This window comes from Pseudomonas sp. SIMBA_041 (genome assembly GCF_046535095.1).
Classification (GTDB): Bacteria; Pseudomonadota; Gammaproteobacteria; order Pseudomonadales; family Pseudomonadaceae; genus Aquipseudomonas; species Aquipseudomonas mucoides.
Map to the genome: position 1 here is coordinate 460,959 of NZ_JAWRXJ010000003.1, position 57,671 is coordinate 518,629.

Consider the following 57,671-nt stretch of genomic DNA (forward strand, 5'->3'; position numbering starts at 1 on the left):
TTGCACGGCCAGCGTATGAGCTGCCTGAATAATGGCATCGTTCACATCATGGATTTGTGTGACCGTATCAAACAGGTCCACAGCGGCGACGATCCGATGAGGCAACTCATGATGGACCTGGTTGACCAGGTGCAACGCAACGGGACATCCACGCAGCAAATGGTAATCCAAAGGTGTAACGAACACCCGTCCAAGTACCGGGTCTGCCGTGACATCCTTGATGACCAGGTCGGGCTTGAGCGCTTCTACACATTTCAAGATGTCGAGCACTGGATCGCAGGTAAAGACAACTTGCACGTTCACCTCTAATCCCTGTGCATTGAGACGCTGAAGTGTCTGGTCCCTCCAGTGGAGATAATGGCGCTGATATCGCTGATCCCCCTCCTCGTCTCTGTTCTCTTCCCACACTGGCGCCATGGGCGCCGGTTCTATAAAGGCTCGTACATCCAGCATGGCTCCACTGGCCCTGGCCAGGGCGATGGCACGTAGCAAGGCTGGGGCCTCTTTCAGGTTTGGGTTGGCGATCAGCAGCAAGCGTTGATAGTGGGCCATGACACACCTCCTCTACACACCGGCCCATAGCGTGGCCATGTTTAAAGACTGCGCTTGTTGCGCCCTTTGCCTGTTTGATTTACATCAAATCCAGGCAATTGAGCGCGCTGTCACAAGAGAGCTGATCCAGATCATATTCAGGCGCAGTCAGCGGAGTAGAAAGAAGTGAATCGCGAGATTTGCCACTGCGCGCCAACCTTTGAAGACGGCTGGAGGATCGCATCATGATCACTGTCAAAGACCCTGATGATCGGGCCTCTGAAGCCTATTCCAAAGTCACTGGGAAATACTGGATCGAAGCGCTCAAGGATGGTCGTCACGTGTTGATCCGGCAACTGACGGAAAAAGACCGCGAGCGAGAGTACAGCTTCATCAAACAGCTGTGCCCTGAGTCCCGGCACATGCGCTTTCTCACGCAGATCAACGACCCCGGGAACAAGCAGTGCCTGGCATACATCGCATTGGTCCACGAAAATGGCCAATTGATCGAGATCGGCGTCAGCCGTTATGTCGCCACGGGCGAATATAAGTGTGAATGTACGGTGACAGTCGCCGATCAATGGAAGCATCTGGGGCTGGGGACGCTATTGATGGCACATTTGATCAGGGCCGCGCGCAAGAACCGTTTCCACCAGATGTATGCGGTCGACGCCTCCAGCAATGCCCCGATGCGCGAGCTGGCCAGATCCCTGGGCTTCGAAACGCGCAACGATCCCTTTGATACCCGTCAGGTGATTCACGGCCTGTACCTGTAAAACGACTTGAGCGCTGTCAGCGAAAGCCATTATTTTTTTGCCCCCAGTGTTGCCATGTAATGGGCGACAGATTCGGCATCCGCATCCGACAGTGAATGATGTTGCTTCATCAGGGCGTCCCGGGGGCGCAGTTCGGTCTGTTGAAGCACCTTGATCTGGCGACTCATATAAGCCGCATGTTGACCCGCCAGGCGGGGAATCGGGCCATCTCCCTGACCGTCAGCACCGTGGCACGAACTGCACTGCGCGACGCCCGCCCCAGGCAAGCCCTGGCGAAAGATCAATTCACCGCGGGCATCGGGTGTGTCAGCATCCGCCTTCATGGGGCTCTGACTTGAAAAATAGTCGGCCAGTTCGGCTATCTGGGTCTGCGTCAGATGGGTAAATCCCCACATGTACTGAGTCCCGGTTTTATCACTGCGTGCATGGTCCTTGAAGTCAGCCAACTGCAACTTCAGGTACTCTTTTTGCTGCCCGGCTAACTTGGGAAACAATGGCGAGAAGGACTCTCCCGTCTGTCCATGGCATTGGGCGCAAACCTGGTCGTTCATGACGATACCGGACATGGGCGAGGTTGTTTGCGATGGCTCTTCGCTCGTACGGGTACACCCCATGAGCGTTGCCAAGCAGAGGGCAAGAGCAAGATGTGATCGGTTGAAAAAACTCTTCATGCCAAATGCTTCCATGATCTACGCCCCTGTGTTCAGCGGATCAATACGCGTCCTTCACCTGCCGTTCAATTCCCTCTGCTGATGACAGCCCTAGGCTGGAGCCTAGCTAGACGCAGACCATTTACAAGGTCAGAGCAGAATGAGCCTTGCGAGCCTGCATTCAGAATAACGCCCATCGCGTCAGGTCATATTCGGCAATCAGCGAATACTGGATCACGACACCTTCTCTTAAGGCTTTGCACCCTTTATTGACGAAACTCAATTGTTTATCTGGAGCAAGGTGTAGGAATACTCAAACAGGTGATGAAGCGACACAAAAGCTTGCGTTTAAACACAATGTGTCAAGGACCTGCGGATCGATTTCCGGCAGTTGTGCGCAAGCGCAATACCGCTGGCGGTAACCCACCCTTACGGGGACGACGGTCATGAACACACCCTCCCAAGACATGCTGGATAACCTGTATGGCTCACCTCGGCACATTGACCAGGCTGCCATCGCACCGCTTCTGCGCCAATACGCCGAGCCTCTGCCGGCGCTGGACTCATCCGCCTTTGGTGAAATGTTCGATCGCTATGCCGATGCGCGCGTGGTGATGATTGGTGAGGCCAGTCATGGCACCAGTGATTTTTATCGAACCCGGGCAGCGATCACCCAAAGGCTGATTGAGCAACACGGGTTCAACATTGTGGCCGTTGAAGCCGACTGGCCGGACGCAGGCCATGTCGACCAGTATGTCCGGGGGTTGGCACACTCGGCGTGGAAACGTCACATCTTCAGCCGATTCCCGACCTGGATGTGGCGTAACACCGACGTGAGAGCATTCGCCCACTGGCTGCATCAATACAACCATACCCTCGCCACTGAACGTCGCGTCGAGTTCCGCGGGCTGGACGTATACAGCTTGCGCAACTCCATCCATGAGGTGCTGAGTTATCTGGACCGGGTCGACCCACAGCTGGCCCACGAAGCCCGGCGGCGCTATGGCTGTCTGACCCCTTGGCAGGATGATCCCGCCTTGTATGGTCACTTCGTCGAACGTGCCGGCTTGATGCCTTGTGAGCAACCGGTGATCGAACAGCTCGACGCCATGCTGGCTGAACAACTGGCCGGGCTCATCCAGAACGACGAGGCATTCTTCAATGCGGCGCAAAATGCTCGGGTGGTGCAGGCGGCGGAACAGTACTACCGTGCGATTTATCGAGGGTCGACCGCCTCGTGGAACCTGCGTGACCGGCACATGTTCGACACACTTCGGGCACTGCTTGAGCACCGGGGTCCACAAGCCAAAGCCGTGGTCTGGGCGCACAATTCTCATATTGGCAACGCGGCTGCGACGGAAATGGGCTGGAAGGGTCAGTTCAACATCGGTCAGCTGTGCCGCAGTGCTTATGGGCGCGATGCTGTTCTGATCGGCATGAGCACCGACCGTGGCCAGGTGGCCGCGGCCGATGACTGGGACGGCGACATGCTCATCAAGGACATCCGGCCCTCTCGCCCGGACAGTTGGGAGCACCAGTTCCTAATGGCGGGTGTGCCGGCGTCATTGACCGACTGGCGAGACCCAACGCGCAAAGCGCTGCGCCGTGTGTTGTCCAAACCATTGCTGGAGCGGGCCATCGGGGTGATTTACCGCCCTGAAACCGAGCGTGGCAGTCACTACTTCGAAGCGACGCTGGCCGAACAGTTCGACGCCATGATCTGGATTGAACAGACCCAACCCGTGACAGCACTGGCGCTGCCGAAAAGCCAGAGACTCGAACCGGAAGACGAAACCTATCCGTTTGGCGTGTGAGGCCGATCAGGCGTTGTCAGGCGGGGCCGTGCAAATGCTTCTCGAACCAGTCGCCAGCGAGTCTGGCGACTTCTTCAAGGGCGCCCGGTTCTTCGAAAAGATGAGTCGCGCCCGCCACGATTTCCAGCTGCTGCTCACACCGCAAGGCATGACTGCTTTGATCATTCAATTCGAGCACCACCGGGTCCTGGGCGCCCACGATCTGCAGAGTGGGTGCCCTCACCTGCGACAATGCAGCCCCCGCCAGGTCGGTGCGCCCTCCCCGACTGACCACCGCACGCACCACCTCCGGGCGCACGGCCGCCGCCAACAACGCCGCCGCAGCACCGGTGCTTGCGCCGAACAGGCCGATTCGTAGCGAGTGCAACTTCACGTCCCGACCGACCCAGTCGATGACTTCCACCAGTCGCCTGGCGAGCAAGGCGATATCGAAACGTAGCTCCCGGGTGAGGTTGTCCAGCCGTTGCTCTGGCTCCGTGAGCAGGTCGAACAGCAGCGACGCCAGCCCCCTGCTGGCCAGCGACTCGGCGACATACTGATTACGCGGACTTGTACGACTGCTGCCGCTGCCATGCACGAAGACCACCAGACCGCAGGGGTTGGCCGGCAGACGCAAGTCGGCTGATAACTCAACGTCCTTCAGGTCCAGCTGTCGATAGTGCGACTCAGTCATCGACGTTCCCCTGAACCTTGGCGCTGGTGGCGGCTTCTCGCTGCCAGGCCAGTTGCAACAAATCAATGACTTCTTCGTCCGAGGTCTGGGGGAAATTCAAGTACCAATACCCGATCGACATCATCCATTCAGGCATGAGTGGGCAGATCACCTCATCGACTTCGAAGCTCAGCGTGTCCACCGTTTCCAGCGGCGCAACCGGCACGGCAACGACGATACGAGCAGGTGCCTGCATACGCACCGCGCGGATCGCCGCCATCATCGAGGCGCCCGTCGCCAGGCCATCATCCACCAGAATCACCACCTGCCCCTTGAGCTGTAAGGGTGGCCGGGCGCCCCGGTACAGCAACTCGCGCCGCTGCAGTTCCCGTGTTTCACGCGCGACCACGGCGTCGAATGCGGCCGGGGAAATCGGGTGGGCCCGCAGCGCTTCTTCATTTCGGATCTGGATACCGCCACTGGCGATGGCGCCCATGGCGAACTCCGGGTTGGACGGCACGCCCAGTTTGCGCACCAGCATCAGGTCCAGGCGCACGTCCAGGGCCTTGACCACTTCATAGGCGACCGGAACGCCGCCACGGGGTAAGGCGAGGACGATGACATCGGGGCGCTGTGCGTATTTGAGCAACGGTTCCACCAGACGTCGACCGGCTTCTTTCCGGTCCTTCAACGTGGTTTGCAATGAGGGGCTTTGACTCATGAAAAACCTCCCCAGGCGATGACGCCTGTCGTTTCGTTTCAACATGGCCTGGCCCGATCTAGACGGCCAGAACGCTGCAAGGCACCTGGTACAGAATGTGTTCGGTCGTGCTGCCCAGCAGCTTCTCCAGGCCGTGATACTGGACTCTGCCCATCACGATCACATCCACCTTCTGCTCGCTGGCAAAATCGCTCAACGCCGAGACCGGGTGTCCGAGAACAAAATGCCGACGGTCAGAGGGGACGCCATACCGACCGGCCAATTTAATGAACGATTGTTCCTCGGTGGTGCGCAACTCTTTGGTGATGTCTTGAAGCGCCAGCCCCCCCATGTCCGCCAGATAGACCCCAGAAAGATCGCAGGCATACAGCAGGTGCAACTCGGCATCGCACTGCAACGCCAGGTTGGTGGCTTGCTGAATGATCCGCTCGTTCAGCTCGCTGTTTGCAGGCGCCGTATCCGAAGCGTCAACCGCCGCCACGACCTTGCGCGGCAAGGCATGGCCACCGCCGCCCACCAGATAGATCGGTATTGGGCAGTGGCGCAACAAATGCCAATCCAGCGGAGTGAAGAACGCGCGTTTGAGCGCTGATTCGTGTTGCACTTCCTTGATCAACAGGTCGGGCTGCATTTCCGTGACGCGATCAAGAATGTCTTGCTTCATGTCATCGGTCCACGCCACCTCCGTCGTCACTTCGAGCCCGAGAGCGTGGAGTTTGGTGGCCTGGTTCTGCAGCCAGTCGCGATGGTCCTGACGATAGCTTTCCAGGGCCTTTTCCTGCTCGCCTTCGTCAAGCAGTGACAGTATCTTCAACGGCTTTATAAACGCAGCAATATGCAAGCTCGCGCCGCTGGCCTTGGCCAGGGCGGCCGCATGGTTTATCGCAGGGGAATGGCGCAGGGCCGGGTTGATGATGAGCAACAAGCGTTGATATTGGCTCATGATCTGACTCCAGACAGGGGGGACTTGACGCGCCGGATCAGACGCCAGCGTTTGATTCAGAGTCCTCCGTTGATGTCGCCCAGGCGTTGATTTATATCAAATCCCTGCGCAAGACCGATCAATGGACTAACGCCGCTCATGGATTGACATTTCATTTCTCCGTACTTGATCAATATCAATAGGGCCGAGCCGAGCGGGATTACGTTGGCAGTGGCCCCGCACTTTTTGGCGGTTGATTGGTTTCGACAGGAGACGGCAATGTCTGCCCCACTTGCGAGTCAGCGGTTGCGCTTGTACGACAGCGATGAACTCGATGGCGTGCTGCAGGCGATGGCGCGCCAAGCGGCGATATTGTTGCCGCCCGCTCAATCGGCACTGATTGGCATCCAGCGCCGCGGCGAGCCTCTGGCACAGCGCTTACAGCAGCATCTTTCGCGTCAGACCGGCCAGCCAGAACTGCCGCTGTACCCCCTGAAGGTCAAGCGCTATGCCGATGACCTCAAGGTCCTGCATGCACACACGGAATTGACCGAGAACCCGCTTCTGGGCGCGCTGGACCTTGCCAATACAACCCTGCTTGTTGTCGACGATGTGCTTTTTGAGGGCCATTCACTCCTGCGCACCTGTGCCTATCTGGCGCAACTGGGGGCCCGTCGGGTCTACACGGCGGTATTGGTTGATCGGCATGTTTGCCAGCAACCGATCCGTGCCGACATTATCGGCGTGCATCTGCAAGTTGCCGCCCATGACATCGTCGAATGCAACGTCCCGCCCTACGAAATGGAGTTCTGCATTGAAGTGTTACGGCATGGCGCTGTCCGATGATGGCGCAACTGTTCGATAAACCTCAAAGGAGCCAATGCATGCTCACTGACCGCCCGCTTCTTTTTGCCCTGCAAGGCAGTGAGCACTATGCAACCCGCGTCGCGCAGCGGCTTGGCTGCCAACTGGCCCTTCATGAAGAACGCAACTATGAAGATGGCGAACATAAATGCCGACCGCTGGCGTCGGTTAACGGTCGCGAGGTCGTGGTGTTCCATTCCTTGTATGGGGATGATCGGCAGAGCGCTAACGATAAGTTGTGTCGCCTGTTGTTCTTTTGCGGAGCACTCAAGGATGCCGGTGCTCGCCATGTGCAAGTCGTAACACCCTACCTCTGTTACGGACGCAAAGATCGTCGCAGCCAACCTCAAGACCCAACGATCACCCGCTACCTGGCGACCATTTTTGAAGCCTGCCACGTTGATCGTCTGGTTGCCCTGGAGGTGCATAATCCGGCCGCGTTCGACAATGCCTTTCGCATTCCTGCGTGGAACGTGCAGTGCACAGAATTATTCGCCGAGCATTTCGCCAGGTTCGTCGGCGACGCCGACGTGGTAGCGGTGTCCCCGGATTCCGGTGGTGCCAAGCGCGCCGAACAGTTTCGTCAGGCCCTCGAACGACAACTGGGACGCTCAGTGGGCAGTGCGCTGATGGAAAAGCACCGTGCTCACGCGACGCTGACGGGCACCCTCTTGGTGGGCGACGTATCGGGTAAGACAGCCATTGTTTTCGACGACCTGATCAGTACCGGTGAAACGCTGAAGCATGCGGGTCTTGCCTGTCAAAAGGGTGGAGCCACCCGATTATTCGCCGCGGCGACCCATGGTTTGTTTACGGCGGGCAGCCAACTGTTCGACCCGCCGCTTTTCGAGCACATTGCGATCTCTGACAGCGTGCCGCCATTTCGCCTGCTGCCCGAGTGTGTGACGCAGCACGTGCACGTACTCGACAGCACCGCCCAGATAGCCACCTTGCTGGCTGAAAATGGAGCATTCGATTCCGTCTGAGCGGATGAAGCTGCTGATCTGAGCCAATGGGAGTGCCTGACGTTGAAAAAGATGAAAATCAACACAGCATTCACACTGATGGAGCCAGGCCCGGTGGTCTTCGTCACCACAAATGACGGCCAGAAGAACAACATCATGACCATTTCGTGGACCATGGTGATGGGCTTCACGCCGACTTTCGCCATGACCACCGGCCCCTGGAACTATTCATACGCCGCGCTTCTGAAAACCAAGGAGTGCGTCATTTCAATCCCCACCGTCGATTTGATCGATTGCGTTATTGGTGTGGGGACCTGTTCCGGTGCGGACACAGACAAGTTTGCAACATTCGGATTGACGCCCGTGAAAGGCAAACATGTCAGGTCACCCTTGATTAAGGAGTGCTTGGCCAATATCGAATGCAACGTTATCGATGTCATCGAGAAACACAATATTGTTGTCCTCGAAGGCCTCGCCGCCTACATCGACGATTCACGCAAAGAGACACGAACCATTCATTCAGTGGGTGATGGTTCCTTCGTCGTGGACGGACGCAAACTGGATAGAAGAGAAAGGATGCAGTCGAAGCTTCCAGAGGGTGTCTAGGTGTTTAGTGGTTGTGCGCAATCACCCATTCAAATGGACTCGTCATCGTCGTGCTGATCTTCCAGCTGAAATACATTGAGATCGGTCGAGTGAAGGCGGGTCAGCGTCAACGTTGCCATGCAATAAGTGCATTTTCCGCTGGCAGAAAGGCGTCTGAGTGCCAGGCGCGTACCCGAGGGGTGTAGCCATCCACGGGCCGCGTGGCAGAGACCGAGATAGAAAAGATATAGCCTTGAATGGCGCCGGGAATGGGCCCGACAGCGTTCATCGGCAGGCATTCTGCCGGGTGTTCATCGTACGGGGCGGCATAGAGTTCCACCCTTACCCACTCCGGTGCGATCTCCCCCAGGTAGACTGGAACGCTGATGTACAGCCGCTCGCCGTCGTGTTTCGCATCGACCGTGCCGAAATGTATGTTGTCCCATCCCAAGGCAACCGCCTTCTGCCAGGCATGAAGCGCACGTGCGAGCTCGGCCATATCCTTGCTACGGCGTCGGAAAGCCTGGATCGCCGGTTGGTAACAACCATCCAGGTATTCGAGCAGCATGCGATTGCTACTGAATTGCGGCCCCAAGTGCGACATGCTGGCGCGCATGCGTTGCACCCATCCTCGTGGAATTCCCTGCGTGTCGCGCATGTAAAAGGTGGGGACTACTTCTTCTTCGAGCAAGCGGTACAAGCACTCGGCGTCGGCGACATCGTCGCTGGGGGCGTCGTCGCCGATCGCCCAACCGCAGGTGGACTGGTACGCCTCCGCCCACCAGCCGTCCAGTTGGGACAGGTTCAGTCCGCCATTGACCAGAACCTTCATACCACTGGTGCCGCAGGCTTCCCATGGTCGTCGCGGTGTATTGATCCAGACATCGACGCCTTGCACCAACTGTTGGGCCAGTTCAATGTCGTAATCCTCCAGGAACACGACATGCCTTCGTAGATTTGGACGATGAACAAACTCCATCCATGCCTGGATCAGCTGCTTGCCCTGCTCATCATTGGGATGGGCTTTACCGGCGATGATCAGTTGGACCGGTCGATGTTCATCGGTTAGCAGGCGACTCAGGCGCTCCGGGTCATGCAGCAACAGATTCGGTCGCTTATAGTCGGTGAATCGCCGCGCGAAGCCGAGCGTCAGGCAATTGGGATCGAGCACCTGCGCGGCTTCTTCGACGTGCAGCGGTGACTCGCCACGTTGTCCAAGATGCCATGCCAAACGGTGACGCGTGTAATGCACCAAATCGCGGCGTTGCTCGGCGGCCATCGTCCACAAGGCCCTGTCATCACTGTTGGAGACCGTCCCTGAGAGAGACTCCACCGTGCCGAGCCAACGTTCCTTGCCACAGGTGCTGGTCCACAGGTGATCGGACCACACTGAATCCCAGGATGGTACATGGACGCCGTTGGTAATATGCCCTACAGGTATCTCTTGAAGCGGCCAGCGTGGATAAAGATCACTGAACAATCGACGGCTGACCTCGCCATGCAAACGACTCACGGCATTGCACTGGGCGCACCCACGCAATGCCAGAAAAGCCATGTTGAACGGCTCATCGTCGTTCGCCGGATCACGCCGGCCCAACGCAAGCAGTTCGCGCAATGAAATGCGACAGTCTTCGAGAAACTCGCGCGCATACTTGTAAATAAGCGCGGGTGGAAATGAGTCGAAACCCGCAGCCACTGGCGTATGCGTTGTGAATACATTACCCGCACGCGTTGCCCACCACGCCTCCCAGAACGATGTTCCCATCTTGTGCATAAAGCGACGGGCACGTTCCAGCACAAGCAGTGCGGCATGACCTTCGTTAAGGTGGCACACGTCCACGTCGATCCCCAGTGCGTCGAGTACCGCCCAGCCACCGATGCCGAGCACCACTTCCTGGAGCAAACGCATTTCCGAGCCACCGCCGTACAACTTAGAGGTGATACCGCGGTCGGCGGCACCGTTGCGCAGATCGTTACTGTCCAGCAGGTACAGGCGCGTACGTCCGACAATGGCCTGCCAGATACGCAAATACAAAGTGCGACCGGGAAGTTGCAGCACGATTTTCAGCCAGGCTCCTTCATTTCCGATGGTTGGCTGAATCGGCAGGCTGGTGGCATCGTTGTAAGGATAGGCCTCATGCTGCCTGCCTTGCGCGTCGATGTATTGCCGAAAATAGCCTTCCTGATAGAGCAAACCCACCCCAAGGATTGGAGCGCCCATGTCGCTCGCCGTCTTGAGGTAATCCCCTGCAAGCACACCGAGTCCGCCGGCATAGAGCGGAAAGGCCTCACTCAGACCGTACTCCATACTGAAATAAGCGATACGCGCCGAATCGCCAGCCGGTTGCCGCTGCGCATACCAGCCTGAGTCGTCGAGATAACTCCGATGCTCTGCAATGGCGTGCGCCAGTTTCTGCGAGAAATGGGCATCTCGGCAGAGTTCGTCAAGACGCTGCTGCGAAGCATTCTGCAGAATCATCCACGGATTATGGGTGCGCTCCCAAAGTTCTGGGTCAATCGATTTCCACAGGTCGTCGAGTGCATGATTCCAGGTCCAGCGCAGGTTAAGCGCGAGCTCGGTCAGTGTGCAGAGTTGCTCCGGCAACTCACGTGGCAAGAAGGCATACACGTCGACACCTCAATGTAATCGGCAGTTTTGCGGATCTTGATCAGGCGGGCCATGCGGCAACGGCTTTACGGTGTGCGATTAAGTGACAGGCGCTTTTCCACCGCCAGAACATGCCGAGTCGTGGCGAGCACTGCATCCGGATTGAGGCTTATCGAGTCGATGCCAATTTCCACCAGAAATTCAGCCATCTCGGGATAGTCAGACGGCGCCTGTCCGCAGATACCGGAGTGGCGGCCGTTGCGTTTTGCTCCCTCCACCGCCAGACGAATCATCTGTTTCACTCCCGGATCGCGTTCATCGAAATCGAAGGCGACGATTTCCGAATCGCGATCCACGCCGAGCGTCAATTGGGTCAGGTCATTGGAGCCGATGGAGAACCCGTCGAACAGTTTGGCGAAGGCGTCGATCAGGATGACGTTGTTGGGGATCTCGCACATGACGTAGACCTCCAGTCCGTTCTCTCCGCGCTTGAGGCCATGGCTGGCCATCGCTGCCAACACCTTTTCACCCTCCTCCACTCTGCGGCAAAAAGGGATCATCAATTTGACGTTAGTCAGGCCTATCTCGTCGCGCACCCGCTTCATTGCCGCGCATTCCAGCGCAAAACCTTCGGCATAGGCACTATGGGTATAACGGGACGCCCCACGAAAGCCGATCATCGGGTTGTCTTCTTCCGGCTCGAAATACTGACCGCCCAGCAGGGTCGCGTATTCGTTGCTTTTGAAGTCGCTCATGCGCACGACGCAGGGTTTTGGATACACCGCCGCCGCAATTGTGGCGACGCCTTCGGCCAAGGTCTTGACGAAAAAGTCCGCAGGATCATTGTAAGCAATACTCAGGGCAGCGATTTTTTCGCGTGTCGTGTCATCCACCTTTTCCGGGTGTACGAGCGCCATCGGATGCACCTTGATGTACTCATTGATAATGAATTCCATACGCGCCAGACCAATGCCATCCACCGGTAGCGAGGCAAGACTAAAGGCCTGATCAGGATTGCCCAGGTTCATCATAATCTTTGTTTTTGGATGTCCCAGCTGGCTGAGATCGGTGTGCTGAATGTCAAAATCCAGAATGCCTTCATAGACGTTTCCGGTTTCGCCTTCGGCGCAGCTAATGGTGATCGGTGTGCCGGTTTCTATTTTCTCTGCCGCGTTTGCGGTTCCCACGATGGCGGGAATGCCCAGTTCACGCGACACGATGGCGGCGTGACAAGTACGGCCGCCCCGGCTCGTCACAATAGCCGCTGCGGTCTTCATGACAGGTTCCCAGTCGGGTGCCGTGGTATCTGAGACCAGCACCTCGCCCGGTTGGAAATCACTGAGATGCTTGGCATCGTTGATGACACGCGCCTTGCCGGCGCCAATTCGGGTACCGACCGCCCTGCCCTTGAGCAGCACTGTTGATCTTTGCTTGAGATGGTAAATCTCAAGCACGCTGCCTTTCTTTTGCGATTCCACCGTTTCCGGTCGCGCCTGCACCATATATAAGCGGCCATCGATCCCGTCTTTGGCCCATTCCATATCCATGGGCTTGTAAAAACCGGCTTTGCTCGAGTAGTGGTTTTCAACCTTGATGGCATAGTCGGCCAGCACCATCACATCCGCATCAGAGAGGCTAAAGCGGGTTCGTTCTTCGTGGGGCGTGTCAATATTCTCGGTGTATTCCACCGCGATATTGCCGGTATTGAGCGTGTCGGTAAAAATCATCTTCTTTGCTTTGCTGCCCAGGCTGCGCTTCAAGACCGCCCGATATCCCTGGAGAAAGCTGGGTTTGTGCACATAGAAGCTGTCGGGGTCGATTGTGCCCTGCACCACATTCTCGCCAAGCCCCAGTACGGCATTGATGAAGACGACATCCCTGAAGCCTGTTTCCGTGTCCAGCGAAAACATCACGCCACTGGCCCCGATATCGCTACGCACCATTTTCATGACCACGACGGCGAGATAGACCTTGTAGTAATCAAAGCCATTGTCGTATTTGTAGTGAATGGAGCGGTCGGTAAAGTTGGATGCCAGGCAACGTTTGTAGGCATCAAGCAGATCATCGTCACCGGCAATGTTGAGATAGCTGTCGTTCTGCCCGGCAAATGAGGCCTGCGGCGAATCTTCAGCGGTCGCCGAGGAACGCACTGCCAATGAAATGTTTTCGCCGTATTCTTTTTTGAGTTGGGCATAACTGTGCAAAATCGCCGTCTTTAGGTCTTCCGGCAATGAACAGCCATATACAATCGCCCTCGCCTTTTTCCCCCGCGCCTGCAAATCCTTGATGTTGGCGGGGTCGAGTCCGTCAAGTGCCGCATGCAGAGGCTGCCAGGCCTTATTGTGATCAAGCACATAACGATACGCCTCAACGGTGATGGCAAAGCCGTTGGGGATGCATACCCCCTCAGTCGTGAGGTTCTGGTACATCTCTCCCAGCGAGGCGTTCTTGCCACCCACCAGCGATACATCGTTGATACCCAGCTCTTTGAACCAGCGGATATGTGAAGGCATCACGATGTTTCTCCATTGGATGGGGGAGACTTTGTCGGCCGTTTCTACTTCATACAAAGCTTTATGGCTTGATGCCGTCTGCGTGTGTTGATCTAGATCAATTTGCGTCTTTTGAGCAGTAATAGCGGGGAGTTTCAGCCCCCTTTTTGATTTGTGCAGAAGGTGTACCTGGACACCAACTGGCCCCGGTCCCCGGACAACAAGACTGTCAACGGCTGATATCAGTTTTGTGCGCTTTGCGGTCGACCACCGCCATCCCGTAAAAACGACTTGAGTGAGGTCAGCGAACGGGTATTGAGCACATCGTGTTTTTCCAGCCAGGCTCGGCGCGCCTGAGCGACCCCGTAGCGCAAATAAGAAAAATCCGCGGTGCGATGGGCGTCCGAATTGATGCTGATGAGCACCCCTTGATCCTTGGCGTATTGGCACTGCAGGTCAAACAGATCCATGCGCTGGGGTTGCGAGTTGAGTTCCAGGCAGCAACCACGCTCAGCGGCTGCCTTGATGATTGCAGGCAGGTCCATGTTCAGAGGCGCGCGTTCATTGATCAACCGACACAGGGGGTGTGCCAGTATGCTGAAGTAGCGATGATCCATGGCCCTGAGCAGGCGTTGGGTTTGTTGATGCAGCGTCAAGCCGAAATGACTGTGGACGGCGCCCACCACCAGATCCAGGCGCCCCAGAATGTCGTCCAACAGATCCAGGCGCCCGTCTTCGAGAATGTCGACCTCAACACCCTTGAGCAAGGTTATGCCCTGCAAACGGGCATTGAGCGAATCGATCTGGTCGATTTGCTTCAACAATCGATCAGTGTCCAGACCATGGGCCACCCTGAGGGACCGGGAGTGGTCGGTAATTGCCAGGTATTCCAGCCCGGCTTGCTGCGCCGCCAACGCCATCTCTTCCAGGCTATTGCCGCCATCCGAGTCACGGGTATGAGCATGCAGGTCACCTTTGAGGTCGCTCAACTCAATCAGCCTCGGTAAACGACCTGTCAGTGCCGCCTCGACTTCACCGCGATTTTCGCGCAGTTCCGGGGTGATCCATACCAACCCCAAGGCCTGATAAACCGCCACCTCGGTGGTATGGGCCACGCATTCTGCGGCCTTGAACACCCCATATTCATTGAGTTTGAGCCCCAACTTCCGGGCCCTCTGGCGAATCGCGATGTTATGCGCCTTGCTGCCAGTGAAATACACCAGAGCGGCGCCAAATTGCGCCGGTTTTACAATACGCACATCCACTTGCAGGCCTGAACCCAGCACGACGCTGGCACGCGTGCGCCCTTTAACCAACACGGTGGAAATCTCCGGGTGCTTGAGCAAGTGTGCCGTGACGTTCACAGACGGCGCTGCGGCCACGAGGATGTCGATATCACCGACGGTGTCGCGCATGCGACGCAGACTTCCGGCCACCATTGCTTCCTCGATGCCCGCAAGCTGCTGCAAGTATTCGATCAGCCGGTGCGCCACGGGCTCCACAAACGCCAGCGGCAAACGGTGTTCTTTTCCGATCCCCTGCTGCGCGGCACTTAACAGCCGCGTTTCCATCTTTTCGCCGAAGCCGGGCAGATGGCGGATTCGCCCCTGTCGAGCCGCCTCGCATAACTGCTGCGCGGTTTCGATCCCCAGATCGTGATACAGGTGCCTGACACGTTTGGGGCCCAATCCGGCGATGGACAGCAGTTCAACCAATCCGGGCGGTAATGTCGAACGCAACCGCTGGCGCAAAGCACAATTTCCGGTGGTAACGATTTCGTTGATCTTGCCTGCCAGATCAACTCCGATACCGGTCAGTTTGGGCAGTGGTTCGCCACGCGCGATGGTCTCCGCGAGCTCGAAGGTCAACGCCCTTAACGTGCGCGCCGCATTACGGTAGGCCCGGATCCGAAAGGGGTTGGCGTCATCGATTTCCAGCAGATCAGCAATTTCGTCAAAAACCGCGGCAATCTGATCATTGCCAATCACCTGCCAGTCCTTGAGGGAGGCCGATAGCAAGGCGGGTAACGGTTCCTGAGACGGTACGGCGGTGAGCTTCATTGCAAGAGCCCGTCCAGTGGGATGAAAAACGCGTCTGAGCGTTGATATTGACTCACGATCTGACTCCAGACCGGCGGGCGAGCCCCGCTCACCCCTTCAGCGTATGCGGCCGGGGGGTGTCGCGGGAACCATGCGCCACGCTTCAGGACACTGGCGCACATAGGGGTAATAGCCTTTGGCAGAGTCGCAGTAATACCAATTGGGCGGTGACTGCGCGGCGGGCGGTGCAGCCCCCGTGGTTGCGCCGGGAGGGAGGATTACTGGCGGCGATTCGATGATCACTGTAGGTGGATTGGCCGGGTAGTAGTAAGTCGGAGCGGGATAGTAATAAACCGGATAGGCAGGGTAGTAATAAGGACCGGGAATACGCGCAGCTTCCCAACCGAGGCCCAGTCCCAGGCCTATGCCCCACCAAAATGCCCCTGCACCGCCGTGATGCGAGTCGGCATTGGCCGGTAAGGCCAGGCTTGTGACAATCAGGATGATCCCTGTCAACGCGCACCGTCTTACCGTGTCGAGGTTCATGATGTTCACCCAATCGAACAGTGAGTCAGCGCCTACTTCAGGTCTGTTTGGTCCTGGTCGCCGTCCATTTGCGGTCTTGGCATGTGCATTTGCATCGGCATCTGCATTGGCATTTGCATTTGCATTGGCATCTGCATCGGCATTTGCATTGGCATCTGCGAACCGTCATAGCCAGCATTCCTGTGATGCATCGCTGTCCAGAACAGGTCGAATATGGTTTTCTGTTCAGTTCCCAAAGCGTCATAAAACGTTTTGGTACGCACCTGAGCAGCATCCAGACGCACCAATTGCGCCTGCATCCAGTTGGTTTCTGCGCGCAGACGCTCTATCCCTTTTGCCATTCTTTCCGGCGTCGTTTCATCAATAGGCGCTTGCTTCGCGCTCGCCATATCGTTGCGCCGGGCCTTGTCCTTTTCCAGTTGCTGATTGGCATCCGCGGTGACCCCGGTAGCCCATGTCTCCCAGGCGGGCATTTGCTCCGGCTTGAGATTGAGCTTGGCTTTCAGTTTATCCAGGCTCCGCTGCGTATGTTTGACCCAATCGAAGTCCTGGAAATGATGGGTCATGCCACCTTGCGGTGACAGGGGCGGGTTGGCGAAGACGCTGCTGGATGGCATCAAGAAAACACTCGCCGCTATCAACATGCATTGTCCGATCACGCTTGATTTGTTCATTTCAGCTCTTCTCAATACGGTGGTGGGGATGGTTCGAGATTAGGAGCCAGGCAGGTGGATAATCTGATCCACATCAGAAAACAGCCAGACAAATGAGGTTGCGGCTAGACGGTCGATAGTGGCAGCCGCCGTGTTCCCTTGGTGACGTATCGCCAGCCCATCGCAAAGCACATCCGCGTCCTCCATGTCATGGGCGGTAGAGTGTTTTGCGATCAGCCAATCCAGCGAACCTCGGGCGTCTTGTGAGAGAGGGGGCCAGGCGCAGATTTCGGATGGCCAACGATAATGGGCGCCACTGGCGTCCACTCGGCCGGCAGGCCCAGGGCATGCTTGCCATCCGGCGTATTAAGAAAGCTCTGCGCGAAACCGATCCAACAGGTGGCAAGTCCTTCTGCATAGGCGGCGAGCATCAGATTCTCGGCAGCCAGGGCACAGTCTTCGACGATCCAAGGACTCGGAGCATTTCCCGAAATCAGGATGAGTGCAGGTGCGTGATAGAAGATCTGAAAGTTTTCGTCATTGAGCAACGTATGGAAGTGCTCGGAATGGAAGCCAGCGGGCATCGTCTTGAGCATGTGCGCTTTCGCTTCACGGGAGATTCGATCCAGCAGTGCCTGATCGCGAATCACCGTGAAAGTCCACGGTTGTTGGTTCATTGCGCTGGGCGCCTGGGCCGCGGCACTGATTAAACGCCGCAGGACGTTCTCATCAACAGCTTCTGTCGTGTATTCACGCGCCGAGCGCCGGCCGGAGATTGCCTTGTCGATGTTCATGAGTGCATACCTGATAAAGGGCCGTCTCATAAGGTTGTCCACCCGCATGGACCTGCTGTTGATTTAGATCAAATCAAGGCGGAACCCGCCTCTCGTTTCGTCAGACAACTCGCGCACGTCTGAACGACGCCACGTCGCGCGAACTTGATCTGCATCAGATGAACGCTGTGCGCTCACTGCACACTGGATTGGCCGGGTTCGCTCTTGCGAGACGGGCAACGCGGGAGAAATGGCTCGCGCAGGAGCGCTGACATGTATGGAAAAACCCTGGTACCTACCAGAAGCAGCGCCGCGCTGCGGTTTCTGATACGCGCCGTGTTGGTGGGCGCTTGCGCAGTGGCCTGGGGCGCGGACGACGCCGTGCTGAGGGTCGAACCGCGCGTCACGATCCTCGTTTACCACCGTTTTTCGGACACGGCAGACGACTCGATGACCGTGCGCATGAGCACCTTCGAATCGCAATTGCGTGTCCTGCGCGAGCGTGGCTACCACATCGTGCCGCTGCGTGAAGTGGTCGACTGGCTACGCGATCCCGAGGCAACGCTACCGCCCAAGCCAGTGGCGATCACCGTCGACGACGGCCATCGTTCGGTATACGAAAAATTGCTGCCGGTGATGCTGCGAGAGCGGTTCGCGGTCACGCTCTTTATCTACCCCTCGGCGATTTCCAACGCGTCCTATGCCATGACCTGGGAGCAATTGCGTGCACTCAGGCAGACCGGGCTCGTGGATATTCAGTCGCACACGTTCTGGCATCCCAATTTCAACGTCGAGCGCCGACACCGTTCGCCAGCAGATTTCCAGCAATTCGTTCGCACACAACTCGACAAGTCACGTCGACGTCTCGAGTCGCAAACCGGCGCCCCTGTCGACATGCTCGCGTGGCCGTTCGGTATCTACGACGACGAATTGATCACGCTCGCCGCCGATGAAGGCTATGTCGTCGGTTTGACCCTGGACGCGCGCAAGGCCGACCGGCACGCACGGCTGCTGGCGCTGCCACGCTTTCTGATGACCGACGCCTATGGCGCCAACACGTTCGCACGCCTGCTCGGCGAACCGACCACTCAGCCAGTGCCCGCCGCAGGGAGCGCGCCATGACCTTGACCCGCGTCTTGAGGCGTTTGGCGATCCCGATGTTGTTCGTCGTCACGGCTTTGCTGGCTGTTCAAGCCTTGGCCTTTACCGGTGTCGTACTCGACTCGAGCACTCGTCATCCGGTGGCTGGCGCGACCATCACGACGTTGGCCGGTGTAACCCACACCAATGAGCATGGGCAATTCGAGACGGCTCACGCGGCCCGGAGCGTCGCGGTTCGCGCCCCGGGGTATCTGCGCACCGAGGCCAAGCTGTCCGACGAGACGCCTGTGACGCTCACATTGACTCCGTTTCGTCCGAAAGCGGTTTACCTGTCGGTGTTCGGCATCACCAGTGCGACCTTGCGCAACAGGGCCGTCAGCCTTGCCGACCATACGGTGATCAATGCACTGGTCATCGACGTCAAGGGCGACCGCGGTCTGACGCCCTATCGTAGTGCCGCGCGCGAGGCAATCGGCGCAGCGGCCCGCGTGACCACCCGCGTACCACAGGCGCAGGACTTTCCTGCGCTGCTGGCCAGGCTGCATGCACAACACCTGTACCTGATCGCGCGGATTGTGGTGTTCAAAGACGACCCGCTCGCCGACGCGCATCCGCAGTGGAGCGTGCACACCGCCGACGGACAACCCTGGCGGGATCGCGAAAACCTGCAATGGATGGACCCGTTTTCCCACGACGTCTGGCAGCACAATCTTGATGTCGCCGAGGAGGCGGCGCGGATGGGCTTCGATGAGATCCAGTTCGACTACGTGCGCTTTCCCGACAAGAGCGGGCTACGCTTTGCCCTCCCGAACACCCGGGCCAACCGGACTGCGGCGATTGTCGAGTTCCTGCAGGCCGCACGCACACGGCTCGCGCCCTATAACGTCTTCATCTCGGCGGACATCTTCGGCTACGTCTGCTGGAACCTTGATGACACCGCGATCGGCCAGCAGATCGAACTGCTCGGCGCGGCGCTCGACTATATTTCTCCGATGTTGTACCCCTCCAGTTTCACGTGGGGGTTGCCGGGCTGTACCAACCCGGCCGCCGATCCCGGCCAGATAGTCCGGCGTTCCCTGGCGGAGGCCATGCAGCGCACCGGCCTGCCGGGCGTGCGCTTTCGTCCGTGGTTGCAGGCATTTCGCGACTACGCGTTCGATCATCGCCCGTTTGATGCGGCGGCGATCAAGGCGCAGGTTGACGCCGCCGACGCAGCCGGCACTGATGGGTGGATGCTATGGAACCCTCGCAATCACTACGAAGTCAGCGACCTGCCACAGCGTTGATGGGTGCGCTGAAGCACTGGACGCTGCTGCTCGGCATGGCGACGGCGGCGCAGATGACGAGTGCCAGCGATCTTGATGCGCCGACACGCCTGCAAGCCGCACAGATCGTCGACACACAGATTGCCGCCGGACGACTTCCAGGTGCCGTTGTTCTGATCGGGGATTCCACACAGGTGCTGTATCGCCAAGCCTTCGGACAACGCAAGACGACGCCCTCCCCCGAACCGATGACGCTGGACACCGAGTTCGATCTTGCGTCGCTGACCAAGGTCATCGCGACGACCACGGCGATTATGCAACTGGCCGAAGCGGGCCGCCTCGATCTGGACGCACCCGTTGCCCGGTATTGGCCTGCGTTTGCGATGCAAGGCAAAAACGCGGTGACGGTGCGTGAGCTGCTTGCCCATACCTCCGGGCTAGCGCCAGACTTGCCTGCGCGGCCCCCGCAGCCCGGCCGGAAAGCCGTATTGAGTGCGATCGCGGCGCAGCATCTGCGCAGCGCGCCCGGTGAACGCGTGCTCTACAGTGACCTGAATTTCGTGGTGCTCGGCGAGCTGGTCGAGCGCATCACTCACCTCCCGCTGGACACGTATTGCCGTGTTCACATCTTCGGCCCACTCGGTATGCACGACACGGTCTTCATGCCGGACGCCGGTCGAGCGGCACGCAGTGCACCGACCATCGCCAACAAGGCCGGCATCCTTCGCGGGCGCGTGCACGATCCCACGGCCCGCTGGATGGGCGGCGTTTCCGGTAACGCGGGGCTGTTTTCCACCGCGGACGACCTCGCCCGCTTCGCGCAAATGATGCTCAACAACGGGCGCGCAGGCTCCGTGCGCATTCTGCGACCCGAGAGCATCGCCGCACTGGCGGCAGCGTCCTCACCGCTCGCGGCCGTGCCGTGGCGCGGCCTCGGCTGGGAACTGGCCGCACCACTCGTGCAGAATCATGACCGCCTGCCGCCGATTGGCGTCATCGGCCACACGGGCTATACCGGTACGGGCCTATGGATCGATCGGGTCACACGCCAGTTCATTGTCATCCTGACCAACCGTGTGTACCCGGACGACCGCGGTGATGCTCGCCCGCTTCGTGCGCAGCTGCTCGCGTTACTGGCAAGCCGAGCCGTGCCTGTGAGTGCTGCACAGATCGGTCGGTCGTTGCCGTCAGCCTTGCCGGCGCTGCATGAAGCCAATCGCCTGCCGGCCTCGACCGGCCCAGTGCAGACGGGCATTGACGTGCTGGAAGCGCAGCGGTTTGCGCCGCTCGCTGGCCTGCGCGTGGGGTTGATCACCAATCGCAGCGGTTTTGACGCCGAGGGCAGGCGCACCGTCGACGTACTCGCGCATGCGCCAGGCGTCACGCTGGCGGCGCTATTCTCGCCGGAACACGGGCTTGATACCGATGTGGATGAACGGGTCGGTGACACCCGCGACGCGGCGACGGGCCTCACCGTACACAGCCTGTACGGCGCAACGCAGCGTTTCCCGGTGGGGTCACTTCGTGGACTCGATGCGCTGATCTTTGACATACAAGACGCCGGCGTGCGTTTCTTCACCTATGAAACGACGCTGGGCTACGCGCTGGAAGCCGCCGCGGCGCGAGGCATTCCATTGTTTGTGCTGGATCGGCCCGATCCGCTCGGTGCACAGCGCTTCGGCGGTCCGGTGCTGGACAGCCTCCGCGAATCGTTCACGGGCTATTTTCCTGCGCCGCTTCAACCCGGCATGACGGTCGGTGAACTGGCGACTCTATTCAATCGCAATAAACACATTGGCGCGGACCTGCGCGTGGTGCCGATGCAGGGCTATCGACGCACAATGACGTTTACCGACACCGGTCTCGGTTGGGTGCCGCTATCGCCGAACCTGCGCACACTGTCCCAACTCGATCTGTACCCGGATGTCGGATTGCTCGAAGGCGCGAATGTGAGTGTCGGGCGCGGCACGCCGCATCCGTTCGAGTGGATCGGCGCGCCGTGGATCGACGCGACCCGCCTGGCAACCGCCCTGAATGCGCTGGATGCCGGCGCGCATTTCGCGCCACTCGACTTCGTCCCCACCGAGTCCACCTGGCGCGGTCAACTCTGTCATGGTGTGAGTATTACGCGCGACGCAGCTTCCGAGCCGCGCCCCGTGGCAAGCCTGGGACTGGCACTGCTCGCCACATTGCACCGGCTCTATCCCGATAGGTTCAAGCTGGCGGCAACGCGCGGTTCGATCGGCTCGCAAACCGTGTGGCAAGCGATTCACGACGGTGCTACACCGGATGCAGCGCAAGCACTCGACGCTGCGGCGCTTGCGCGCTTCGCACGACTGCGGCAGCAAAACCTGCTTTATTGAGTGTGAGTACGGACGTCAATCCCTGTGAGTGAGAGCCTCCATCGTGCAGCCCGCAATCGCTGCCGGGGACCACTGTTTTCGGGACCTTCATCCCTTTTTCCCCAGGTAGGTGATGAGCTTGTCCAGGGTGTCCACTTGCTGGTAATCGCTTTCAGGAATTGCAATGCCCAGACTGCGGTTCAGCGCTTCGATGAAACGAAGCCAATCCATGGAGTCCAGATCAACCTCTTCGCGTAACGACCGATCGGGTCGCAGCTGCTCGATCTCAAGTTCCGGGGCAATGCCTTTCAAGGCTTTCCAGACTTCATCGCGGATCATGTTCGGGTTCATGTGTCCTCTCCTCAAAGCGCCTCTGGCGTCTGCAACAAGCGTCGGACTTCGCCCAGAAAACGTGCGCCGTAGTGACCGTCGCTGACTCGATGATCGGCGGACAAACTGCTAATGACCGTCGGCATCACACACAACTGGCCGTCTTTCACCCAGGGCCGCTCAGTGATCCGACCGAAACCGACCAAGGCCACCTGGGGCGGATAGATCACCCCTAATACGCTGTCCACGCCCTGATCGCCGAGTTGAGTGACCGTCATGCCGGCGCCTCCCAGCTCGGAGCTGCGCAGGGAGCCGCTGCGGGCGCGCTCGACCAGGCTGGCCAGTTCACTCATTAACTGCGTCAGGGAGGTGTCCGCCACATGATGCAGAACCGGGGCGACCAGGCCCCCCTGGCGCAAGGTGATTGCCACCCCAAGGTCGGTATCGAGTGCGGGCTTGAAGGCGTTATCCAGCCAGAAACCATTGAGCTGAGGATACTCGCGCAAGGCCAGCGCCACCGCCTTGAGCAGCAAGACGCTGGGCAGCAGGCGTTCCTGAAGTGTGCTTTGCGCATTGTGTACCTGCAGCCACGCCATGACGTTATCCAGGGCGACGGTTTCGCTGAGGTAGTAATGGGGAATTTCGCGTTTTGATCGGCTCATGGCTGCGGCGATGGCGTGCCGCATGGCCTGATCGGGGTCTGGAGGGTGCGTCACACGGGCAGCGGTCTCGATGTCCTCCAGGGTAATGACACCCTGTGGACCATGGCCTTTTACATCCCCGGCACTGACCCCTAACTCGGCAGCACGCTTGCGCGCCGCTGGAGAAACCCGCGGGCGCCTGCCCGCCGGGGCTTGCTCTTCGATCAGCAGAGGTGCCGCTGTCGTTCGTCGTGCACTTTGCGGATTTTCGCCCGGTTCCAACAATCGGGCGATGGCGGTACCGACCGGTACTTTGGCGCCGACATCGATCAGCAGTTGCGACACCGTGCCGTCATGCCAGCACTCGACATCGATGGCGGCCTTGGCGGTATCGACGACGGCAATCACCTGACCTGGCTTGACCAAATCGCCCGGATGGACTTTCCACTCCAGCAACGTGCCTTCATCCATATCAGCCCCCAGAGAGGGCAACTTGAACTCGATCATCGTTTACCCTCCGCGTCCGATACTCGAACGCGCCATTGTCATTGCGCTCACCCGGATGTCCCCTGGCACAACTCATGAGCGGCCGCGACGATCGTCGACACTTGTGGCAGGGCCGCCTCTTCCAGATGCCGGGGATAAGGGATCGGCACCTCGGCGCTGCACACCCGTGCCGGTGGAGCATCCAGCTCGAAAAAGCCTTGTTCAATGATCCGCGTAATGATCTCGGCAGATAGGCTGCCGCTGCGCCATCCCTCATCGACCACCAGGGCGCGACGGGTTTTGCAGACTGAAGCCATCAGCGTCTGGTCGTCCAGAGGGCGCAGGACCCGCAGGTCGATGACTTCGCAATCAATGCCCTCCCCGGCCAGCACCTGCGCTGCCTCCAGGGTTTTGCCGAGAGTGCCGCCATACGTGATCAGGGTCAGGTCCTTGCCGGCCCGGCGTACCTTGGCAGAGCTGATATCCACTGCCTCCCAATCGCCCGCATCACCCTCCAGGTTATAGAGCTGGGCGTGTTCGAATATCAGCACCGGGTCTGGGTCCAGCAGCGCGGGCCGGAGCATGCCGCGCGCATCTTCGATGGTCGCCGGAGCGAGGATTTTCAACCCGGGAATATGGGCGTACCAACCCTCCAGACTGTGCGAGTGCTGCGCTGCAAGCTGGCGTCCGGCACCGGTCGCCATGCGCACGACCAAGGGCACGGAGAACTGTCCGCCGGACATGTGCCTCAAGGCGGCCGCCGTATTCATCAAAGGATCGAGGGCGAGCAGACTGAAGTTCACGGTCATGATTTCGACAATCGGCCGCATGCCCCCCAATGCCGCCCCTATACCGGCGCCCACGAAACCCAGCTCGGACAACGGCGTGTCTCGAATGCGCTCGGGGCCGAACGCCTCAAGCAACCCCAGGGAGACGGCATAGCTGCCACCGTAGCGACCCACGTCTTCGCCCATCAGAAATACCCGTGGGTCCTGCTGCAGCGCCTCACGCATGGCCTCGCGTAGCGCTTCGCGATAGGTCATGCGAATGCTCATGGCGCCACCGTTGGGGTGTATACATCAAGAGACAAATCCTCGAGTGGCTCCAGGCGACCGCTTTCGGCATACGTCACGGCGGCTTCCACTTCCGCGTCCACCTGGGTCAGGATCGCCAGAAATCCGGGCTCGTCCAAAAGACCTTGCGCCTTAAGCTGTGCACTGTACGCATGGATCGGCCCATGGGTCTTCCATTGCTCCACCTCGTCCTTGTCACGATACAGCTGCGGGTCGAACATCGAGTGGGCACGAAACCGATAGGTGCGAAACTCCAGAAAAAAAGGCCCACGCCCCGCGCGGATGTGTTCAACCGCATCACGAGCGGCTTCATACACCGCGATCACGTCCATGCCATCCACGGACCGGGTATCAACTTTGTAGGCCGAGGCTTTCGCACACAGGTCAGTTTGCGATTGCGAACGGTCCAGGGCAGTCCCCATCGCATAGAGGTTGTTTTCGCAGCAAAACAGCATCGGCAGCTGCCACAATGCCGCCAGGTTGATGGACTCATGGAAGGCCCCTTCCGCCATCGCGCCTTCACCAAAAAAACAGGCACAGAGACGCGATCCACCTTGCATGCGTTCAGCAAGCGCCAGGCCGACCGTCAGTGGCAAGCCACCCGCCACGATGGCATTGCCGCCGTAGAATCGTGTAGTGGCATCAAACAAATGCATAGAGCCGCCGCGTCCCCGCGAGCATCCTTCCTGGCGGCCATACATCTCGGCCATGATGGCTTTCATGGGGACGCCCTTGATCAGCGCGTGGCCATGTTCGCGATACGTCGCGACCACCGCATCGTTGGCGGCCAGCGCATGGAGCACGCCGACCGCTACCGCTTCTTCACCAATGTACAGGTGCAGGAAGCCACGAATCTTGCCCTCCCCATACAACTCGCCAGCCCGCTCCTCAAGACGGCGGATGCGCACCATGTCACGCAGCAAATCGAGCGAAATGTCCCGGGAACGCGGTGGTAGGCTCATGACGGGCTCTCCATGCTGGACGTATCGCCTTCAGGCAAACCCAGTTCCCGGGCCTTGAGCAGACGCCGCATGAGTTTTCCGCTACGGGTGTGCGGAAGCACCTCCACAAATTCCAGCTCCTTGGGCGCAACGACCGCCCCAAGACGCTTGCGTCCATGACCGAGCAACTCGTCGTGCAGGGCCGGGCTGGCAGTGAAACCCCGTTTGAGTGAAACAAAGGCCTTCACGGTTTCGCCCAACAGCGGATCGGGCTTGCCAATCACCGCAGCCTCGGCCACGGCCGGGTGTTCCATGAGGGAGCTTTCAACTTCGAACGGACCGATCAGGTGACCCGCCGACTTGATGACGTCGTCGCTGCGACCAATAAACCAGTAGTAACCATCGGCATCGCGACGCACCAGATCGCCGCTCAGGTACCACTCACCGACAAAACAGTGGCGATAACGCTCCTCCTGTCCCAGGTAGGTACGGAACATGGCAGGCCAAGGCTGTTTCAAGGCCAGGTCACCGACCTCGTTGTCGCCCAGGAACACCAATCCGCCCTCTTCACCTCGTACGACGATGGCCGCCTCGACACCCGGCAGCGGCTTGCCCATGGACCCCGGTTTGATCGGCATCGCGACCGTGTTGGCAATCATGATGCCGCCGGTTTCGGTCTGCCACCAATTGTCGTGGATCGGCAGCCCAAGCACCTCTTTGCCCCACCAGACTGCCTCGGGATTGAGCGGCTCGCCGACACTGGCAATAAACCGCAGACTCGGAAAATGATGGCCGCGCGCCAATGCTGCACCGGCTTTCATCAAGAGACGAATCGCCGTCGGAGCGGTATACCAGACTGTCACTTGTTGCTTCTCCAGTATCCGGTACCAACGCTCAGCATCGAATTCATTGCCCTCGACCACACTGGTGACGCCCAGCAACAACGGGGCAAAGATCCCATAGGAGGTGCCGGTCACCCAACCCGGATCGGCGCTGCACCAATAGACATCGTCGGGGTGCAAGTCCAAGGCGTATTTTCCTGTGACGCGGTGAGTCAGCGCCGCGCCATGGACATGCAAGACACCTTTTGGGGTGCCCGTCGTGCCGCTGGTGAAGTGTAAAAGTGCGGGGCTGTCGGCGGTCGTATTGGCAACGGTCAAGGCTTCCTCTGCCTGCGCCAATAGTTGATGCAAATTAAGCGTCCCCTCGATAGGCGCCGTGTCCCCGCCATTTTCGTCATACAGCAGCACATGCTTGAGTGCCGGCAAACGCTCACGTATGGCCGCGATCTTGCGCCGGTAGAGGGTTTCACTGGTCAGCAACACACTGCCTTCGCCAAGACGCATACGGGTTTCGATGGGCTCCGGGCCGAATGCACAGAACAATGGCGACACCACGCAACCGAGTTTCAGGCCGCCGAGCACGCCCAGATAAAGTTCCAGCCCCCGGCCACAGAGGACAAATACTCGTTCGCCGGGCATCACGCCCAGTTTTTTCAATACATTGGCAAATCGATTGGTCAGGAGGCTCAGTTGGGCGTAGCTGATGTCACAACTGCCCCCATTGCGGTCAAGAATGCGCAATGCGGTATGCCGTCGATGCGCACCCTGCGCATGCCGATCCACGGCCTCATACGCGAGGTTCAAACCGCCGCCCGGCAAACCGGCCAGAGCACGGGCTTCCACCTGCCAGGAAAAGGCGTCCCGAGCTTGCACGCTATCGCGCCAGTTCGGCGCTAGCGGCAGGTTGGCCAGGGTTTTCTTAATGATCGCCGGATGCATGATTGCCCCCTTGAGTCGTCATCGGTCCGTCCTAGACCGCCAGGACGCTGCAGGGCACCTGATACAGAATATGTTCGGTCGTGCTGCCCAGCAGTTTCTCCATCCCGTGGTATTGGACTCTGCCCATCACGATCACATCCACGTTGTGCTTGTCGGCGAACTCGCTCAGCGCCGAAACGGGATGTCCCAGAATGAAATGCCGACGGTTAGCAGGCACACCGTACCGACCGGCGAATGTCAGGAACGATTTTTCCAGCTCTTTGCGCAGCCCCTTGGTCAGCTCCGACAGTTTCAAGCCACCGCCCAATTCCTCCAGGTAGTCTTCCGTAATGTCATAGGCATACAACAGGTGCAACTCGGCATCACACTGTATGGCGAGGCTGGAAGCCTGTTGGATAATCCGGTCATTCAATTCGCTGTTCTCGGGCCCAACCGCCGAAGCATCAACCGCCGCCACTATCTTGAGCGGCAAGGCATGGTGCGCCCCACCCACCAGATAAACCGGTACCGGACAGTGGCGCAGCAAGTGCCAGTCCAGGGGGGTGAACAACGTGCGCTTGAGCGCTGATTCATGTTGGATTTCCTTAATCAACAGGTCGGGTTGTAACTCCTTGACGTGATCCAGGATGTCTTGCTCCACGTCATCCGCCCACGCCACCTCGGTGGTCACCTCGACCCCTTTGGCACGCAGTTGTCTGGCCTGGTCTTTCAGCCAGTCGCGATGGTCCTGCAGGTAACGCTCCCGAGCCTTTTCCCGGTCGCCTTCTTCAAGCAGCGGCAACAATTTCAACGTCGGGATCAACGCCGCAATATGCAGACATGCACCGCTGGCCTTGGCGAGCGCTGCTGCATGGTCGATTGCCGGAGAATGGCGCAGCGCCAGGTGGATGATGAGTAACAACCGTTGATACTGGCTCATGGTCTGACTCCAGGCAGAGGGCTTCAACGCTTGCCGCTGATCCTCGCGGAGCTCAGCCGTTGCGTCGACGCCGGACCCAGTACCAGCGTTGATTCAGGTTGCTCCGCTGGAATGTGCCAGACGTTGATAAATATCAAAAACCGGCGTGAAGCCCACAAGACGCGCAGCCTTTCATTCCACCGCACTTGATCAATATCAATCGGAGCGGGCCTTCCCTTCTTCACACTGCCGAAAAGTCCGCAGACGGCGTGGAGGCGAGAATGAACAACCTGCAAGACGAGGTCATTGCCTTTCTCTCCAGGCCGTCCAGCTACGGCACGTCAAACCAGCCCGTGGAGCGTATCGAGACCCATGGTTCGGTGATTTTTCTGCAGGCCAACCGCGCCTATAAACTCAAACGCGCCGTGGCGTTTGCCGAGCTGGATTTCCTCAGCCTGGAAAGCCGGAAAAACGCCTGTCAGGCAGAATTACTACTCAATCGACGAACAGCACCGACGCTGTATTTGAGCGTGTGTTCGATCAATCGCCAGGCGGATGGCCAGTTGGCGCTCGATGGTGGCGGACAGGTGGTTGACTGGCTCGTGGTGATGCGCCGTTTTGCTCAGAATCGGCTGTTTGACCGCATGGCCATTGAAGGACGTCTGACGGAACCGATGATGGAACAATTGGGGGGCGAGATCGCTCGCTTTCATGCCAACGCACACATCACCCCTTCTTTCGGTCGCATCCCGGACCTGTACGAAGAAATCGAGAAAAACCATCGGGAAATGTCGCGTTATCCACCGATCCTCGACCTTGCGACAGTCACCGCGATTGCTCATGCCTCCCGGAACCTGCTGGAGTCGTTGAACGGCTGCCTTGAAGATCGCCGCCATAAGGGCCGCGTTCGCCGTTGCCATGGTGATATGCGTTTGGCCAATATCTGCCTGCTCGACGGTACGCCGACGCTCTTCGATGGCATCGAGTTCAGTGAGCGGCTTTCCTGTATCGATGTGCTCTACGACCTGGCTTTTGTGCTGATGGACCTGCAACACCATGGGCTGAACAGGCTGGGGGCGCGTCTGTTGTCCAGTTACCTCAACCACAGTGATGTGCAGGAAGATTGCAAACCCTTGGCGTTTTTTCTTTCTTTGAGGGCTGCTACGCGCTGTTTCTCCCTCGCGGGTGCAGCGCTGCGTCATGTCGATCCGGCCAAGCGATACGAGAAGAAGGAAAAAGCGGTCCAGTTGATGCACCAGGCTCTGAGTTACTTGCACGGCGAAAACCCGATCCTCAATTACCTGGCGATGACTGAGGCGTCCTCCTATACATGAGCGCTACCCACCACCGGATTTTCATTCAGGAAAAGATGGCTGGGCGGGTGATTCCTTTTCCGGAATATCCGTCATGGTCGCCTCGGTCAGCAGCAAGATACTGGCGACTGAAACAGCATTTTCGAGGGCAATCCGCACCACCTTGGTCGGGTCGATGATGCCGGCTTCGTACATGTCGACATAGCTATTGGTGGACGCATCGAAGCCAATATTCCCTGGCTCCGCAAGCATGCGCGCAACCACGACGCCGGCATCCACGGCCGAATTTTCAGCGATGAGTCTGGCCGGGGCTTCCAGCGCCCGGCGAAGAATCTGCAAGCCGGTCCTGGCATCGCCCTCATAACGGGCTTCTTCGGCCGCAATAATCGGGACAGCCTTGAGCAACGCAAGCCCGCCACCCGGCACAATGCCTTCGGCGATCGCCGCCCGGGTCGCTGAAATGGCATCGTCCAGCGCATCTTTGTGCGCCTTCATTTCCGCTTCGGAAGGCGCCCCGACACGGATCACCGCAACACCACCCGACAGCCTGGCCAGTCGTTCCTGAAGCTTTTCCCGGTCGTAATCGCTGGTCGTACTGTCTATTTGCGCACGGATCTGCTGCAACCGAGCCTCGATGGCCTCGCGTGTGCCGGCGCCCCCTATTAACGCCGTGCTGTCTTTTTGCACCACGACTCGATGTGCACGCCCCAACTGGTTCAGTTCCACCTGTTCAAGGGGGATGCCCAGCTCATGGGAAACAACGGTTGCCCCCGTCAGAACGGCCATGTCCTGAAGCATTTCCTTGCGCCGATCACCAAAGCCCGGCGCCTTGATTGCCACTGCTCGCAGAACACCGCGTATCTGGTTGACGACTAGCGTGGTCAATGCCTCACCTTCGATATCGTCCGCGATCAAAACCAGGGGTTGCCCGCTTTTAGCAACGAGTTCAAGCAAGGGCAGCAAGTCTTTGAGTGCACCGATCTTGTGGTCACAGAGCAGCAGGTAGGCGTCATCGAGTTCGACCTGCATCTTTTCGGCGTCGGTGACGAAATAGGGTGAGACATACCCCCGGTCAAACCGCATGCCTTCCATGACTTCGACCACTGTTTCGGTGGTCTTGGATTCCTCGACACTGACGACGCCTTCAACGCCGACCTTTTCCAGGGCGTCTGCCACCAGTTGACCGATGACGGCATCGTTATGCGCTGACAGCGTGGCGACCTGAGCCTTCTCCTTGGGCGTGCTGACGGGACGCGACTGGGTGGCGAGGGATTCGATGACCAACAAGAGGCCACGATCCAGGCCGCGCTTGAGGTCGATCGCACTGGCACCCGCGACGACGTTGCGGATGCCATCGGCCAGGATGGCATGGGCCAACACCGTTGACGTACTGGTCCCGTCCCCTACCGCATCACCTGTGCGTTCGGCCGCCTGACGCAGCATTTGCGCGCCGAGGTTTTCCTCGGGGTCGAGCAGGTCAATGCGTTTGGCGATCGTGACGCCATCATTGCAGACCGTCGGATTGCCCCACTTATTCTGGATCAGTACCGATTTTGATTTCGGCCCCAGCGTCACACGCACGGCGTCCGCCAACTGTGTGGCGCCACTCAGGATTTTCTCGCGAGCTGCAGCACGAAACACGATTTTAGTGTGAGCCATCAGGGTGCTCTCCTGGCCAGTTCCATAACAAGTGCGTTTTGGCAGCTTCTATGAACTGGCCCGTGCAACGTTGACTTTTATCAACAAACTCACAACGCCACCAAGCCCTCGGCCGCCGCAAAGAATGCGCGCGCCGTAGGGATGACCGACTGTCAGCTCACGTCCCGGAATTGACACAGATCAATTCGCGCCGCCAGAAACCGAGTCCAAATGAAGGTGTGTGTGTTGAGCAGGCTGAAAGGAGAAGGGATCTGTTTTTGGTCTCGGTCACAGGTGAGATCTTTTTCCATTTGATGTGTGAGGAGAAACGCCATGGACAAGTTTCAGCAGAGTCAAAAAAGCAAGCTGTTCAAAACATCCACTCATGACCCCTATTGCTTGCAGAAGGTTGAAGGTTCAGCCATCTGCCCGCAGTGCGACGCGGTCTATCAAGCCGGAAACTGGACCTGGAAACACCCTGAAAACACGGTCGTCCATAACGCGCAAACAGCGACGTGCCCAGCCTGTCGGCGCATCAATGACAACATGCCAGCGGGGACGCTTACGTTATCGGGCAGCTTCTTGCTCAAGCATCGAGACGAAATCATCAGCCTGATCGAAAACACCGAAAAAAAGGAAAAAGCCGAGCATGCCCTGGAACGCATCATGGACTTTACCGATTCAGCGGGTGACCTGATCGTGACCACGACTGGCATTCATCTCGCGAATCGCCTGGGCCATGCACTGGAGGCCGCGTTCAAAGGGAACTCTGATTACCGGTACGGCGACAACGAGTATGGCTTGAGCGTCGACTGGACACGTGACGAATAGAACCGGGCGCGGTTGTCTCAACAGGGAAAATGGAGGGGGACCAGGACACCCCCGCTCACCTTCTTGTGCTACCCGAGGGCGTATGAATATGGCCATCAATGAATCAGCCCTGCGGCCTGCAGCCAACCTTCAATCGACCAATGGCAGCATGGCGTTGTTTTCTGAAGCCGACCGTCTGAACGATAAAGCCTACGCCCTGTTGGACGAGCCCGTTTCGACGCACACCATCCATAAATTTACTGAAGCAAAAAAACGGGCGGATGAAAAATACCGACAAGCCTGGCAGGAATGGCGTCATACCAAGGGCAAAAACGCCCGATGACAGCACGTGAAGGCTTGAGCCATGCCTTTCCCGTCATCCAGAGACAGGCGTGACGATGGATCTGCGATGGCGCTTCGAGCGCTGACGACGGTAGAAAATACGCTTCACACATTCAGCTGACGCCATGTACACCAGGCTGATCGTCAACACCACCGCCAGAATATGGAACGGCAGTGGCACCAAGCCGAACCATGGCGCTAGCGCACTGTACGGTAGCCCGATTGCAAGCAGACCAATGCCCAGCGCACTGATCATCAGCAGTTTCGCCGGGCGGCTTTGGTAAAACGGCCTGTAAGTGCGCACGATGAAAATCGTCAGCAGTTGGGTCAGCAGCGACTCAACGAACCAACCGCTGCGGAATACTTCGGGAACCATGTCTGCGAGCAGGTACAAGGCTACGAACGTCAGCATGTCGAACAACGAGCTCACCAGCCCGAAAACCACCATGAAATTGCGGATTTCAGTGATGTTCCACCGATGAGGCGTGCTTTCCCATTCGCGATCAACGTTGTCGTTGGCAATCCCCATGGAGGGGATGTCAGACAGGAAGTTGTTGAGCAATATTTGCTTGGCCAGCAGGGGCAGGAAAGGTAACGCCAGAGAAGCCAGGGCCATACTGATCATGTTGCCGAAGTTGGCACTGGAGACGATGGAAATGTACTTGAGGGTGTTGGCAAAGGTATGCCTGCCCTCTTCGATGCCTTCGCGCAGGACATTCAGATCGTGCTCCAGCAACACGAAGTCGGCGGCTTGTTTCGCGACGTCGGCGGCGTTGTCCACGGAGATCCCGATATCGGCCACTTGAAGCGCGGGTGCATCATTGATGCCATCGCCCATGTACCCGACAACATGCCCGGTCTTCTGCAGGGCTCGGATAATGCGTTCTTTCTGATTGGGATCGACCTCGGCGAACAGGGTCGTCAGCGGGGCCAGGTGCATCAACGCTTCGTCTTTCATCGCTGACAGCTCAGCGCCGGTGATGATCCGCTCAACGGGAAGACCCACCGCCATACCTACGTGGCGGGCCACCAGATGACTGTCGCCGCTGATGATCTTCACTTGCACACCGAGCTTGTCGAGGGTGGCAATGGTGTCTTTGATTCCCGGTTCTGGAGGGTCAAAGAACAATAGAAAGCCGCGAAAGGTCATGTCCTTTTCTTCATCCCGGCCATAGTGTGGCTGATCCGGCAATGTACGGGTGGCAAGCCCCAGGACTCGAAACCCCTGCTCGCTCCAATCGGCGAAGCGTTGAGCAATCGACGCGAGTTCTGCGTCGTTCAGCGCGATAACCTGATCACCTCGACGCCTGTGCGTGCAAACCTCAAGCACATTGTCCAATGCCCCCTTGGTCACCATCAGTCTGCTGGCCTCGGGCGCATTGGCCACCACCACGCTGAGGCGCTTGCGAACGAAGTCATAAGGGACTTCATCAAGCTTGCTGACGCCTGCGCAAGGCAGGTCTTTGCCGGCCAGAGTGATGGCATCGTCCATCGCGTTGCGCATTCCGGTCTGGAAGCTCGAATTGAACACCGCCAGTTGCAAGACATCAGAGGCGACGACGCCTTCTACATCCATGGCACCGTCCAGCACCACGACCCCCCGGGTCAGCGTACCGGTCTTGTCGGTACACAGGATGTCCATGGCCCCGAGGTTTTCGATGGCATTGAGGTGACGCACGATGACCCCTTTGGCCGCCATGCGCTGCGCGCCTTTGGCCAGCGTGATACTGAGGATCGCCGGCAACAGTTCCGGCGACAGGCCGATGGACAAGGCAATGGCGAACAACAGGGTGTCGAGGGTTGGGCGATGCAGCAACATATTGATGCCGAACACCACAATCGTGATGACCAGCATCACCCGCAGCAGCAAGCCACCGAAGTGGCGCAGGCCACGCTCAAATTCAGTTTCGGGGGGCCGTAGCGCCAAGGTCTTGGCGATGTGGCCGATTTCACTCTCCTGGGCATAGCGCGTCACCACCACCTCGGCAGTGCCGCTGCGCACCGAGGTGCCCATGAACACACAATTGTGGCGCTGCCCCAGGGGGGCATCGGGGGCGCAATCACCGGGCAGCTTTTCTACCGGAAAGGTTTCCCCCGTCAGCAGGCTCTCGGCGATGAAGCAATCAAGCGCTTGTATGATGCGGCCGTCAGCGGCAATCAGGCTGCCGGCACTGAGTAACAGGATATCCCCCGGCACCACCTCACTGGCGGCCACTTCCAGGGGCTTGCCCTCACGACGTACCATCGCCCGCAAGGCAATCTTGCTGCGCAGCTGTTCCACCGCCTGGCTAGCCCGACTCTCATACCAGGCGCTGAGTACCGCACTGATCAGCACTATGCACCACACAATCGCCGCGTCGAGCCAGTCCCCCACCACCACGGCCACCAACGCGCCCACAATCAGAATCAGGACCAAGGGGGTGCGCATTTGCTCCAGCACCAGTCTGGTCAACCCCCGTGGCCGGTCCTTTGCCTGGACCGGGGCACTGCGCATTCGGGCCCTGGCCTGAGTTTGGCTCAACCCCTTTGGGGTGCTGTGCAGGGTACTGAACACCTGGCTGACCGGCGGGCTCCAATAATCGGCGTTTTTGTCACGCGTTGTTTTTTTGCCTGTCGATTGCCATTCGCGATGCGCCAGCCAAAGGCCCGGCACCATCGGCAACCAGAAGGTTAATCCGCGAAACAACAACGTGGCCGAAAGCGCCACCGCAATGTTCACCCCGACCCAATGCAACGTCACCACGGCCGCCGCCTCGAAGGCACCGAGACCACCCGGCACAATGCCGATACTGCGCAGCACACTGGCCAGCATGAATCCGGCAAAAAGGCCCAACGGCGGTGCCGAGACGCCCAGCGCTCGGACCAGCACCCATAACGTTGCGCTATCAAGCACAATGATCGCTAACTCCAGCAGCGTAACGCGCCAGAGCAAGGCGTGACTGCGAACCAGATTTTTGTCGGCGCCGGTCAGTAACGAAACGCTCTTGGCGATAATCGAAAAACCCTGGCCCGGCACATGGGCAGCCAGGCGGCTATTACCCGCCAGTCTTGGGATGATCACCGCCAGAACCAGGCTCACCGCCACAAACACCATACAAGTGGTCAGTACCGTGGCCGTCGCATGCCCCTGGAAAATCACCACCGGCAACGCCACGCCAACGGACAGCACGTAGGCCAGGAAGTACCCGGACACATCCAGTACCAGACACGCCAACACCACCGGTTTGGCAAACCCGAGTCGCACAAACGAGGCGACCACCGCAAATGCGCCGCTGATACCGGAGGACGGCAGTGCTTGATCGACAAACAGTTTCATCAAGCTCAGCTTGCCCGAATCCCAGAGTGAAAGGCGCAGGTCCCCGGCCTTGAGCACCACGCGAAACACCTGCCCCTGGGCGACATACGTCAGGGCTTGCAAGCCGAAGGCAGCAATGAGCCACAGTGGTTCTGCCTCCACGAGCAATCGCGTGAAGGATTCGACATCGGTGAAGTGCAGCGCGACGCCAATGACCGTCGCAAACATCGCGGCCCCCAGCAGCCAGGTCAGCCAGAGCGCAGGTCGACTGTAATGCGGGTCTTCTTCAAAGACAGGCGGGTGATTCAGGTCCGGATTGGGCGGTTTAACAGACATGCCGTGCCCCTGAGCCATTGAGCAGGAGCCTTGATTCTGGGCGCGTGACGACGAGTCTCTTTGATCAATGTCAACTACTCTCGCCCGCCCCCTCGCCGATTATCTCCGTACCCGTCTACGTGCCCACGGCTTCATGGCTGGAAAGCATCAGAAAGTTGATCCGAGTCGCCTGCACTCTCTGATTTTTGTCTACTGATCGCCGGCTGTCGACTCGCGGAGGCACTCACTGACGCCTTGTTGATTTAGCTCAATGTCTTGGCGCCGCTCAGGCGTAGAAAAAACCAATAGGGCTCTTGCGGCCCGCCAATACCGGATCAAACAGAGGACACAGACATGAGCGACTTGAGCCTGCGTAAAACCATATTGGAAGAGCTCGAATTCAAGCCCGATATCGAAGCAGCCAACATTGGTGTAGCCGTGGACAATGGCGTGGTCACGCTGTCCGGTCACGTCAGCAGCTACGCCCAGAAAATCAGCGCGGAACGCGCGGTCAAAGGCATCAATGGCGTACGCGCGCTGGCCGATGAAATTCAGGTCAGGCTGGATAAATACGCCGGGACTTCCGACGACTCGATCGCCACCCGCGCCTTGAAAATCATCCATTGGAGTTCCGACGTTCCCGAAGGCGACGTCAAAGTCATCGTGCAGAGCGGGCGGATCACTCTGGAAGGACAAGTGGACTGGCAATACCAGAAAGAAACCGTGGAGCGCTCGGTGCGCAAGTTATCCGGCGTGGTTGGCGTGTGTAATCGCCTCACCTTGCGCCCTCGGCTGGATGTCTTTGATATCCAGCAACGCATTGAGGCCGCGCTAAAGCGTAGCGCCGAAGTGGATGCCAAGGATATTCATGTCACCGTCGAAGGTGATGTGGTGAGGCTCGAAGGCCGGGTTCACTTGTGGCGCGAACGCCAGATTGCAGAACGGGCCGCCTGGTCGGTGCCAGGCGTGAGCAAAGTGGAAGACCATTTGCTGCTTGCGTGAGTCAATACCCTGGGGAGCCGGTGGTTCCCCAGGACGTGCTGCTCAATTCCGCCGAACCGGACGGATTCGATCCTCGTAAAGGCGTCGGACACTGGAGCCATTGGGCAGGCATTTGCACGATTACCTACGGGAGATTTGTCATGTCCGATCAAACACGTTTCATGCTGGTCGTTCCGCCCCTGATGGAGAACAATCCCGCTTTCGATCGGGCCGCCGCGCTGGCCAAAGCGTCGGACGCGGCACTTCACATTGTGGCATTCGACTACCTCGAAGGGCTGGCGACTGCCGGAATGGTCAACCAGCAAGCGCGGGAGCAAATGCGAATCAGCTACGTCGAGCGCCATCGACAATGGTTGGAAGACCAGGCCCGTCCGTTGCGCAAAAACGGAGTACACGTCACAACTGAAGTCGTCTGGGTAGAAAGACCCTTGCAGGAAATCCTCATCCATCTCAAAGAACAATCCATGGCGGTATTGATCAAGGCGCTGGAACACGAAACGCTGCTATCACGCCTGATGTTTACTCCGTTAGATGTCCATCTGTTACGCGAATGCCCGGTGCCCATGCACTTCGTCAGCCACATGCACCACGCATTGCCCCGCAAGATCGTCGCTGCGGTCGACCCTTTTCATCGCAATGGGCAGTACAAAAGTTTCAACGACAGAATTCTGCAAGAAGCCCAAAAACTGGCGAGCACCTGTCATGCAGAGCTCGACGTTATCTATGCCCATGACCTTTCATCCATCAGCGCAGATGAATTCGGCTTCGCAAATGGCTCGACGTTTTTCTCATCCAGCAAAGCCAAAATGCTATTTGACGCACAGGCTGATGCCTTTCGTGAACTGTCTGAGCGCAACGGTATCCCGCCGGAACGCCAGCATCTGATCATGGGTAACCCCGTCAAGGTGCTTGCCAGCTACGCAGCAGCGTATGAGACCGATGTGATTGTGATGGGACGAATCGGGCACCGGACAATGGACCGGTTTATCGGCAGTACGGTGGAACAACTGCTGTTCAAAATGCCATGCAGTATTTGGGTCATTTCCCCGCAGGTAATCATTGAAAGTGACGTTCACTGACGGGGGCATGTTTCGCCATCCTCTCAGTCATCCAATCACCGGGTAATCCACACCGTGGTGCGCCCCATTCATCAACCTCCGAGACAACGCCAAGCTCCCCGCTACACTTCCTTATCTGCGCCGCGCTATCGCGTCATGCTGGATGCGAGCAAATGACCGACTGCTGAGGGGCACAGCCTGAGAACGGAGTAACGGATGCTTTATTTTCAGCAAATGTTGGGCACCGCCGTGTTTGCCATCACCGGGGTGCTGGCTATCCAGAAAGCGGGGGTCGATGTGTTCGGCGCCGTGGTGCTGGGCATCATCACGGCTATTGGTGGCGGCACCGTTCGCGACCTGTTGCTCGATCAACCGATTTTCTGGATCGCGGACTTCAACTACATCTGGGTCGCCTTGATTGCCGCCGCGCTGGCTTTTTTTCTCACCAAAAGATTCCAGCAGCGCTATCGCCTTTTGCTGTACCTCGATGGATTTGCGGCCGCGCTGTTCGGATTGGTCGCTACCGAGAAAGTGCTCGGATTGCATCTCGCGGCGCCTTTTGCCGTGATGATGGGTGTACTGACCAGTATTGGCGGCGGCATCGTGCGTGATGTTCTGGCCGGCAGAACCTCGTTGTTGATGTCACGTGAGATCTACGCCACGCCGATCCTGCTGGGGTGCATCGTCTATGTCCTGTTGCGCGATGCATTCCCGACTATCCAGGTCGCCGGCTGGATTGCCTTGCTCTTTACCTCGGGCCTGCGGTTTCTCGCCATTTACAAGGATCTGCAAATGCCAACGATTTTATCCACCCGGCAGGGGTAAAAATGAAGCTAATGTTCGATGTTACGCGCAATGAACCTTCCAACGCTGATCGATCCGAACGGTGTTGCTGGTCAGTAAAAATCTACTCAGGAGCTTGGTTATGAGAATCATCGCGACGCTTGTATGCACACTCTTGTTTTCGCTGGCTTTGTCATCGCCGTCTTTTGCCGCTTCAAATTGCAATAACGCCGGCAGTGCCAGTGCTGCCAAAAACTGCGTTAAAAACAACAATGATCAAAAAGGTAAAGGCAACTGCAATGGAAATGGTAACTGCGACAAAGCCAAGGAAGCCAAAGACAAATCTGATGATTATTCGGTCAGTTGCATGGAGATCAACAACATGACCCTGCGCCGTCAATGTCTTGATAAGCGCAGAGATTGATTGACAGGCGTCTGGTGGGTAGCGAAGGCACTTCGATTGAGTGAAGGCGTGCCCTCGCCGCTCTCACCGATACGACCTAACGGCCAGTAGACAGTAGCACGAGAAAATACCAACACGTGCATAAAACGACCTAGAACACAGCGGCAATTAAGCAGATTCTCTCGCTCGCTCTCCCGCAGGCCTGGCCTGCGCAGGCTGACAATTGAGTGGTCGGTTCAGTTCTGGTCATCAGGACTGCCCGCACTCATAAAAACCGTGACTACACTGACCCAAGTACATCGCTTGTGCCATGAGGGGGCGACCATGCTGGATTACTTCGCGCTAGGCCTGTTGTTCTTTGTCGGGCTGGTCCTGTTCTACGGAATCATCGCGCTACACGACATACCCTATGAAATAGCCGTACACCGCAATCACCCGCACCAGGATGCGATCCATGCCACCGGCTGGGTGAGTTTGTTCACCCTGCATGCGCTTTGGCCATTTCTGTGGATCTGGGCGATGGCGTACCGGGAAGACCGGGGCTGGGGATTTGGTGATGGCAAGTCACCACAATTTCATGTTGCTCATCTGGAACAACAGGTTGCCGATCTGCAAAGTCGCATTGAGCGACTGGAAACGGCAACAGGTACTGCGCTGGGCACGCCAGCGTCGGACAATCGCGGTGAGGGAATCTAAGCCATGGATCTTCTGCTTGTTTTGACCTATGCCGCCATCTGCACCGCCATCTTCAAGATCTTCCGCATACCACTGAACAAATGGACGGTGCCGACCGCAGTCCTCGGTGGGATCCTGATCGTGGGCGCATTGATCTTCACGATGAACTACAACCACCCGTACTCTGAGGTCGCGCGCTCTTACTTCGTCTCCGTGCCGGTCATTCCGGTGGTCAGTGGCCAGGTCATCGACGTGCCGGTCAAGGGTAATGAGCCTCTGGAAAAAGGCGATGTGCTGTTTCGCATCGACCCTGCCCCGTTCGAGTACAAGATCCAGTCCATCAAGGCACAGTTGCTATCAGCGAAAGCTGATCGAGCCCGAATCACTGAGCTGATCAAGCGCAACTTTGCCACCCAACGTGAACTGGACGTCGTCGTTGCTCGCTCTGACGATTTGCAGGCACAACTGGAAAATGCTCAGTATGAACTGGACAACACCACCGTTCGCGCCCCGAGCAAAGGCTTCGTCACCCATGTTTCCTTGCGTCCGGGCATGATGGCGACCAAGTTACCCTTGCGTCCTTCCATGGTGTTCATCCCGGATGAAGGGCATTACTTTGCCGCGTGGATGCGTCAAAACAGCCTGTTGCGCTTGTCGGTCGGCGATGAGGCAGAAGTGGCTTTTGATGGCATTCCCGGCAGGGTGTTCGAGGGGCGGGTCAAGACCGTCGTCAACGTTATCGCAGAGGGACAAGTTCAGCCCTCTGGAACATTGACCGGCTTCACGGGCTCACCGCCGGCCGGCCGGGTACCGGTCATTATCGAGATCACCGATCCGGACTATGCCCAATACAGCAGCCAGATGCCGGGCGGCGCGTATGGGCAGGCGGCACTCTATAGCCAGCACTTTGAGCATATCGCAATGATGCGCAAAATCCTGCTGCGCATGGCTGCCTGGATGAACTACATCTTTCCATTCCATTAATAAATGACAGGCGTCCCCTTTTGACAGGGGACGCCTGCCCTCCTCTGTTTGTCCTCGATCAACTGCATTTTTCTGTGACTGCACGCTGCCGTTCAGGCGCCGTGTGGGCGATGGAATAGGGATTTAACGCGGCATGAAAAGTTTGGGTTGGAGCACTTCATGAACCAACAACGTAGCGATCAGGAAGATCGGCTTTCAGGATTAACCCCCCGGCGAGTTGTGAGTGCCCTGTTACCAGAGTGGCTTGGCGACTACCAACAGGGCTGGTTAAAAGGCGATGCCATCGCGGGTCTGACCGCCGCGGCCGTGGTCACTCCCAAGGCACTGGCCTACGCCACCATCGCCGGCCTGCCGGTACAGATCGGCCTCTATACCGTGTTGGTGCCGATGGCGATCTATGCCGTGCTCGGCAGTTCACGCCCGCTCAGCGTCAGTACCACCACAACCCTTGCGATCCTGGTCGCCTCCGCACTGGGTCAGGTCAGCCCGTCCGGCGATACGGCGACCCTGATCGTTGCCTCCGCCACGCTGGCCTTGATGGTCGGCGCCATATTGGTCCTGGCCGGGATATTGCGCCTCGGCTTCGTTGCCAACTTCATTTCAGAACCGGTGCTGGTGGGCTTCAAGGCCGGCATCGGGATAGTCATCGTGCTCGATCAACTGCCCAAGTTGCTGGGCATCCATATCGAAAAAGGTGGGTTTTTTCACAACGTCCTCGCCACTGTCGAAGGGTTGGGGCATGCCTCATTGCCGACCGTGGCCGTCGGTGTATTCATGGTGCTGATTCTGATCGGCATGAAGCACTTCACCCCCCGATTGCCAGCACCACTGATTGCGGTTGCGCTCGGCATTGTCGGCATGAGTGTGCTGAATCTGGAGCAATTGGGTGTGTCGGCCGTAGGAATCGTTCCAATCGGGTTGCCGGGGTTGACGCTGCCCGACTGGTCGATCGTGTCACAGCTCTGGCCATCGGCCCTGGGCATTGCGCTGATGAGCTTTACCGAAACCATCGCGGCGGGACGAGCTTTTGCCCGCAGTGATGAACCCGCGCTGCAGCCCAACCGTGAGTTGGTGGCGACAGGGTTTGCCAACATCGGCGGTGCATTGCTTGGGGCCATGGCGGCCGGGGGTGGAACCACCCAAACCGCCGTCAACCGCTTGGCCGGTGCGCAATCACAACTGGCGGGGTTGATCACGGCCGGACTGGCACTGGGGACTTGCCTGCTGATTGCGCCGTTCATTGGCCTGATGCCCAATGCCACGCTCGCCGCGGTTGTGATCGTGTATTCGATTGGCCTGATCCAGCCGTCGGAATTTCGCGACATTCTTTCGGTGCGCCGCACAGAATTTATCTGGGCACTGGTGGCACTGGTCGGGGTCATGTTGCTCGGCACGCTGCAGGGGATCGTCGTCGCGATCATTGTTTCGCTGCTGGCACTGGCCTACCAGGTCTCTGACCCGCCCGTTCACATACTTGGGCGCAAACCCGGCACCAATGTGTATCGCCCGCCCTGCGCCGAGACTGACGACGAGCACTTCGAGGGGTTGCTGATGCTGCGCCCTGAAGGTCGCATTTTCTTTGCCAACGCCGAACGACTCGGTTCGAAAATCCGCTCGTTAATCGCTGCGGCTGCGCCACGCGTTGTGATTCTCGATCTGCGCAGTGTTTTCGACCTGGAATACACCGCTTTGAAAATGCTCACGGCGGCAGAACAGCGTCTGCGAGAAAAAGGCATTTCGTTGTGGCTGGTAGGCATGAGTCCCAGTGTTTACGCGATGGTTATTCATGCTCCATTGGGCGTCGCATTGGGTGATACGCGGATGCTCCCCAATCTGGAGCAAGCCGTTGCCGATTATCAGCGCCAACAAAGAGATCAAACGTGATTTCGCGCGCAGCCCTGAAGACCGATGACCTGCGTCATCTGCACGTCGGGAATTTGAACTACCCTTTAGTACGCAAGCGGTACCGGGAATTCGCAACCGACACACACTCTATTCAAGACCACCAGAGGTTGAAGTATCGCGATGAAAAAAACCAATCGTGAAATTGCCGATTCTGCGCAAAAGAAAGCCGACACGCTTAGCCGCAAAGACTACGAAAAACAGCTCAAGACCCTGCACGTCGAACTCGTCAAATTGCAGCAGTGGGTGGTCGCCACGGGGGCCAAGGTCGTGATTGTTTTCGAAGGTCGTGATGGCGCCGGCAAAGGTGGCACGATCAAGGCGTTGACCGAACGTGTCAGCCCACGGGTGTTTCGTGTGGTGGCCCTGCCAGCACCGTCCGAACGAGAAAAAAGCCAGATGTACCTGCAACGCTACATGCCGCACTTTCCAGCGGCCGGCGAAGTCGTGATCTTCGATCGCAGCTGGTACAACCGGGCAGGTGTCGAGCGAGTCATGGGTTTTTGCGACGAGCAACAGGTGATCGGCTTTTTAGCACTGGCGCCGTTGTTCGAACGTCTTATGGTTAATTCCGGCGTGCTGTTGTTCAAGTACTGGCTGGAAGTCAGCCCTGAAGAACAAACCCGGCGGCTCAAGGAGCGCATCACCGACGGGCGCAAGATCTGGAAACTGTCACCGATGGACATCAAGTCCTACAACCGCTGGGACGACTACACGCGCGCCCGTGATGAGATGTTCGAAGCCACCGACACCGACTGGGCGCCCTGGAACGTTGCCCGTTCCGAGGACAAGAAATCCGTACGGCTGAACGTGCTGACTCACTTGTTGGGGAACATCCCCTATAAAAAGGTCAAGCAAGAAAAAGTCAGCCTGCCGAAACGCAAGATCGGCAGCTACAAGGCAGCCAATTACCCGTTCAAATACATCGCTGAACCCTACTGAGGGCTCAGCGTGATGCGTCGGCCTTATTCCTCGGATTTGGCCGCTCGCGCGGTCTCTTCGATGGCGCGGATACTGACGGCGGCGAATATGGCCGTCATCAGAACGCCATTGAAACCCAGCAAAACTGCAAGGACACGAGAGAGGGGCATTTTGGGTACCAGGTCACCGTAACCGATGGTCAATCCGGTCACGAACCCGAAGTAGATACCGTCAAACGGCCCCCACCCTTCCAGGTAGGCGATGATCAGACCGAACAGCACGATCGTAAGCAACAGAATTGAGAAAATCGGCCAGACAACACGAATGTAGAACCACACTGTTTTGTAAAACTCGCGACGGACGTGCTTTGCATGAGATTGCGTCATGACATGGGCTTCCTGAAGTTGAGCTTGGCGACATCTGAATGCGTGGTGCTGCGTCACCTGACAGCTTGGCACAAGTGCAGAGAAAGGAGTTTTCGATGGCCGACTCAAGTAAAAAAATGAGCCTTGTGGGGCTCACTACCCTGGTGATGGTCAACATGATGGGGTCGGGCATCATCATGTTGCCGACCAGCATGGCCCAGCTCGGGGCCATTTCATTGCTGTCATGGATCGTCACGGCGATTGGCTCCATGGCCATCGCCTTCTGCTTTTCCCAATGTGGCATTTATTGTCAGCGCTCCGGCGGGTTATCCGCCTACACCGAAGAAGCGCATGGCAAGTCCGGGTTCTTCCTCTGTTCGTATCTGTACTTCCTGTCGCTGGCCATTGCCAACGTCGCGGTCGCTATCTCGGCCGTGGGGTACATGACCTCGTTCCTGCCCTGGCTGGGCACGGGCGCAATCCCGCTGTTCATCGGTACGGTCGGCCTGCTGTGGCTGACCACCGTCGCTAACTTCGGTGGCCCCGGCATCACCGGCAGGATCGGCGCGATTACCGTCTGGGGAGTGATCATCCCGGTGGCAGGCCTGAGCATCATTGGCTGGTTCTGGTTCAAACCGGAGATATTGGTGTCCGCCTGGAACCCGAATAACCTTTCCAACGCCGACGCGATCAGCAGTGCGATTCCATTGACCCTCTGGGCATTTCTGGGTATGGAATCAGCGGCACAGGCCAGCGACGCCGTTGAAAACCCCAAGCGCACCGTACCGCTGGCCTGCCTGTTCGGCACGTTGGGTGCAGCGGTGGTCTACGTGCTGTCGACGACCGTGATCCAGGGCATCATTCCCAACGAGGAACTGGCCAACTCCTCGGCGCCCTTCGCGCTGGTCTACGCGCAAATGTTCAACCCCACGGTCGGGACCATCATCATGGCGTTGGCGGTGATGGCGTGTGTGGGCTCGCTGCTGGGATGGCAATTCACCTTGGCTCAAACGGCGAAAATGACCGCCGACCAAGGAATGTTTCCGAAACTGTTCAGCAAGCTCAACAGGCACAACGCGCCCCTCCTGGGCATGCTGGTGTGTGGTGTGTTGCAGACGCTGATGGCCCTGTCGACCATTTCACCCAATGCCGCCGCTCAGTTCGGCAAACTGGTCAATCTTGCCGCCGTGACCAACCTGATCCCCTACGTGACGGCACTGACCGGGCTGCTGGTCATGATGTACAAGGCGCGGGTTTCGTCAGCGGTTTACCTGCGTAATACCCCCGTGTTGCTGATCGCGCTCGCCTATTCATTGTATGCCCTGCACTCGTGCGGCAAGGACGCGGTGTTCGGGGGCGCGCTTGTGCTGGTGTTCGGCTACCCACTGTATGGCTGGCTCGCCAAGCGCTTTGCCGTTGTGTCTCCCACCGACCCTGCCAGGGTCGACACCCCTTAGGCCTGGTTTCTGGACGGTACTGACATCTGAATTCGGGGAATGGGACATGAATGCACAACGAAGCAAAACCATCGCACTGCTCTTTGCCTGCCTGCCACTGCTGGCCAGCGCCAACACCCTTGAACGGGTGCGCTCAAGCAATACGTTGACCCTCGGCTACCTGCCTGACTTCGCGCCCTTCAGCGTCAAAGTCGGCGACAAGGTCCAGGGTTATGCCATCAGTCTTTGCGACAAAATCGCCAACAAGGTCAAGGCCGAACTGGGTTTGCCCGAACTACAGGTCAGTTACCTGCCTGTCACCGTCGTCGATGGGATCAGTGCCGTCAGCTCAGGCAAGGTCGACCTCCTCTGCACACCAACGCCGCCAACACTGGAACGACGCAAGACAGTGAGCTATTCGGTGCCCATTTACACCGCAGGCCTCTCGGCGGTGGTGCACCAGGATGCCCCGGCGACGCTGCTGGACGTGCTCAATGGCAAAGTGGCCCACACCGGACCCACCTGGCGTGCCACCGTCAACCATGGTCTGTCCAACCAGACTTATGTCACCACGACCGGAGGCGTGAGCGAAGCGTGGATTCGTCAGCAGATGCGCTTGCTGGGCGTGGTCGCCACACTGATCACGGTCAACACTACGGCCGAAGGACTCGAGTTGGTCGCCAAAGGCAAAGCCGATGCGATGTTCAGCGAACGGATGATGCTCAGGAACCTCCTCGACAGCCGCTACCCAACGGGCAACCTGGTCCTGCTGGAGCGTATTTTCGAGTACGCCCCAACGGCCATGGCAGTACCGCGTGACGATGAAGATTTCCGCTTGCTGGTCGACACCACGCTGAGTGAAATGTACCGCTCCGGCGAGATTGAACAGGCGTACGATAAGTACCTGGAAGGCGCCAGCGACACGACCAAAAAGCTGTTCAAGGTCTATGCGCTGCCATAGCGCCGACGAAAACAGACGGTGTCCACTGGAGAACTCCCGTGATCAAGCACTTGATTCCCCTTGTCATGGTCGCCCTGCTCATCGCGATCAGCGGTTCGTCCTGCCATGACCGTCAACAGGACAACGATGAAAACGCCGTGCAGCATCCGCCGTTTACCGATGGCAATGGCAAGTACATCCCGCAGCAGCAACTTCAGCCTTCGACGATGCCTCGGCAGAGAATGTGAAGAGCGCTCAACTGTCCTTCGGTTCTTGCGCGGGTGCCGTATACCATTTGTCCCGGGGCACCCACTTCTCTGCCTGCGGATCACCCAAATAATGCGGCGACATGATCTGCACGCCGTACTCATTGAACACATCCTGAATATTGGCGTGCAGCATGCTCAGCAACTCCGCACGCGGTCGAGGCTGGCTGGGAATGGCCTGGGCCACCAGACGGTACTCGGGATAGAAGTCTGACAACGCGGTTTGAAATACCTGCGGGGGCGGGTTTTCAAGAATGCCCGGGGTGCGTTTGGCGGCTTCCAGCAACATCGCCTCCACCTGCCGCCACGGCGTGTCGTAGCCAATGGTCACGACGGTGTCGACCACGTAACCGGCGCCCTGCACGGTGCGCGAGTAATTCTTGGTCACGGTGTTGGTGATCATGGAATTGGGCAGGGTCAACACTTCGCCCAGGCCCGTGCGGATTCGCGTGGTGAACATACCCAACTCGGTCACCGTGCCTTCGTACTCGCCAATGCGTACAAATTCGCCGGGACGCAATGTTCGGGTGTAAGTCAGGATCAATCCCGCCGCCGCCTGACCCACCACGCTGGACGCGCCCAGCGAAATCATCAAACCGATCAGCACCGACAAGCCTTTAAATGCATCGGTGCCGGCGCCCGGCAGGTACGGATAAGCCATGGCCAATGCAAACAACCACACCGCCAGGGACACCAGGCGCTGGGTCGGTTGCAGGGTTTCATGGTTCAGCCAACTGAAGGTGCCGGGGGTCGCCATGCGCCGAAGCACCCGACGCATGAAGGCGGTAACGCCTCGGGCGATGAAATAAATCGCCACCGCCACGCCCAGTCCGGGAATGGCGCCCAGAATGCCTTGCAGCAAATAGTCGCCGAGTTCCAACAGGTAGGTGTTAAGGCGTTCGCCCCATGGCCGAGTGTAGGGGAAACGCGACAGGACAAACCCCAGCCATTCATAGGTCAACAACACCACCACGGCCCAGCGCAGCCACTCAAACGCACGACTGACCAACGGATAGAGGTAACTGACGTCGAAAAGCTGTGTGCGCCCGACCTTCAGCGCCTGGCTATGACGATGCACCAGTCCGGGAAGTTTCTTCAGCAGTTTGCGTCGCAGGTACGCCATGGCGTAGAGCAAGACGATGTAAATAACAGTGGCGAACACCGCAGCGCCCACCGACCTTATGATTAACTGCAGGCTGCGCGCTTCCTGGGTTTCAGACACCACCAGACGCAGATTTCGCGCTGCTGCTTCAGCCGCCTGCTGCGCCGAATCGAATTCGCTGGCGTCGAAATCCTTGGCCGAAACGATAAACGCGCGCCGGCTGCCCAGCAGTACCATATAGCTGTCCAGCACCGGGTCGACGGTAACGTTCAGATCATCCGTCTCATCCAGCGCTTCGCCGATCACCGCTTTCGCGCGCTTGACCCGCGACACCGGAGGTTCCCCCAATATCGTTGCGCGAAACACCATGACGCTACGGTTGGCGACCTTTAATTCAGCCGGCGGATCCACCACGCTGGGTGTATTTTCGGCCCACACCAACACCGACCCGCACATCCCGACAACGATCAATATCACCGCGAGCAACCTGCTCCGCATGCGTCAGTTCCTTACGTCACAGGATTAGGACAGGGTCTGTAGGCAGCGTAGTTGAGCGATGAGCGGTTGTCAGATTCCCGCCGTCGGTCCTTGGTAAGCGATTGGGTAGCGGCCAGCGAGCCAAAAAAAACAGGAGCGCGGCAAGCCGGGCTCCTGTTTTTTTGTCTGGACTTACTGCGTCAGCAGCACTTCGGCCCAGCCTTGCTGCCGTATCGAGCTTCCTGGCGCTCCCGGAAGAACACCTCGTAGCTCATCACCGGTTTGTCCGGGTGCTTGTTCTGCATGTGCTCGACGTAGGTGTCATAGTCCGGCATGCCGACCATCAGGCGCGCGGCCTGACCGAGGTATTTACCGAGACGACTCAAGTCATTGAACATCAACACCCTCCTCCATCAAGCCTGTGGAATGGCCTGGAATGGCGCTTCTTTATCCGTGCGTTCCTTAGTGCCCCAGGCGGCGATGCCGACCTTGAGCGCAAAGAACAGAATGCTGAAGACCACGAACAGGAACAGCGCCGTCAGCGTCGCGTTGGTATAGGCGTTGAAGATCACATGCTGCATCTGGTCAATGCTCTTGGCCGGGGCCAACACCTGACCGTTGGCCAGCGCGTCGCTGTACTTCTTCGCCAGGGCGAGGAAACCGATGGCCGGGTTGGCGTCGAACAGCTTGATGAAACCCGCCGTCACGGTGCAGATCAGCAGCCAGACGGCTGGCAGCATGGTCACCCAGATGTAGCGCTGGCGCTTCATTTTGATCAGCACAACCGTTGCCAACATCAGCGCGATACCGGCCAGCATCTGATTGGAGATACCAAACAGCGGCCACAAGGTGTTGATCCCACCCAGAGGATCGATCACGCCTTGGTAGAGCAAGTAACCCCACATCGCCACGCAACCGGCGGTGGCGATCAGGTTGGCGGGCCAGGAATCGGTGCGTTTGAGCGCTGGAACGAAGGAGCCAAGCAAATCCTGGAGCATGAAGCGACCGGCACGGGTACCGGCGTCGACCGCCGTCAGGATGAACAGCGCTTCAAACAGAATCGCGAAGTGGTACCAGAACGCCATGGTGTTTTCACCCGGCAGGACGTGGTGCAGGATCTGCGCGATACCGACCGCCAGGGTCGGCGCACCGCCAGCACGGGCCAGGATAGTGGTTTCACCAATGTCATGGGCCACCGCTTGCAGGGCTTCCGGGGTAATCGCAAAGCCCCAGCTGCTGACGGTTTGAGCGACGGAGACAACATCCGCGCCGACCAACGCCGCGGGGCTGTTCATCGCAAAGTACACACCTGGCTCGATGACCGAGGCGGCAACCATGGCCATGATGGCGACAAACGATTCCATCAACATGCCGCCGTAACCGATGTAACGGGCATGACCTTCACTGGCCAGCAGTTTCGGCGTGGTGCCGGACGCGATCAGCGCATGGAAACCCGAGACCGCGCCACAAGCGATGGTGATGAACAGGAACGGGAACAGACCGCCCTTCCACACCGGGCCGGTGCCGTCGATGAACTGGGTCAGTGCGGGCATTTTCAGCTCGGGCATGGTGATCAGAATGCCGATCGCCAAGGCCACGATGGTGCCGATTTTCAGGAAGGTCGACAGGTAATCACGGGGAGCCAGGATCAGCCATACCGGCAGTACCGCCGCGACAAAGCCGTAACCAATCAGCATCCAGGTGATCTGGATACCGGTGAAGGTAAAGGCCTTGGCCCACACCGGATCAGCCGCGATCTGCCCACCGAGCCAGATCGAACCGAGCAACAACGCCACGCCGACCACGGAGATTTCGCCAATGCGACCCGGGCGGATGTAGCGCATGTAAATGCCCATGAACATCGCAATCGGGATGGTCGCCATCACCGTGAAAATGCCCCAAGGGCTCTCGGCCAAGGCTTTCACCACGATCAGCGCCAGCACCGCGAGGATGATGATCATGATCAGGAAGCAGCCAAACAGCGCGATGGTGCCGGGGATGCGACCCATTTCTTCACGAACCATGTCGCCGAGCGAACGACCGTTGCGGCGAGTGGACATGAACAGGACCATGAAGTCCTGAACCGCACCGGCCAGCACCACGCCGGCGATCAGCCACAGCGTGCCGGGCAGGTAGCCCATTTGCGCCGCCAGTACCGGGCCGACCAGGGGACCCGCGCCGGCAATGGCCGCGAAGTGGTGACCGAACAACACGTGTTTATTGGTCGGCACGTAGTCCAGGCCATCGTTATTGATGACCGCGGGCGTGGCACGATTGGGGTCCAGTTGCATCACCTTGGTGGCGATGAACAGGCTGTAGTAGCGATAGGCAACGAGGTAGATAGCGACAGCTGCGACTACGATCCAGAGGGCGTTGATCGCTTCGCCGCGGCGCAGGGCCACGACACTTAGCGCAAACGCTCCCAGAACAGCCACGGCAAACCAGGCGAGGTGTTTAGCCAGACGGGGCATAGCGTGTCTCCTGCCGACAGCCAGTGACTGCGGCGGTAATTTTTATAATTGTGTCCGCGGTGCGGAGCTGGCCCAATATCCCCGCATGCCGTCTACAAATAAATCCGCGTTACTACGTACGCCACGTCTACGTAGTTCTACGTAGATCACGCAGATCCCTTGTAGGAGTGAGGCTGCTCGCGATAGCTATCTACCGGCCAATATCAATATCGCCTGATACACCGCCATCGCGAGCAGGCTCACTCCTACAGGGGGTTTGCATTTCAACCGACTGACACGTCGGCCGCTGGTCATTCCGTCCAGCAGCGCTACAGGAAACGCATCTCTTTGGCCTATGATGCCGGCCTTCGCCCTTCTTCGGTCCGGTCAGGAGCCAAGATGCAGCTCAAACACAAAATCGTCGCGCTCGGGATTCTGCCGCTGGTATTGGCCATTGCGGTGATTTGTGCGCTGGTGATTTCCCTGAACCGCCAACTCGGCGATCAACAGGCCCAGCTGATTGAAGACAGCATCCTGGCCAGCAAGCGTGCCGAGCTTAAAAACTACGTGGAAATGGCGCAAAGCCTGATCGCGCCGCTGTACGACGACGGCCACGGTGACGCGCATGCCCAGCAGCAAGTCCTGGAAGAACTGCGCAAGCTCAGCTTCGGCATCAACGGCTACTTCTTCGTCTACGACCGTGAAGGTCGCAGCCTGATGCACGCGCGCCAGACCGAACTGGTGGGCAAGTACCTGTGGGACATGAAAGACCCGCACGGCTTGCCGGTGATTCAGGCGCTGCTCAAAAGTGCGCAATCGGGCGAAGGCTTTCAGCGTTACGCCTGGAACAAACCCTCTTCCGGTCAGGTCACCGATAAACTCGCCTACGTCGTGATGCTGGACCGTTGGGGCTGGATGCTCGGCACCGGCATTTACCTGGAGGACGTCGAACGCGCCACGCAGCAGGCCCGTGACGAAGTGGCTCAGGGCATCCGCAAGACCATGCTGGCGATTGCCGTGGTGGCGTTGGTGGCAGTGCTGTTTGTATTCGCCAGTGGCATGACGCTGAACGTCAGCGAGCATCGCCTGGCGGATAAAAAATTGCAGCGCCTGACCCAACGCATCGTCAGCCTCCAGGAAGAAGAGCGATCACGGGTCTCCCGCGAGTTGCATGACGGCATCAGCCAGTTGCTGGTGTCGATCAAGTTTCGCTTCGAACTGGCCAGCCATCTGCTGGAAAACGAACAGGGCCATGACAAAGGCTTGAGCACGCTGAAGGATGCCACCGAGCGCCTGGGCGAAGCCATTGGTGAAGTCCGCAGCCTCTCCCATGACCTGCGCTCTTCCCTGCTCGACACCTTGGGCTTGCCGGCCGCCATCGGCCAACTCGCCGCCGAGTTCGAGCAACGCAGCGGTCTCAAAGTAACGTATGACGACAACGAATTCGACTGTCACCTGGTCGACGGCGCGGCCGTCGCGCTGTTCCGGATCGTGCAAGAAGGCCTGACCAATATCGAACGCCACGCCCAGGCAAAGAACGTTTCCATTACCCTGCACGGCGCTGAAGAATCGGTACGCCTGAGCGTGGTGGATGACGGAATCGGATTCAATGTCGCTCAGGTCGAGCGTCGCCACGCGGGCATCGGCTTGCGTAACATCCGTGAACGGGTCGAGCACTTTGGCGGACGTTTCGAACTGATATCGATCCCCGGCAGGAGTGAACTGGACGTGCAGCTGCCAATGAAAGTACCCGCTACGAAACGCTGACTCACCCCTTACAACAAGAGTGAACACCCGCGATGAACCTGCCTTACCCGATCCGCGTCGCCTTGGTCGACGATCATTCCCTGGTCCGTGACGGGATCAAAGCGTTGCTGGCGGTCATGGCGCCCCTGGAAGTGGTGGGCGAAGCCGAAAGCGGTGCTCAGGCAATCGAAATGGTCGGGCGCTGTCAGCCGGACCTGTTGCTGGTCGACATCAGTTTGCGCGACATGAACGGCCTCGAACTGACGCGCCTATTGCGCAGTCAGTACCCGACGCTGAAAGTGCTGGTGCTGAGCATGTACGACAATAACGAATACGTGAGCGAGTCCGTGCGTGCCGGTGCCAGCGGCTATGTGCTGAAGAATTCGCCCTCGCGGGAAATCATTGCGGCCATCGAAGCCATTGCCAGCGGCGGCACGTTCTACAGCGCCGAAATCGCCCAGCGCCTGATCGCCGATAAAAGCGCCGACAACGAGCTGACCCCACGCGAAAGCCAAGTGTTGTACAAAATGGCTCAAGGCCTGAACAACAAGGAAATGGCCCGCGAACTCGACATCAGTGTGCGCACGGTCGAAACCCATCGCTTGAGCATTCGCCGAAAACTCAACATCGACAAACCGGCGGCGCTGGTCAAATACGCAATCGATCACGGGATTATTTCGCGCTAGAAAAAAACTGCCGCCGGCCACTCGACTGTTCATACAGGCGTCTATGCTCCAGTGATCTTTCTTGGCTGGACACGGAACTATGCCTCCAGGTCGGTCCCCGCTGGTGCAACCGGGCTACCTCATCCTGTTGGGTGCGCTGACCCTGAGCGGCTGCATTCGGCTCGGCCCGGACTTCCAGCCGCCGGGTGAGGAATGGATCAAACATTGGGACACTCCGGCCCTTGAGCAATCCAGTCAACGTGGGGCGAATCCGGATCTGCGCGAGTGGTGGCTTGTCTTCAACGACCCGGTGCTCGATCAACTGATTGCGCAAGCGGATGCTTACAATTCCAGCCTTAAAATCGCCGGTCTGCGAGTGATGGAGTCCCGCGCCCAATTGGGCATTGCGCAAAGCACGCTGTACCCGCAACTGCAGCAAGTAAGCGCTGACAGTTTGTATGTCAAACGTCACCAATACGGTGGCAACAATCCGCAGGATAATAATTTCTGGCAACACAGTGCCGGGTTTGACATTGGCTGGGAGCTCGACTTCTGGGGACGCTTCGCCCGCGCCATCGAATCCGCCGATGCAGCTTATTTTTCCGCCCAGGCCAACTACGAAGACGTGCTGGTCCTGCTGCGCGCCCAAGTGGCCGACACCTATTATTTGTTGCGCACCACCGAAGCCCGGCTGCGCGTCGCCCGTGAAAACGCCAAGCAGCAAAAGCGCAATTTCGAGATCACCGAAAAACTGTTCAAGAGCGGCCAGGATGCTGAGCTCGATCTGCAACAGGCCAAAACCCAGTACCTCGGCACGTTGGCCAGTATTCCCAACCTACAGGACCAGTTGCAACGCACCCGAAATGCCCTGGCCGTGCTGATTGGGCAACCGCCAGGCGGGCTGCCGCAGGTGGTCGATAATGACAGCCTGGTGCCGCTGGTCGATCGCGCGGTACTGCAAGATGTGCCCGCCAGCCTGCTGTTGCGTCGGCCTGACGTCCGCGCCGCCGAACTTAACGTTGCCGCCCAAGGGGCGCTGATCGGCGTGGCCGAAAGTGATTTTTATCCGTCGCTGACGTTGCTCGGCAGCATTGTCTGGTCGACGGACACGCTCCACGGCACGTCCAGCAGCCTGGACCTGGTCGGTGGCCCCAGTCTGCGCTGGAATGTGTTCGATTACGGGCAGATCATCAACAACGTGCGCGTACAGGACGCGCGGTTGCAGCAGTTGATCGAAGCCTACCGCGACAAGGTTCGCCAGGCCGCGCGCGAGGCTGACGATGCGGCCAACGGCCTGATCCAGTCACTGGAAAGCGAGCGCATCCTGCGTGAAGCCGGCGGCGCCGCCAAGCGCTCGTTGACGCTGGCCAGCGTGCAATTTCGCGAAGGCTACTCCGACTTCCAGCGGGTGCTCGACGCGCAACGGGCGCTGCTCGAACAGCAGGACAATTACCTGATCGTGCGCGGCAATGCGGTGAGCAATGTCATCGCTCTGTACAAGGCCCTGGGCGGCGGGTGGTACTCCGCCCTGCCACGCGTCGACCCGGCCACGCGCCATTTGATGGAACAACGCACCGACTGGGGCGACATGCTGGACGAGCCCGCCGCCGATCAGCCCGCTTTCCCGCTACCCGCCAAGGAAAACAGCCATGAGTGACGCCGCGCAGCCCTCCCCCAACGCCGCCGAGCCCGTGGCGGCCGATCCGGCGAAAAAAGGCATCAAATGGGTATTGCTGCTGATCATCCTGAGCCTGGTCTGGTACCTGTTGGCCGACCGTTTCACGCCCTATACGCAACAGGCCCGGGTCGGTGCATTCGTCATTCCGGTGGCGTCTGAAGTTGCGGGCCGGGTGATCCGGGTAAACGTTCACAACAATCAGATCGTCAAGGCCGGCGATGTGGTTTTCGAGGTGGATCCGGCACCCTACAAGATTGCCGTCGACCGCGCCCGCGCCGACCTTGAGACAACCCGTCGGCAGTTGGGCGCCAGCACCGCGGGGATTGCCTCGGCGCAAGCCGCCTTGCGCGCCGCCCAGGCCAACGAAACCAAGGCCCGCCAAGAGAATCAGCGCCTGGAAGGGTTGTACCGTGAAGACCCGGGGACCATTTCCGTGCGCGTTCTCGACGCATCACGCACCAGCCGCGAAGCTGCGATCAGCCAAACGGCCGCCGCCCGCGCCGAGGTAGAGCGTGCTAAAGAAACGGAAGGTGGCGGTGAAGACGTCAACGCAAAACTGCGCAGCGCCGCCACGGCGCTGGAAAAAGCCGAACTGGACCTGTCCAACACGCAAACACGGGCACGCTCGGCGGGGTTGATCACGGACCTGCGCACCGACGTCGGGCAATTCGCCGCCGCCGGCAGCCCGGTGATGACGCTGATCACCATTCAGGACATCTGGATCACGGCCGACATGACCGAGAACAACCTCGGCCTGGTGCGCCCCGACACGCCAGTGTCCATCGTCCTCGATGCGGTGCCGGGTGAAGTTTTCGAGGGCCATGTCCGCAGCGTCGGTTATGGCATCAGCGTCGGGCAGCCAACACCGCCCGGCACCTTGCCCGGCATCCAGAACAGCCGGGACTGGCTGCGACCGGCTCAACGCTTCCCGGTGATCATCGAGTTTTCCGAACAGTCCATGAACGCACTGCTTGGCAGCGGAAACATTCGTGCCGGCGGGCAGGCTGAAGTCATGGCCTTCCCTTCACCGGGCAATTGGCTCAACCCGCTCGGCCGGGTCTATTTAGGGCTGATGAGCTGGCTGTCCTATGCCTACTAAACGCACACCCCGGGAGCAACGTGCGCTGCGGTTGGCCAGCGGCGCGGCACTGTGCCTGGCCATCAGTTTCGGCCTGGCGCTGCCGATTCCGTTTCTCGCCCCCGTGTTGTGCCTGCTGCTCCTGGCCTCGGTCAACCGCCCGCTGCCGTTCAAGGCGGCAATCGTGCTCGCCCTGGTCGCGATGCTCACCACCGGCATCGGCCTGCTCTTGATCCCGATCCTGCGTTACTACCCGTTGACCGGCGTGCTGTTGGTCACGGTCAGCCTCTTTCTGGTCTTTCGCTGGGGGCTCAGTGGCGGCAACAACCTGATCGTGACCTTGCTGGTGATGGGCCTGACGATGATCTCTTCGGCGGGTGTCGCCGAGTTCGACCTGGCGGCGATGGTCATCGGCGCGCTGGTCAAAGGTTTGTTACTGGCGGTGATGGTGATTGCGCTCAGTCACTGGATATTCCCCGAACCGGCCAATGCCCCCTCGCCACCCGCCGCCCCACCACCGCAGGGCGTGGAAGCCAGTCGGATTGCGTTGCGTGCAACCTTAATCGTCTTGCCGACATTCCTGCTGGCGATGATCGACCCGGCGGCCTACCTGCCGATCATCCTGAAAGCGGTCGGCCTGGGTCAGCAATGCTCAACCACCAGCGCGCGCAATGCCGGGCGTGAGCTGCTCGGCGCGACCTTGCTCGGCGGTTTGCTGGCCATCCTGTTCTGGTGTGCACTGAGCCTGTTTGTGCACCTGTGGATGTTCTTCCTGTGGATGCTGCTGTTCGGCCTGATCCTGGCGCGCAAGCTGTATGCCCTCAGCCCCAGTCGCTATGGTCCGGGGCTGTGGCTCAACACCTTTATCACCCTGATCATCCTGCTGGGCCAGTCCGTGCAGGACAGCGCCTTGGGCAAGGACGTCTACACCGCCTTCGCCGTGCGCATGGGCCTGTTCATCGCCGTCACGCTGTATGCCTACGTGATGGTTCGCTTGCTTGACCGGCCGGCACAGGCACAATCACCGGCTCAGGGATTGACCTGATACCCCTTGCCTTGCAGGCAACCGGTATAGGCCGTCTGGCTGTTGGCAGCGCTGTTTTTTCATCCGCCCGGCGTTCCTGCCTCTGGCGCGACCCCCCCACCACGACACCGGCCGCCGCCGCCCCTTTGGCTTGATTCTGCCGGTATTCCTGCTTCACGTTGTCATTCGCGTTGTCGTAAAACTCGTCGTGCTGACGCCCGCGCGCATCGGCTGCAACGGCACCGGCGGCGGCACCCACCGCGGCCCCCTTCACTCTTCCTCCGGAAGGAGACGTGTCGGTCGAAGCCGTCTGACTGGCCGCAATGCTCTGGCATTCATTGATATCCAGCTGGGTCTGTTGCGAACTCTGGCCTTTGGTCGGCACAACGGTTTGCGCCCAGCCCTGGGCAGATGAAACCGACAACGCGAGGCACAGACTGATGGAAGACAACCTAGGCATGATGACCTCCTGCGCAGTTCCGAGCAGTCCGTTGACCGCCCTCCCACGCTTGATTGAGCATCAAGAAGTGTAGATCAGCCATCAGCCGCCTCAG

50 protein-coding genes and 1 pseudogene (1 of these 51 only partly in view) are annotated in these 57,671 nt (G+C 58.8%); 27 read left to right on the plus strand and 24 right to left on the minus strand.

Translation table 11 applies throughout. From position 1 onward, the window contains the following. Positions 1–552, minus strand: the 5' portion of a protein-coding gene (locus SB725_RS09170; RefSeq protein WP_059182949.1) for a universal stress protein. The gene continues 375 nt to the left of window position 1, outside the view; 552 of the gene's 927 nt are visible here — the first part of the coding sequence; the start codon lies at positions 550–552; its stop codon lies beyond the left edge, outside the window. A gap of 224 nt (positions 553–776) precedes the next feature. Here SB725_RS09170 and SB725_RS09175 point away from each other — a divergent pair, with 224 nt between their 5' ends. After that, on the plus strand, positions 777–1,307 hold the full coding sequence (locus tag SB725_RS09175; RefSeq protein ID WP_027923140.1) for a GNAT family N-acetyltransferase: 531 nt from the start codon (positions 777–779) through the stop codon (positions 1,305–1,307). A 29-nt stretch (positions 1,308–1,336) separates the two neighbouring features. On the opposite strand, the gene SB725_RS09180 is transcribed toward SB725_RS09175, so the two are convergent. After that, on the minus strand, positions 1,337–1,993 hold the full coding sequence (locus SB725_RS09180) for a c-type cytochrome (RefSeq protein ID WP_410921658.1): 657 nt from the start codon (positions 1,991–1,993) through the stop codon (positions 1,337–1,339). A gap of 410 nt (positions 1,994–2,403) precedes the next feature. On the opposite strand from SB725_RS09180, the gene SB725_RS09185 reads away from it, so the two are divergent. After that, a complete protein-coding gene (locus tag SB725_RS09185) occupies positions 2,404–3,771 on the plus strand; it encodes an erythromycin esterase family protein (RefSeq protein WP_027923138.1) in 1,368 nt (455 codons plus the stop codon). 16 nt (positions 3,772–3,787) lie between these two features. On the opposite strand, the gene SB725_RS09190 is transcribed toward SB725_RS09185, so the two are convergent. The 3 genes from SB725_RS09190 to SB725_RS09200 are packed head-to-tail and all read right to left on the minus strand — an operon-like array spanning position 3,788 to position 6,087. Then, positions 3,788–4,444: a dienelactone hydrolase family protein gene (locus SB725_RS09190; RefSeq protein ID WP_410921659.1), complete on the minus strand. Its 657-nt coding sequence runs from the start codon at positions 4,442–4,444 to the stop codon at positions 3,788–3,790. Next, positions 4,437–5,144 (minus strand): phosphoribosyltransferase, encoded by a 708-nt coding sequence (locus tag SB725_RS09195; protein WP_027923136.1) that lies wholly within the window; start codon positions 5,142–5,144, stop codon positions 4,437–4,439. The genes SB725_RS09190 and SB725_RS09195 overlap by 8 nt, the downstream gene beginning before the upstream one ends. A gap of 58 nt (positions 5,145–5,202) precedes the next feature. Next, the gene (locus SB725_RS09200; protein ID WP_027923135.1) at positions 5,203–6,087 is read right to left on the minus strand and encodes a universal stress protein; all 885 of its coding nucleotides are present in this window, start codon (positions 6,085–6,087) and stop codon (positions 5,203–5,205) included. A 258-nt stretch (positions 6,088–6,345) separates the two neighbouring features. Between SB725_RS09200 and SB725_RS09205 the strand changes: the two genes are divergently transcribed. Genes SB725_RS09205 through SB725_RS09215 form a run of 3 tightly spaced genes read left to right on the plus strand, consistent with a single transcriptional unit; the run spans position 6,346 to position 8,501 of the window. Next, the gene (locus SB725_RS09205) at positions 6,346–6,912 is read left to right on the plus strand and encodes a phosphoribosyltransferase family protein (protein ID WP_027923134.1); all 567 of its coding nucleotides are present in this window, start codon (positions 6,346–6,348) and stop codon (positions 6,910–6,912) included. 38 nt (positions 6,913–6,950) lie between these two features. After that, a complete protein-coding gene (locus SB725_RS09210) occupies positions 6,951–7,916 on the plus strand; it encodes a ribose-phosphate diphosphokinase (RefSeq protein WP_194940064.1) in 966 nt (321 codons plus the stop codon). 51 nt (positions 7,917–7,967) lie between these two features. Then, the gene (locus SB725_RS09215; protein ID WP_081743932.1) at positions 7,968–8,501 is read left to right on the plus strand and encodes a flavin reductase family protein; all 534 of its coding nucleotides are present in this window, start codon (positions 7,968–7,970) and stop codon (positions 8,499–8,501) included. A 106-nt stretch (positions 8,502–8,607) separates the two neighbouring features. On the opposite strand, the gene glgP is transcribed toward SB725_RS09215, so the two are convergent. From glgP to SB725_RS09245, 6 genes are all read right to left on the minus strand, one after another. Continuing rightward, positions 8,608–11,109 (minus strand): alpha-glucan family phosphorylase, encoded by a 2,502-nt coding sequence (glgP, locus tag SB725_RS09220; RefSeq protein ID WP_410921660.1) that lies wholly within the window; start codon positions 11,107–11,109, stop codon positions 8,608–8,610. A 65-nt stretch (positions 11,110–11,174) separates the two neighbouring features. Then, positions 11,175–13,601 (minus strand): phosphoenolpyruvate synthase, encoded by a 2,427-nt coding sequence (gene ppsA, locus SB725_RS09225; protein ID WP_410921721.1) that lies wholly within the window; start codon positions 13,599–13,601, stop codon positions 11,175–11,177. 221 nt (positions 13,602–13,822) lie between these two features. After that, positions 13,823–15,640, minus strand: coding sequence for a DNA polymerase/3'-5' exonuclease PolX (gene polX / locus SB725_RS09230; protein WP_410921661.1), 1,818 nt, complete (start codon positions 15,638–15,640; stop codon positions 13,823–13,825). A gap of 96 nt (positions 15,641–15,736) precedes the next feature. Then, positions 15,737–16,135 (minus strand): hypothetical protein, encoded by a 399-nt coding sequence (locus SB725_RS09235; RefSeq protein WP_231986512.1) that lies wholly within the window; start codon positions 16,133–16,135, stop codon positions 15,737–15,739. A 62-nt stretch (positions 16,136–16,197) separates the two neighbouring features. Continuing rightward, positions 16,198–16,839, minus strand: coding sequence for a Spy/CpxP family protein refolding chaperone (locus SB725_RS09240; protein ID WP_410921662.1), 642 nt, complete (start codon positions 16,837–16,839; stop codon positions 16,198–16,200). 212 nt (positions 16,840–17,051) lie between these two features. After that, positions 17,052–17,612, minus strand: a complete 561-nt coding sequence (locus tag SB725_RS09245; protein ID WP_027923127.1) for a nitroreductase family protein — start codon at positions 17,610–17,612, stop codon at positions 17,052–17,054. A gap of 252 nt (positions 17,613–17,864) precedes the next feature. Between SB725_RS09245 and SB725_RS09250 the strand changes: the two genes are divergently transcribed. Genes SB725_RS09250 through SB725_RS09260 form a run of 3 tightly spaced genes read left to right on the plus strand, consistent with a single transcriptional unit; the run spans position 17,865 to position 22,320 of the window. Further along, the gene (locus SB725_RS09250; protein ID WP_059182941.1) at positions 17,865–18,713 is read left to right on the plus strand and encodes a polysaccharide deacetylase family protein; all 849 of its coding nucleotides are present in this window, start codon (positions 17,865–17,867) and stop codon (positions 18,711–18,713) included. Continuing rightward, positions 18,710–19,978, plus strand: coding sequence for a putative glycoside hydrolase (locus SB725_RS09255; RefSeq protein WP_059182940.1), 1,269 nt, complete (start codon positions 18,710–18,712; stop codon positions 19,976–19,978). Before SB725_RS09250 ends, SB725_RS09255 begins: the two co-directional genes overlap by 4 nt. After that, on the plus strand, positions 19,978–22,320 hold the full coding sequence (locus SB725_RS09260) for a serine hydrolase (protein WP_410921663.1): 2,343 nt from the start codon (positions 19,978–19,980) through the stop codon (positions 22,318–22,320). Before SB725_RS09255 ends, SB725_RS09260 begins: the two co-directional genes overlap by 1 nt. Before the next feature lie 87 nt (positions 22,321–22,407). Here the strand turns inward: SB725_RS09260 and SB725_RS09265 are convergent, their stop codons facing one another. The 6 genes from SB725_RS09265 to SB725_RS09290 are packed head-to-tail and all read right to left on the minus strand — an operon-like array spanning position 22,408 to position 28,470. Further along, positions 22,408–22,650 (minus strand): acyl carrier protein, encoded by a 243-nt coding sequence (locus SB725_RS09265; protein WP_027923123.1) that lies wholly within the window; start codon positions 22,648–22,650, stop codon positions 22,408–22,410. An 11-nt stretch (positions 22,651–22,661) separates the two neighbouring features. After that, entirely contained in the window at positions 22,662–23,777 is a 1,116-nt protein-coding gene (locus tag SB725_RS09270; RefSeq protein ID WP_410921664.1) for a dihydrolipoamide acetyltransferase family protein, read from the minus strand. A 47-nt stretch (positions 23,778–23,824) separates the two neighbouring features. Next, positions 23,825–24,811 (minus strand): alpha-ketoacid dehydrogenase subunit beta, encoded by a 987-nt coding sequence (locus SB725_RS09275; RefSeq protein WP_027923121.1) that lies wholly within the window; start codon positions 24,809–24,811, stop codon positions 23,825–23,827. Then, positions 24,808–25,791 (minus strand): pyruvate dehydrogenase (acetyl-transferring) E1 component subunit alpha, encoded by a 984-nt coding sequence (pdhA, locus tag SB725_RS09280; RefSeq protein ID WP_410921665.1) that lies wholly within the window; start codon positions 25,789–25,791, stop codon positions 24,808–24,810. The genes SB725_RS09275 and pdhA overlap by 4 nt, the downstream gene beginning before the upstream one ends. Beyond that, positions 25,788–27,551 carry an acetate--CoA ligase gene (acsA, locus tag SB725_RS09285; RefSeq protein ID WP_410921666.1) on the minus strand — a complete coding sequence of 588 codons (1,764 nt, stop codon included), beginning with the start codon at positions 27,549–27,551 and terminating at the stop codon, positions 25,788–25,790. Before acsA ends, pdhA begins: the two co-directional genes overlap by 4 nt. Before the next feature lie 31 nt (positions 27,552–27,582). Beyond that, the gene (locus tag SB725_RS09290; RefSeq protein WP_059182937.1) at positions 27,583–28,470 is read right to left on the minus strand and encodes a universal stress protein; all 888 of its coding nucleotides are present in this window, start codon (positions 28,468–28,470) and stop codon (positions 27,583–27,585) included. Between the two features lie 260 nt (positions 28,471–28,730). Between SB725_RS09290 and SB725_RS09295 the strand changes: the two genes are divergently transcribed. After that, positions 28,731–29,783: a phosphotransferase gene (locus SB725_RS09295; protein ID WP_410921667.1), complete on the plus strand. Its 1,053-nt coding sequence runs from the start codon at positions 28,731–28,733 to the stop codon at positions 29,781–29,783. A 21-nt stretch (positions 29,784–29,804) separates the two neighbouring features. On the opposite strand, the gene groL is transcribed toward SB725_RS09295, so the two are convergent. Next, positions 29,805–31,421, minus strand: coding sequence for a chaperonin GroEL (gene groL, locus SB725_RS09300; RefSeq protein ID WP_310268239.1), 1,617 nt, complete (start codon positions 31,419–31,421; stop codon positions 29,805–29,807). A gap of 312 nt (positions 31,422–31,733) precedes the next feature. Between groL and SB725_RS09305 the strand changes: the two genes are divergently transcribed. Together SB725_RS09305 and SB725_RS09310 are read left to right on the plus strand one after the other, a co-directional pair. After that, positions 31,734–32,231 carry a BCAM0308 family protein gene (locus SB725_RS09305; RefSeq protein ID WP_410921668.1) on the plus strand — a complete coding sequence of 166 codons (498 nt, stop codon included), beginning with the start codon at positions 31,734–31,736 and terminating at the stop codon, positions 32,229–32,231. 82 nt (positions 32,232–32,313) lie between these two features. Continuing rightward, positions 32,314–32,553 carry a hypothetical protein gene (locus SB725_RS09310; protein ID WP_410921669.1) on the plus strand — a complete coding sequence of 80 codons (240 nt, stop codon included), beginning with the start codon at positions 32,314–32,316 and terminating at the stop codon, positions 32,551–32,553. Between the two features lie 33 nt (positions 32,554–32,586). On the opposite strand, the gene mgtA is transcribed toward SB725_RS09310, so the two are convergent. After that, the gene (gene mgtA, locus SB725_RS09315; protein WP_410921670.1) at positions 32,587–36,183 is read right to left on the minus strand and encodes a magnesium-translocating P-type ATPase; all 3,597 of its coding nucleotides are present in this window, start codon (positions 36,181–36,183) and stop codon (positions 32,587–32,589) included. Positions 36,184–36,516: 333 nt separating this feature from the next. Here mgtA and SB725_RS09320 point away from each other — a divergent pair, with 333 nt between their 5' ends. From SB725_RS09320 to ppk2, 8 genes are all read left to right on the plus strand, one after another. Further along, a complete protein-coding gene (locus tag SB725_RS09320) occupies positions 36,517–37,164 on the plus strand; it encodes a BON domain-containing protein (protein ID WP_027923112.1) in 648 nt (215 codons plus the stop codon). A 140-nt stretch (positions 37,165–37,304) separates the two neighbouring features. After that, positions 37,305–38,243, plus strand: a complete 939-nt coding sequence (locus SB725_RS09325) for a universal stress protein (RefSeq protein WP_027923111.1) — start codon at positions 37,305–37,307, stop codon at positions 38,241–38,243. Between the two features lie 195 nt (positions 38,244–38,438). Next, positions 38,439–39,047, plus strand: coding sequence for a trimeric intracellular cation channel family protein (locus tag SB725_RS09330; RefSeq protein ID WP_027923110.1), 609 nt, complete (start codon positions 38,439–38,441; stop codon positions 39,045–39,047). Positions 39,048–39,147: 100 nt separating this feature from the next. Further along, entirely contained in the window at positions 39,148–39,429 is a 282-nt protein-coding gene (locus SB725_RS09335) for a hypothetical protein (RefSeq protein ID WP_194940073.1), read from the plus strand. A gap of 303 nt (positions 39,430–39,732) precedes the next feature. After that, positions 39,733–40,104, plus strand: a complete 372-nt coding sequence (locus SB725_RS09340) for a DUF3302 domain-containing protein (protein WP_027923108.1) — start codon at positions 39,733–39,735, stop codon at positions 40,102–40,104. A gap of 3 nt (positions 40,105–40,107) precedes the next feature. Continuing rightward, positions 40,108–41,067, plus strand: coding sequence for an HlyD family secretion protein (locus SB725_RS09345; protein WP_027923107.1), 960 nt, complete (start codon positions 40,108–40,110; stop codon positions 41,065–41,067). A 159-nt stretch (positions 41,068–41,226) separates the two neighbouring features. Then, a complete protein-coding gene (locus SB725_RS09350) occupies positions 41,227–42,951 on the plus strand; it encodes a SulP family inorganic anion transporter (protein WP_410921671.1) in 1,725 nt (574 codons plus the stop codon). 141 nt (positions 42,952–43,092) lie between these two features. After that, on the plus strand, positions 43,093–43,911 hold the full coding sequence (ppk2, locus tag SB725_RS09355) for a polyphosphate kinase 2 (protein ID WP_027923105.1): 819 nt from the start codon (positions 43,093–43,095) through the stop codon (positions 43,909–43,911). Between the two features lie 23 nt (positions 43,912–43,934). Here the strand turns inward: ppk2 and SB725_RS09360 are convergent, their stop codons facing one another. Beyond that, positions 43,935–44,276 (minus strand): potassium channel family protein, encoded by a 342-nt coding sequence (locus tag SB725_RS09360; protein ID WP_059182932.1) that lies wholly within the window; start codon positions 44,274–44,276, stop codon positions 43,935–43,937. A gap of 95 nt (positions 44,277–44,371) precedes the next feature. Between SB725_RS09360 and potE the strand changes: the two genes are divergently transcribed. Genes potE through SB725_RS09375 form a run of 3 tightly spaced genes read left to right on the plus strand, consistent with a single transcriptional unit; the run spans position 44,372 to position 46,879 of the window. Continuing rightward, positions 44,372–45,712, plus strand: coding sequence for a putrescine-ornithine antiporter (potE, locus tag SB725_RS09365; RefSeq protein WP_410921672.1), 1,341 nt, complete (start codon positions 44,372–44,374; stop codon positions 45,710–45,712). A gap of 46 nt (positions 45,713–45,758) precedes the next feature. Beyond that, positions 45,759–46,652: an amino acid ABC transporter substrate-binding protein gene (locus tag SB725_RS09370; protein WP_059182931.1), complete on the plus strand. Its 894-nt coding sequence runs from the start codon at positions 45,759–45,761 to the stop codon at positions 46,650–46,652. 38 nt (positions 46,653–46,690) lie between these two features. Next, a complete protein-coding gene (locus SB725_RS09375; protein WP_059182930.1) occupies positions 46,691–46,879 on the plus strand; it encodes a hypothetical protein in 189 nt (62 codons plus the stop codon). A 7-nt stretch (positions 46,880–46,886) separates the two neighbouring features. On the opposite strand, the gene SB725_RS09380 is transcribed toward SB725_RS09375, so the two are convergent. From SB725_RS09380 to SB725_RS09390, 3 genes are all read right to left on the minus strand, one after another. Beyond that, positions 46,887–48,497, minus strand: a complete 1,611-nt coding sequence (locus SB725_RS09380; RefSeq protein ID WP_410921673.1) for a mechanosensitive ion channel family protein — start codon at positions 48,495–48,497, stop codon at positions 46,887–46,889. Positions 48,498–48,676: 179 nt separating this feature from the next. Beyond that, the gene (locus tag SB725_RS09385) at positions 48,677–48,874 is read right to left on the minus strand and encodes a YbdD/YjiX family protein (protein WP_007949127.1); all 198 of its coding nucleotides are present in this window, start codon (positions 48,872–48,874) and stop codon (positions 48,677–48,679) included. 15 nt (positions 48,875–48,889) lie between these two features. Next, complete coding sequence (locus tag SB725_RS09390; protein WP_027923099.1) at positions 48,890–50,947, minus strand: carbon starvation CstA family protein; 2,058 nt, start codon at positions 50,945–50,947, stop codon at positions 48,890–48,892. A gap of 378 nt (positions 50,948–51,325) precedes the next feature. On the opposite strand from SB725_RS09390, the gene SB725_RS09395 reads away from it, so the two are divergent. The 5 genes from SB725_RS09395 to SB725_RS09415 all read left to right on the plus strand — a co-directional run bounded on the left by SB725_RS09395 (position 51,326) and on the right by SB725_RS09415 (position 57,138). After that, on the plus strand, positions 51,326–52,693 hold the full coding sequence (locus SB725_RS09395; RefSeq protein WP_027923098.1) for a cache domain-containing protein: 1,368 nt from the start codon (positions 51,326–51,328) through the stop codon (positions 52,691–52,693). Positions 52,694–52,725: 32 nt separating this feature from the next. Further along, positions 52,726–53,358 carry a response regulator gene (locus SB725_RS09400; RefSeq protein WP_027923097.1) on the plus strand — a complete coding sequence of 211 codons (633 nt, stop codon included), beginning with the start codon at positions 52,726–52,728 and terminating at the stop codon, positions 53,356–53,358. 79 nt (positions 53,359–53,437) lie between these two features. Then, positions 53,438–54,994 (plus strand): efflux transporter outer membrane subunit, encoded by a 1,557-nt coding sequence (locus tag SB725_RS09405; RefSeq protein ID WP_027923096.1) that lies wholly within the window; start codon positions 53,438–53,440, stop codon positions 54,992–54,994. After that, positions 54,987–56,114, plus strand: coding sequence for an HlyD family secretion protein (locus tag SB725_RS09410; protein WP_027923095.1), 1,128 nt, complete (start codon positions 54,987–54,989; stop codon positions 56,112–56,114). Before SB725_RS09405 ends, SB725_RS09410 begins: the two co-directional genes overlap by 8 nt. Beyond that, positions 56,104–57,138, plus strand: a complete 1,035-nt coding sequence (locus SB725_RS09415) for a DUF2955 domain-containing protein (RefSeq protein ID WP_027923094.1) — start codon at positions 56,104–56,106, stop codon at positions 57,136–57,138. The genes SB725_RS09410 and SB725_RS09415 overlap by 11 nt, the downstream gene beginning before the upstream one ends. On the opposite strand, the pseudogene SB725_RS09420 reads toward SB725_RS09415, so the two are convergent. Beyond that, positions 57,123–57,577: pseudogene (locus SB725_RS09420) on the minus strand (hypothetical protein). The gene SB725_RS09415 and the pseudogene SB725_RS09420 overlap by 16 nt on opposite strands. Positions 57,578–57,671 lie beyond the last annotated feature (94 nt).

Bases quoted from the DNA above. Each gene is read 5' to 3' on its own strand.
- SB725_RS09175 (WP_027923140.1), top strand. From the start codon at position 777: ATGATCACTGTCAAAGACCCTGATGATCGGGCCTCTGAAGCCTATTCC.
- SB725_RS09180 (WP_410921658.1), bottom strand. From the start codon at position 1,993: ATGGAAGCATTTGGCATGAAGAGTTTTTTCAACCGATCACATCTTGCT.
- SB725_RS09185 (WP_027923138.1), top strand. From the start codon at position 2,404: ATGAACACACCCTCCCAAGACATGCTGGATAACCTGTATGGCTCACCT.
- SB725_RS09190 (WP_410921659.1), bottom strand. From the start codon at position 4,444: ATGACTGAGTCGCACTATCGACAGCTGGACCTGAAGGACGTTGAGTTA.
- SB725_RS09195 (WP_027923136.1), bottom strand. From the start codon at position 5,144: ATGAGTCAAAGCCCCTCATTGCAAACCACGTTGAAGGACCGGAAAGAA.
- SB725_RS09200 (WP_027923135.1), bottom strand. From the start codon at position 6,087: ATGAGCCAATATCAACGCTTGTTGCTCATCATCAACCCGGCCCTGCGC.
- SB725_RS09205 (WP_027923134.1), top strand. From the start codon at position 6,346: ATGTCTGCCCCACTTGCGAGTCAGCGGTTGCGCTTGTACGACAGCGAT.
- SB725_RS09210 (WP_194940064.1), top strand. From the start codon at position 6,951: ATGCTCACTGACCGCCCGCTTCTTTTTGCCCTGCAAGGCAGTGAGCAC.
- SB725_RS09215 (WP_081743932.1), top strand. From the start codon at position 7,968: ATGAAAATCAACACAGCATTCACACTGATGGAGCCAGGCCCGGTGGTC.
- ppsA (WP_410921721.1), bottom strand. From the start codon at position 13,601: ATGCCTTCACATATCCGCTGGTTCAAAGAGCTGGGTATCAACGATGTA.
- polX (WP_410921661.1), bottom strand. From the start codon at position 15,640: ATGAAGCTCACCGCCGTACCGTCTCAGGAACCGTTACCCGCCTTGCTA.
- SB725_RS09240 (WP_410921662.1), bottom strand. From the start codon at position 16,839: ATGAACAAATCAAGCGTGATCGGACAATGCATGTTGATAGCGGCGAGT.
- SB725_RS09245 (WP_027923127.1), bottom strand. From the start codon at position 17,612: ATGAACATCGACAAGGCAATCTCCGGCCGGCGCTCGGCGCGTGAATAC.
- SB725_RS09250 (WP_059182941.1), top strand. From the start codon at position 17,865: ATGTATGGAAAAACCCTGGTACCTACCAGAAGCAGCGCCGCGCTGCGG.
- SB725_RS09255 (WP_059182940.1), top strand. From the start codon at position 18,710: ATGACCTTGACCCGCGTCTTGAGGCGTTTGGCGATCCCGATGTTGTTC.
- SB725_RS09260 (WP_410921663.1), top strand. From the start codon at position 19,978: ATGGGTGCGCTGAAGCACTGGACGCTGCTGCTCGGCATGGCGACGGCG.
- SB725_RS09265 (WP_027923123.1), bottom strand. From the start codon at position 22,650: ATGAACCCGAACATGATCCGCGATGAAGTCTGGAAAGCCTTGAAAGGC.
- SB725_RS09270 (WP_410921664.1), bottom strand. From the start codon at position 23,777: ATGATCGAGTTCAAGTTGCCCTCTCTGGGGGCTGATATGGATGAAGGC.
- SB725_RS09275 (WP_027923121.1), bottom strand. From the start codon at position 24,811: ATGAGCATTCGCATGACCTATCGCGAAGCGCTACGCGAGGCCATGCGT.
- pdhA (WP_410921665.1), bottom strand. From the start codon at position 25,791: ATGAGCCTACCACCGCGTTCCCGGGACATTTCGCTCGATTTGCTGCGT.
- acsA (WP_410921666.1), bottom strand. From the start codon at position 27,551: ATGCATCCGGCGATCATTAAGAAAACCCTGGCCAACCTGCCGCTAGCG.
- SB725_RS09290 (WP_059182937.1), bottom strand. From the start codon at position 28,470: ATGAGCCAGTATCAACGGTTGTTACTCATCATCCACCTGGCGCTGCGC.
- SB725_RS09295 (WP_410921667.1), top strand. From the start codon at position 28,731: ATGAACAACCTGCAAGACGAGGTCATTGCCTTTCTCTCCAGGCCGTCC.
- groL (WP_310268239.1), bottom strand. From the start codon at position 31,421: ATGGCTCACACTAAAATCGTGTTTCGTGCTGCAGCTCGCGAGAAAATC.
- SB725_RS09305 (WP_410921668.1), top strand. From the start codon at position 31,734: ATGGACAAGTTTCAGCAGAGTCAAAAAAGCAAGCTGTTCAAAACATCC.
- SB725_RS09310 (WP_410921669.1), top strand. From the start codon at position 32,314: ATGAATATGGCCATCAATGAATCAGCCCTGCGGCCTGCAGCCAACCTT.
- mgtA (WP_410921670.1), bottom strand. From the start codon at position 36,183: ATGTCTGTTAAACCGCCCAATCCGGACCTGAATCACCCGCCTGTCTTT.
- SB725_RS09320 (WP_027923112.1), top strand. From the start codon at position 36,517: ATGAGCGACTTGAGCCTGCGTAAAACCATATTGGAAGAGCTCGAATTC.
- SB725_RS09325 (WP_027923111.1), top strand. From the start codon at position 37,305: ATGTCCGATCAAACACGTTTCATGCTGGTCGTTCCGCCCCTGATGGAG.
- SB725_RS09330 (WP_027923110.1), top strand. From the start codon at position 38,439: ATGCTTTATTTTCAGCAAATGTTGGGCACCGCCGTGTTTGCCATCACC.
- SB725_RS09335 (WP_194940073.1), top strand. From the start codon at position 39,148: ATGAGAATCATCGCGACGCTTGTATGCACACTCTTGTTTTCGCTGGCT.
- SB725_RS09340 (WP_027923108.1), top strand. From the start codon at position 39,733: ATGCTGGATTACTTCGCGCTAGGCCTGTTGTTCTTTGTCGGGCTGGTC.
- SB725_RS09345 (WP_027923107.1), top strand. From the start codon at position 40,108: ATGGATCTTCTGCTTGTTTTGACCTATGCCGCCATCTGCACCGCCATC.
- SB725_RS09350 (WP_410921671.1), top strand. From the start codon at position 41,227: ATGAACCAACAACGTAGCGATCAGGAAGATCGGCTTTCAGGATTAACC.
- ppk2 (WP_027923105.1), top strand. From the start codon at position 43,093: ATGAAAAAAACCAATCGTGAAATTGCCGATTCTGCGCAAAAGAAAGCC.
- SB725_RS09360 (WP_059182932.1), bottom strand. From the start codon at position 44,276: ATGACGCAATCTCATGCAAAGCACGTCCGTCGCGAGTTTTACAAAACA.
- potE (WP_410921672.1), top strand. From the start codon at position 44,372: ATGGCCGACTCAAGTAAAAAAATGAGCCTTGTGGGGCTCACTACCCTG.
- SB725_RS09370 (WP_059182931.1), top strand. From the start codon at position 45,759: ATGAATGCACAACGAAGCAAAACCATCGCACTGCTCTTTGCCTGCCTG.
- SB725_RS09380 (WP_410921673.1), bottom strand. From the start codon at position 48,497: ATGCGGAGCAGGTTGCTCGCGGTGATATTGATCGTTGTCGGGATGTGC.
- SB725_RS09385 (WP_007949127.1), bottom strand. From the start codon at position 48,874: ATGTTCAATGACTTGAGTCGTCTCGGTAAATACCTCGGTCAGGCCGCG.
- SB725_RS09390 (WP_027923099.1), bottom strand. From the start codon at position 50,947: ATGCCCCGTCTGGCTAAACACCTCGCCTGGTTTGCCGTGGCTGTTCTG.
- SB725_RS09395 (WP_027923098.1), top strand. From the start codon at position 51,326: ATGCAGCTCAAACACAAAATCGTCGCGCTCGGGATTCTGCCGCTGGTA.
- SB725_RS09400 (WP_027923097.1), top strand. From the start codon at position 52,726: ATGAACCTGCCTTACCCGATCCGCGTCGCCTTGGTCGACGATCATTCC.
- SB725_RS09405 (WP_027923096.1), top strand. From the start codon at position 53,438: ATGCCTCCAGGTCGGTCCCCGCTGGTGCAACCGGGCTACCTCATCCTG.
- SB725_RS09410 (WP_027923095.1), top strand. From the start codon at position 54,987: ATGAGTGACGCCGCGCAGCCCTCCCCCAACGCCGCCGAGCCCGTGGCG.
- SB725_RS09415 (WP_027923094.1), top strand. From the start codon at position 56,104: ATGCCTACTAAACGCACACCCCGGGAGCAACGTGCGCTGCGGTTGGCC.